47 protein-coding genes (2 of these 47 cut by a window edge) are annotated in these 57671 nt (G+C 49.0%); 23 read left to right on the top strand and 24 right to left on the bottom strand.

The window, feature by feature from the left end; all coding sequences use genetic code 11:
* Together XMA127_RS05200 and XMA127_RS05195 are read left to right on the top strand one after the other, a co-directional pair.
* On the top strand, positions 1-298 hold the 3' portion of the coding sequence (locus tag XMA127_RS05200; RefSeq protein ID WP_173481594.1) for a PilZ domain-containing protein. Its footprint begins 56 nt before the window's first position; the window shows 298 of its 354 coding nt (coding positions 57-354); its start codon lies off the left edge, out of view; its stop codon occupies positions 296-298.
* A gap of 27 nt (positions 299-325) precedes the next feature.
* The gene (locus XMA127_RS05195; RefSeq protein ID WP_173498976.1) at positions 326-1105 is read left to right on the top strand and encodes a TatD family hydrolase; all 780 of its coding nucleotides are present in this window, start codon (positions 326-328) and stop codon (positions 1103-1105) included.
* A gap of 5 nt (positions 1106-1110) precedes the next feature.
* Here the strand turns inward: XMA127_RS05195 and XMA127_RS05190 are convergent, their stop codons facing one another.
* The 5 genes from XMA127_RS05190 to XMA127_RS05170 form a co-directional block, all read right to left on the bottom strand.
* Complete coding sequence (locus XMA127_RS05190; protein WP_173481592.1) at positions 1111-1452, bottom strand: TusE/DsrC/DsvC family sulfur relay protein; 342 nt, start codon at positions 1450-1452, stop codon at positions 1111-1113.
* Positions 1452-1757, bottom strand: a complete 306-nt coding sequence (tusB, locus tag XMA127_RS05185; RefSeq protein ID WP_173481591.1) for a sulfurtransferase complex subunit TusB — start codon at positions 1755-1757, stop codon at positions 1452-1454. The genes XMA127_RS05190 and tusB overlap by 1 nt, the downstream gene beginning before the upstream one ends.
* On the bottom strand, positions 1750-2106 hold the full coding sequence (gene tusC / locus XMA127_RS05180; protein ID WP_173481590.1) for a sulfurtransferase complex subunit TusC: 357 nt from the start codon (positions 2104-2106) through the stop codon (positions 1750-1752). Before tusC ends, tusB begins: the two co-directional genes overlap by 8 nt.
* Positions 2103-2501: a sulfurtransferase complex subunit TusD gene (tusD, locus tag XMA127_RS05175; protein ID WP_173481589.1), complete on the bottom strand. Its 399-nt coding sequence runs from the start codon at positions 2499-2501 to the stop codon at positions 2103-2105. The genes tusC and tusD overlap by 4 nt, the downstream gene beginning before the upstream one ends.
* A 433-nt stretch (positions 2502-2934) precedes the next feature.
* Positions 2935-3615, bottom strand: coding sequence for a Bax inhibitor-1/YccA family protein (locus XMA127_RS05170; RefSeq protein WP_173481588.1), 681 nt, complete (start codon positions 3613-3615; stop codon positions 2935-2937).
* Between the two features lie 240 nt (positions 3616-3855).
* Here XMA127_RS05170 and XMA127_RS05165 point away from each other — a divergent pair, with 240 nt between their 5' ends.
* Together XMA127_RS05165 and XMA127_RS05160 are read left to right on the top strand one after the other, a co-directional pair.
* Positions 3856-6762: an insulinase family protein gene (locus XMA127_RS05165; protein ID WP_371731509.1), complete on the top strand. Its 2907-nt coding sequence runs from the start codon at positions 3856-3858 to the stop codon at positions 6760-6762.
* Positions 6759-7616, top strand: coding sequence for a DMT family transporter (locus tag XMA127_RS05160; protein ID WP_173498975.1), 858 nt, complete (start codon positions 6759-6761; stop codon positions 7614-7616). The genes XMA127_RS05165 and XMA127_RS05160 overlap by 4 nt, the downstream gene beginning before the upstream one ends.
* 219 nt (positions 7617-7835) lie before the next feature.
* Here the strand turns inward: XMA127_RS05160 and XMA127_RS05155 are convergent, their stop codons facing one another.
* Positions 7836-10058 (bottom strand): NADP-dependent isocitrate dehydrogenase, encoded by a 2223-nt coding sequence (locus XMA127_RS05155; protein WP_173481586.1) that lies wholly within the window; start codon positions 10056-10058, stop codon positions 7836-7838.
* Between the two features lie 555 nt (positions 10059-10613).
* Positions 10614-14324 (bottom strand): methionine synthase, encoded by a 3711-nt coding sequence (gene metH, locus XMA127_RS05150; protein WP_371731508.1) that lies wholly within the window; start codon positions 14322-14324, stop codon positions 10614-10616.
* 232 nt (positions 14325-14556) lie between these two features.
* On the opposite strand from metH, the gene panD reads away from it, so the two are divergent.
* A complete protein-coding gene (gene panD, locus XMA127_RS05145) occupies positions 14557-14991 on the top strand; it encodes an aspartate 1-decarboxylase (RefSeq protein WP_173498974.1) in 435 nt (144 codons plus the stop codon).
* Between the two features lie 60 nt (positions 14992-15051).
* On the opposite strand, the gene XMA127_RS05140 is transcribed toward panD, so the two are convergent.
* Genes XMA127_RS05140 through XMA127_RS05130 form a run of 3 tightly spaced genes read right to left on the bottom strand, consistent with a single transcriptional unit; the run spans position 15052 to position 16959 of the window.
* Entirely contained in the window at positions 15052-15612 is a 561-nt protein-coding gene (locus XMA127_RS05140; protein WP_371731507.1) for a biotin transporter BioY, read from the bottom strand.
* A 40-nt stretch (positions 15613-15652) separates the two neighbouring features.
* Complete coding sequence (locus tag XMA127_RS05135) at positions 15653-16258, bottom strand: energy-coupling factor transporter transmembrane protein EcfT (RefSeq protein ID WP_173498973.1); 606 nt, start codon at positions 16256-16258, stop codon at positions 15653-15655.
* Entirely contained in the window at positions 16258-16959 is a 702-nt protein-coding gene (locus tag XMA127_RS05130) for an energy-coupling factor ABC transporter ATP-binding protein (RefSeq protein ID WP_173499049.1), read from the bottom strand. The genes XMA127_RS05135 and XMA127_RS05130 overlap by 1 nt, the downstream gene beginning before the upstream one ends.
* A 285-nt stretch (positions 16960-17244) precedes the next feature.
* Here XMA127_RS05130 and XMA127_RS05125 point away from each other — a divergent pair, with 285 nt between their 5' ends.
* Together XMA127_RS05125 and XMA127_RS05120 are read left to right on the top strand one after the other, a co-directional pair.
* Complete coding sequence (locus XMA127_RS05125; protein ID WP_173498972.1) at positions 17245-19137, top strand: propionyl-CoA synthetase; 1893 nt, start codon at positions 17245-17247, stop codon at positions 19135-19137.
* 249 nt (positions 19138-19386) lie between these two features.
* A complete protein-coding gene (locus XMA127_RS05120) occupies positions 19387-19620 on the top strand; it encodes a hypothetical protein (RefSeq protein WP_173481580.1) in 234 nt (77 codons plus the stop codon).
* 69 nt (positions 19621-19689) lie between these two features.
* On the opposite strand, the gene gltA is transcribed toward XMA127_RS05120, so the two are convergent.
* The gene (gltA, locus tag XMA127_RS05115) at positions 19690-20970 is read right to left on the bottom strand and encodes a citrate synthase (protein ID WP_173481579.1); all 1281 of its coding nucleotides are present in this window, start codon (positions 20968-20970) and stop codon (positions 19690-19692) included.
* A 455-nt stretch (positions 20971-21425) separates the two neighbouring features.
* Here gltA and sdhC point away from each other — a divergent pair, with 455 nt between their 5' ends.
* The 10 genes from sdhC to XMA127_RS05065 all read left to right on the top strand — a co-directional run bounded on the left by sdhC (position 21426) and on the right by XMA127_RS05065 (position 33706).
* Positions 21426-21803 (top strand): succinate dehydrogenase, cytochrome b556 subunit, encoded by a 378-nt coding sequence (gene sdhC / locus XMA127_RS05110; protein WP_173481578.1) that lies wholly within the window; start codon positions 21426-21428, stop codon positions 21801-21803.
* Complete coding sequence (gene sdhD / locus XMA127_RS05105) at positions 21797-22144, top strand: succinate dehydrogenase, hydrophobic membrane anchor protein (RefSeq protein ID WP_173481577.1); 348 nt, start codon at positions 21797-21799, stop codon at positions 22142-22144. The genes sdhC and sdhD overlap by 7 nt, the downstream gene beginning before the upstream one ends.
* Positions 22145-22147: 3 nt before the next feature.
* Positions 22148-23923 carry a succinate dehydrogenase flavoprotein subunit gene (sdhA, locus tag XMA127_RS05100; protein WP_173481576.1) on the top strand — a complete coding sequence of 592 codons (1776 nt, stop codon included), beginning with the start codon at positions 22148-22150 and terminating at the stop codon, positions 23921-23923.
* Positions 23924-23935: 12 nt separating this feature from the next.
* Positions 23936-24640, top strand: coding sequence for a succinate dehydrogenase iron-sulfur subunit (locus XMA127_RS05095; protein ID WP_173481575.1), 705 nt, complete (start codon positions 23936-23938; stop codon positions 24638-24640).
* 517 nt (positions 24641-25157) lie between these two features.
* A complete protein-coding gene (locus tag XMA127_RS05090) occupies positions 25158-27989 on the top strand; it encodes a 2-oxoglutarate dehydrogenase E1 component (protein WP_173498134.1) in 2832 nt (943 codons plus the stop codon).
* Between the two features lie 47 nt (positions 27990-28036).
* Positions 28037-29251: a 2-oxoglutarate dehydrogenase complex dihydrolipoyllysine-residue succinyltransferase gene (gene odhB / locus XMA127_RS05085; RefSeq protein ID WP_173481573.1), complete on the top strand. Its 1215-nt coding sequence runs from the start codon at positions 28037-28039 to the stop codon at positions 29249-29251.
* A 52-nt stretch (positions 29252-29303) separates the two neighbouring features.
* Entirely contained in the window at positions 29304-30743 is a 1440-nt protein-coding gene (gene lpdA, locus XMA127_RS05080; RefSeq protein WP_173481572.1) for a dihydrolipoyl dehydrogenase, read from the top strand.
* Between the two features lie 108 nt (positions 30744-30851).
* Positions 30852-32018, top strand: a complete 1167-nt coding sequence (gene sucC / locus XMA127_RS05075) for an ADP-forming succinate--CoA ligase subunit beta (protein ID WP_173498971.1) — start codon at positions 30852-30854, stop codon at positions 32016-32018.
* A gap of 2 nt (positions 32019-32020) precedes the next feature.
* On the top strand, positions 32021-32902 hold the full coding sequence (sucD, locus tag XMA127_RS05070; protein WP_173481570.1) for a succinate--CoA ligase subunit alpha: 882 nt from the start codon (positions 32021-32023) through the stop codon (positions 32900-32902).
* A 393-nt stretch (positions 32903-33295) separates the two neighbouring features.
* Complete coding sequence (locus tag XMA127_RS05065; RefSeq protein ID WP_173495398.1) at positions 33296-33706, top strand: transposase; 411 nt, start codon at positions 33296-33298, stop codon at positions 33704-33706.
* Between the two features lie 137 nt (positions 33707-33843).
* Here XMA127_RS05065 and XMA127_RS05060 read toward each other — a convergent pair whose 3' ends face one another.
* The gene (locus tag XMA127_RS05060) at positions 33844-34644 is read right to left on the bottom strand and encodes an alpha/beta hydrolase (RefSeq protein ID WP_173498970.1); all 801 of its coding nucleotides are present in this window, start codon (positions 34642-34644) and stop codon (positions 33844-33846) included.
* Between the two features lie 370 nt (positions 34645-35014).
* Between XMA127_RS05060 and XMA127_RS05055 the strand changes: the two genes are divergently transcribed.
* Positions 35015-36730 (top strand): long-chain fatty acid--CoA ligase, encoded by a 1716-nt coding sequence (locus XMA127_RS05055; protein ID WP_173498969.1) that lies wholly within the window; start codon positions 35015-35017, stop codon positions 36728-36730.
* A 136-nt stretch (positions 36731-36866) separates the two neighbouring features.
* Here the strand turns inward: XMA127_RS05055 and pgi are convergent, their stop codons facing one another.
* The 11 genes from pgi to gap form a co-directional block, all read right to left on the bottom strand.
* The gene (gene pgi / locus XMA127_RS05050; RefSeq protein ID WP_173498968.1) at positions 36867-38453 is read right to left on the bottom strand and encodes a glucose-6-phosphate isomerase; all 1587 of its coding nucleotides are present in this window, start codon (positions 38451-38453) and stop codon (positions 36867-36869) included.
* A gap of 292 nt (positions 38454-38745) precedes the next feature.
* A complete protein-coding gene (locus XMA127_RS05045) occupies positions 38746-39699 on the bottom strand; it encodes a hypothetical protein (RefSeq protein WP_173498967.1) in 954 nt (317 codons plus the stop codon).
* A gap of 350 nt (positions 39700-40049) precedes the next feature.
* The gene (locus XMA127_RS05040; protein WP_254449925.1) at positions 40050-41090 is read right to left on the bottom strand and encodes a LacI family DNA-binding transcriptional regulator; all 1041 of its coding nucleotides are present in this window, start codon (positions 41088-41090) and stop codon (positions 40050-40052) included.
* A gap of 139 nt (positions 41091-41229) precedes the next feature.
* Positions 41230-42846, bottom strand: coding sequence for an alpha-amylase family glycosyl hydrolase (locus tag XMA127_RS05035; protein WP_173498965.1), 1617 nt, complete (start codon positions 42844-42846; stop codon positions 41230-41232).
* 172 nt (positions 42847-43018) lie between these two features.
* On the bottom strand, positions 43019-44356 hold the full coding sequence (locus XMA127_RS05030; RefSeq protein WP_173498964.1) for a glycoside hydrolase family 32 protein: 1338 nt from the start codon (positions 44354-44356) through the stop codon (positions 43019-43021).
* Between the two features lie 192 nt (positions 44357-44548).
* The gene (locus XMA127_RS05025) at positions 44549-45700 is read right to left on the bottom strand and encodes a carbohydrate ABC transporter permease (protein ID WP_173483174.1); all 1152 of its coding nucleotides are present in this window, start codon (positions 45698-45700) and stop codon (positions 44549-44551) included.
* The gene (locus XMA127_RS05020) at positions 45700-46698 is read right to left on the bottom strand and encodes a carbohydrate ABC transporter permease (protein WP_173483173.1); all 999 of its coding nucleotides are present in this window, start codon (positions 46696-46698) and stop codon (positions 45700-45702) included. Before XMA127_RS05020 ends, XMA127_RS05025 begins: the two co-directional genes overlap by 1 nt.
* Positions 46699-46834: 136 nt before the next feature.
* Positions 46835-48193, bottom strand: a complete 1359-nt coding sequence (locus XMA127_RS05015) for an ABC transporter substrate-binding protein (protein WP_173494355.1) — start codon at positions 48191-48193, stop codon at positions 46835-46837.
* A gap of 99 nt (positions 48194-48292) precedes the next feature.
* Positions 48293-49396, bottom strand: coding sequence for a sn-glycerol-3-phosphate ABC transporter ATP-binding protein UgpC (locus tag XMA127_RS05010; protein ID WP_173494356.1), 1104 nt, complete (start codon positions 49394-49396; stop codon positions 48293-48295).
* A gap of 391 nt (positions 49397-49787) precedes the next feature.
* Positions 49788-51236, bottom strand: coding sequence for a pyruvate kinase (gene pyk / locus XMA127_RS05005; RefSeq protein WP_173498963.1), 1449 nt, complete (start codon positions 51234-51236; stop codon positions 49788-49790).
* A gap of 127 nt (positions 51237-51363) precedes the next feature.
* The gene (gene gap / locus XMA127_RS05000) at positions 51364-52368 is read right to left on the bottom strand and encodes a type I glyceraldehyde-3-phosphate dehydrogenase (RefSeq protein WP_173481556.1); all 1005 of its coding nucleotides are present in this window, start codon (positions 52366-52368) and stop codon (positions 51364-51366) included.
* Between the two features lie 294 nt (positions 52369-52662).
* On the opposite strand from gap, the gene XMA127_RS04995 reads away from it, so the two are divergent.
* Both XMA127_RS04995 and glk read left to right on the top strand, forming a co-directional pair.
* The gene (locus XMA127_RS04995; RefSeq protein ID WP_173481555.1) at positions 52663-53514 is read left to right on the top strand and encodes a MurR/RpiR family transcriptional regulator; all 852 of its coding nucleotides are present in this window, start codon (positions 52663-52665) and stop codon (positions 53512-53514) included.
* 2 nt (positions 53515-53516) lie between these two features.
* A complete protein-coding gene (gene glk / locus XMA127_RS04990) occupies positions 53517-54470 on the top strand; it encodes a glucokinase (protein ID WP_173494357.1) in 954 nt (317 codons plus the stop codon).
* A 129-nt stretch (positions 54471-54599) separates the two neighbouring features.
* Here glk and XMA127_RS04985 read toward each other — a convergent pair whose 3' ends face one another.
* A complete protein-coding gene (locus tag XMA127_RS04985; RefSeq protein WP_173498962.1) occupies positions 54600-55472 on the bottom strand; it encodes a helix-turn-helix domain-containing protein in 873 nt (290 codons plus the stop codon).
* 143 nt (positions 55473-55615) lie between these two features.
* Between XMA127_RS04985 and XMA127_RS04980 the strand changes: the two genes are divergently transcribed.
* The 3 genes in view from XMA127_RS04980 to XMA127_RS04970 are tightly spaced (at most 5 nt apart) and all read left to right on the top strand, a layout consistent with a single transcriptional unit that may run on beyond the window.
* Positions 55616-56656 (top strand): aromatic ring-hydroxylating dioxygenase subunit alpha, encoded by a 1041-nt coding sequence (locus tag XMA127_RS04980; protein WP_173498961.1) that lies wholly within the window; start codon positions 55616-55618, stop codon positions 56654-56656.
* The gene (locus tag XMA127_RS04975; RefSeq protein WP_173498960.1) at positions 56649-57590 is read left to right on the top strand and encodes a PDR/VanB family oxidoreductase; all 942 of its coding nucleotides are present in this window, start codon (positions 56649-56651) and stop codon (positions 57588-57590) included. Before XMA127_RS04980 ends, XMA127_RS04975 begins: the two co-directional genes overlap by 8 nt.
* Positions 57591-57595: 5 nt before the next feature.
* Positions 57596-57671 carry the beginning of a CLCA_X family protein gene (locus tag XMA127_RS04970; RefSeq protein WP_173489111.1) on the top strand. 683 nt of this gene lie beyond the right edge of the window, so 76 of the gene's 759 nt are visible here — the first part of the coding sequence; its start codon is at positions 57596-57598; its stop codon lies off the right edge, out of view.

The raw sequence follows: 57671 nt of genomic DNA, 5'->3' as shown, positions 1-57671 counted from the left end.
GAAAGAGGATCTCTATCGAGCTTACATGCCGTTTTTAGAGCGTGGTGGTCTGTTTATACCAACCAAAGATCAGTACGAGCTAGGCGAAGAGATCTTCCTGCTGCTATCGCTAATGGGGGAGCCTGATAAGATCCCTGTCACCGGCAAAGTGGTTTGGCAAACACCTAAGAATGCGCAGGGCGGTAAAGTGCCGGGGATTGGTATTCAACTCTCATCTGACGAGACTGAGCTGCTTAAGAAGATTGATACCTACCTTGCGGGTGCACACGAATCAGGCCGTCAAACGCTTACCATTTAATTTTCATCGTTTTCAAAGTTTACAATCATGTTCATCGATTCTCATTGTCACTTAGACCGTTTAGATCTCTCCAAACATAACGATTCACTGACTGAGCTGCTTAATGATGCACGTCAACGCGGTGTCTCTAAAATGCTCTGTGTCGGTATCGATATGAATCTCTACCCTGCGATGTTAGAGGCAATAGAGGGGCAGTCTGATGTCTACGCTTCGGTTGGCATTCACCCATGCCACGTCGAAGAGAGTCCTTGGAATGAGGCTCAGATTCGCCAAGCGGTTGCGGCAAATCAGCGTGTCGTCGCCTTAGGTGAGACTGGACTCGATTTCTTCTATAAGACGGATACCAAAGAGCAGCAGGTAGAGAGTTTTGCTAACCACTTAAAGCTGGGAAGTGAGTTGGATCTCCCCGTCATCATTCACACACGTGAAGCGAGAGAAGAGACGCTTGAGGTGATGCAGGAGCATGCGGATCCAAAGACTGCTGGGGTGATGCACTGTTTTACAGAGACGATGGAGATGGCGATGCGCTCGATTGAGCTCGGCTTTATGATCTCTTTCTCAGGCATTATCACCTTTAAGAACGCCGCGGATCTTCGTGAGGTCGTTAAAGCGGTCCCACTGGATAAGTTCCTCATTGAGACCGATTCACCCTATCTAGCGCCTGTACCTTACCGCGGTAAACCGAACCAACCAGGTTACGTCGCAGAAGTCGCACAGTGCGTTGCTGATCTTAAGGGGCTTAGAGTAGAAGAGGTGGCTGAACGTTCAGCGGCTAACTTCCACCGCCTGTTCAAAAAAGCGGTTTAGATAACCTACAGACAGTTGTCCGGTTTAGGCAGTCCTGCAATCAGGGCAATACGTTTAACCGGGCTACCCTCGCCAGGAAAGAGCTGCATTAGGTAGATACTTTTCCCTTTATCAGCCCCCAGATGCAGTGTGGTGTATTTGATGAACGGACGCATCGCAGGGGATAGTTCAAACTCTTGATAGAACTGACGCATCAGGTCAATCAATTCCCAGTGAGCTTCTGTAAGCTCTAGATCAATGCTCTCTGCAAAGGACTCAGCCAGCTCAACATTCCACTGAGTTAAATTTTCTAGGTACCCTTCGGCATCCAATGGGTAGCTAACACCGTTAACCAGCAGATCACTCATTAGAACCAACTCACAGAGCGCGGATACTGAATCGTCAGATCGACAAACCCACCATCGCTACAGGTCGGTAATGAACTAAGGACCCCACGAGCCTGGCAATCGCACTCTAAAACCGTCGCGGGGCAGGGTAGTTCTTGTAATGAACGGCTTAAGCCTTCAGAAGCCCAGTAGACGCCATTTTCGATAAGAAGTAGATGATCATCAGCCTGCAGTAGCTCAAGGCATGCCTGAAGCTTGTTGGGGCTGTTAGGCGGTGTATTGACGATGTAGAGAGTGCCTCTGATCTTGTCGTTGGAGCTAGACATGGAAAATATGATCCTGTTGGCGAATGAGTAGTGCGATCTCAGAACGACTCAACGCTTTTGCCGGCAGAGCAAGCTTGTCTTGAGTAATGCCTCGCTCCTCTAAAGAGTCAGCACAATAGAACAGATCCTCTACATCGTAGAGCGGAAGCGCCTGCTGCATGGCGGAAAGGTTTTTCTGCTCTATCACTGCTGGGTTTTGATCCGGTAGCAGTTGGAACACGCCATCACCCTGAAACAGAAGAGAGACCTTCTGATCAAACAGAGCGGCAGCCAGTGCAAGGTCAGTTGCCTCTCGGGCTTGAGCGCTTCCATAAGGTGCTGAAGAGGTGATCACAAGAAACTGTTTCATGAACCAGCCCCAAAGGTAACGACACGGTCAGATTCCACCGCACTGGCGACTAGCTGCCCCAGACCCGATAGATCATAGCCGTCCGCTAAATTGTCACCCGTCTTGCTGTAGCGGCTACTCTCCGCTGAGTTAATAACCCCACGCCGTACCGCCGCCGCAATGCAGACAACAGCATCCAGTGAGTGTTGAGTAACAAACTGCTGCCACTGCTCAGGCAGGTTTAACTCATCTTGCGGAGCAACACTGTGACTGGTCGCATTGTGAACCCCAGCACCATAAAAAAATAGGCGCTCAATGCTATGACCCGCCTTCAAAAGCGTACGAGCAAAGCGCAAAGCGGTATGGCTGCTCTGATGATCGATCGGCGCGGATTGAATGATGAGGGTGTATTTCATGGTGAGAATTCTAACAACTTATTTTTGATAGGCACATCTTTGTGGGTGTTTTGTTATTGAAGATCAAAAGCGAATACCCAGCCTAAAGGCTGGCCATTGGCACTCTCGATCGGACGTGGACGACTGGCACGAGATTCGAATTTGGCACTGTTGGAGCGGTCTTGAAAAGGCCGCGATTGGTATCCATTAGAGTTTATCTAAAAGCACCAGTGACTGGCTTCAGCCTGTCATCTGCTTTATCGGTGTTTTCCAGATTGGCAGTAAAGTCTACCAGCGGTTGACAGGCTGAAGGCCAGTTAAGTCCAGGGATGGTCTATATGCAGTCATTGCAGGAGCAAATTACTGCCACCGAAAAGATCGCCACATCTTCGATATGCCTCCAACAAAAAATCCCCGCTATTGCGGGGATTTTAAAAGAAACTCAAACAACAAATTAGTCGTCGTTAAACGCACCCACTAGGCTCAGTAGGTGAACAAACAAGTTGTAGACGTTTAGGTAGAGACCCACCGTCGCCATGATGTAGTTAGTGTAGGTACCGTTGATGATGTTGCTTGTATCGTACAGAAGGAAACCTGCCATTAGGAATACAACCGCGGCAGAGAAGGCAAGCTGCATGCCTGATACATCCACACCGAACAGAGGCAGAATGAACATCGCAAGCATCGCTACGATCAGTACGATAGAGCCCGCAGCTAGGAATCCACCCATGAAGCTGAAATCACGGCGGCTAGACATGACGTAGCCAGTTAGACCGAAGAAGGTTACTGCAGTCATACCCAGAGCCGTCGCTACAATTTGACCGCCATTAGGAAGTGCTAGGTAGGAGTTAAGGATAGGGCCTAGACCAAAACCCATTAGACCTGTGAAAAGGAAGGTCAGTGGGAGTGCAGCGGCTGTATTCTGCTTCTTGTTGATGACAAAAAGCATAATGAAGCTGACAATGATGCTTCCTAGGTAGACGATAAACGGTGGGTTGATCGCCATAGAGATAACGGCAGTGACGGTACTGAATACCATGGTCATCGCAAGCAACATGTATGTGTTGCGAATCATTTTATTGGTATCGCGTACGGCACCCTGTGCTTGTGTGTTGATACTGTCGTAAGTGGCCATAATGTCCTCTTCTCGTTGCTGGTTTGGTTCGGTTTATTTCAACCTGAACGCTTTAGTTTTATAGCTATCTATAATGTTGAGCATTTTACTCAAGATTTCAAGTTTTTAGTTATGATTTTTAACCTTAACCCCCAGTAAATATGGGGCTTTTAAGTAATATCGAATGGTTCGAAGTGGATGCTTAAATGCTTCAATGTCGGTACAATTCTGCAATAAATTTTTATTAAAGGGTTGTTCGGTTTGGCACAAGCACACGAGAGTTTTCAATTTATCCGTTCAGAAATGATCAACTCGCTCGGTATCGAGATGAGTGAGTATGAGCACAAGGCGACAGGGGCTAAGCACTTCCACCTTGCAACTGACTATGATGAAAACGTCTTTTTAGTGGCCTTCAGAACCATGCCTGAAGATTCAACCGGGGTGGCTCATATCCTCGAACATACAGCGCTTTGTGGTAGTGAGCGTTTTCCTGTTCGTGATCCCTTCTTCATGATGACTCGCCGTTCACTGAATACCTTCATGAACGCGTTTACCAGCAGCGATTGGACTGCGTACCCCTTTGCCAGCCAGAACCGTAAAGACTTTTTCAATCTCTTGGATGTCTATCTTGATGCTGCATTTTTCCCGCGTCTCGACCCATTAGATTTTGCGCAAGAGGGACACCGTGTAGAGCTAGCGGAAGCGGGTAATCCAGAGTCGGACCTGCTCTTTAAAGGAGTCGTATTCAACGAGATGAAGGGGGCCATGAGCTCAACCACATCGGTGCTGTGGCAAACGGTATCTAAATACCTGTTTCCAACGACGACCTACCACTACAACTCGGGTGGTGAACCTGCGGATATTCCGGATCTGACCTACGATCAGTTAAAAGCCTTTCATGAGACCCACTATCACCCAAGTAATGCCATTGTCATGACCTTTGGTGATATTTCCGTTGACGAATTACAGCGTCGCTTTGAAGAGCAGGCGTTTAATCGTTTTGAACGACTCGATGCTGAATTGAGTGTGGCCGATGAGAAGCGTTACTTTGCCCCGATCAAGGTGGAAGAGGCCTACCCACTGGATCAGGGTGAGACAGAGGGGAAGACCCATCATGTCCTCGGTTGGTTGACCAAGCCTTCGATCGATCTTAAGGCAGAACTTGAGGGGCAACTTCTGTCACGCGTTCTGTTGGATAATTCCAGTTCACCCCTGCGAGCCGCTCTAGAGTCAACAGATTTAGGAGCTGCACCTTCACCGCTTTGTGGTATCGAGGACTCTAATCGCGAAATGTCATTCCTCTGTGGTATCGAGGGGAGTGAGCCTGAGCGAGCGGCGCAGTTTGAGCAGCTGGTGTTGGATACGCTGCAAGAGGTGGTTGATCAGGGTGTTGATCCATCCGTTGTGGCCGCCCAACTGCACCAGTTGGAGCTTCAACAACGAGAAATTACTGGTGATCACTACCCCTTTGGTATGTCGCTAATCCTAGCCTCCCTATCAAATGCGATTCACCGTGGTGATGCCATTGCGAGCCTCAATATTGACTCTGTTCTGGATCAACTACGAGAGGAGATTAAAGACCCTCAGTTCATTCCGAATCTAGTAAAAACTTGGTTGCTCGATAACCCGCACCGTGTGCTACTCACTCTAAGGCCTGATACCGAATTGAGTCAGCGTAAAGATCAGGCTGAGGCGGATCGTCTGGCCCAATACAAACAGAGTTTGAGTCGTGAAGCGTTAGAGTCGATCGATGCGCTCGCTAAACAGCTCGAAGAGCGTCAAACCCAAGCCGATGACCCTTCACTGCTGCCAAAAGTGACTTTAGAGGATGTTCCTGTTGAATGTCACTTCCCGGTAGGTGATCAGGTCAATGATTCCACTACTTGGTTTACAGCCGGCACCAATGGCATCGTCTACCAACAGCTGCTGTTTGATCTGCCAGAACTAACGGCAAGGCAGCAGACCCTTCTACCACTCTACACTCAGTGTCTAACGGAATTGGGTAGTGCTGGCCGAACCTACAAAGAGCACCAGGCATTGGAGAGTGCCATCAGTGGTGGAATCTCAGCTTCTATCAATGCGCGAGCGGCGACCGATGATGCGACGCAACTGCGCGCTATCCTGATCTTATCCGGCAAAGGGTTGGTTGTTAATCAAGCGGCACTCTCTGAGTTGATGGCCGATATGTTGGTTTCAGCACCTTTTAATGAGACGGCTCGTATCGCTGAGTTGCTAAACCAGAACGCGTCTCGAAAAGAGCAGTCTGTTACTGGGCAGGGTCACTCGTTAGCGATTTTGGCCGCCAGTGCAGGTCTAGCACCTGGGGCCGGTTTCTCACACGCCTCTAGAGGTTTGCCATCGATTAAATTGGCCCGTGAGTTGGCTGATCAATCCAGTGATGAAAGCCAGTTGAACGCCTTAGCTGAGGAGCTTAGAGGCATTCACCAAGCAATAATGGCCTCTAGCCCTAAAGCGCTGTTAGTGGCTGATTCAGAGCATAAAGAGAGCTGTCTGCGCCAGTTTGAAAAAGAGTTCGCGCGTCTATCCTCTGGTTCGGTCGATAAGCCTTTCCAAGTATCGGCTGAAGCGCCAGTGAAGCAGCAGGCTTGGATTGTTAATACACAGGTAAACTTCTGTGCCAAGGTCTTCAGGACCGTTACTGTTGCGCATCCAGATGCCGCCGCGTTGACCGTTGCTGGTGAGATTCTCCGCAACGGTTACCTGCATCGTGCCATTCGAGAGCAGGGTGGTGCTTACGGTTCGGGTGCTAGCCAAGACAGTGGTGACGGGCTATTCCGTTTCTACAGCTACCGTGATCCAAACAGCATCGAGACGATCAACCATTTCGATCAATCAGTGGCTTGGTTGCTTGACGGTGGTGCGGATTCTGAAAAGTTGGAAGAGGCAATCTTGGGTGTGATCAGTTCGATCGATAAACCGGGTTCACCGGCTGGCGAAGCTAAAGCGACTCACCTGAATGCGCTCTTTGGCCGTACACCGGAACAACGCATGGAGTATCGCTCAAGAGTGTTAGCTGTCACCTTAGGTGATATTGAGCGCGTCGTTAATCAGTACCTATCAAACCCTGAAGAGGGCTATGAAGCGATTGTGACCAGCGCTAAAACGGCAGAGACTCTCTCTGACGACTACCAGCGATTCTCGTTGTGAGTGAGCAGGGGGCGAACCAGCTCTTAAAAGGAGTTCTGTTAGTTATTTTTGCAGAAGCTGTCTTGGTGGCTACCGGTGTGTTAATTCGAACCGTTGCTGAGGCGCTCTCGGTTGCACAGTTGGTCTTCTTACGAAACGCCTTTGGTCTGCTCATTATGCTACCACTGGTGTTGGGTGCGAAGGGGATCTCGCTGAAAACCTCACGCATCAACCTTCATTTGGGTAGGGCTCTGGTTGGTGTCTCTGCTATGTCCTGTCTCTACTATGGCTGGACCCATCTTCCTCTGGGTACGGCAGCCCTATTAAAACAGACGGCACCGCTGTTCATGCCACTGCTGGCGCTCTGGTTCTTGAAAGAGAAGATCCACCCCATTCTTTTTTGGTCCCTACCGATCGGGTTTGTTGGGGTAGCACTAGTCCTTAATCCGGCCAATGCCGGTTTGCAACTGGCAGTATTGATAGGCCTTGCTGGTGCTGTGCTGGGGGCTCAAGCAAAAATTTTCGTGCGTAAAATGAAAGATACAGAACCCTCTCGCAGGGTGGTCTTCTACTTCTCGCTATTTGCGTCACTATTCAGTGCACCCTTTGCACTGCAGGGGTGGGTGGCAATGGGCTGGTTTGAGTTAGCGGGTGTTATTGGAATCGCTGCGCTATCGACCTTGGCGCAACTCTCAATGACTAAGGCATACCATAGCGCCCCCGCTGGTTATCTTGGGCCATTCACCTACAGCTCAGTCATCATAGCCAGTCTGGTCGGTTGGTTGTTGTGGGATGAGACTCTAGCAACCTTAACGATTGCCGGTATGGGGTTAATTGTGTTGGGTGGGGTGATGACGTTGAAAGCGAAAGCGTAGGATTGGCAGTATGCCGGTGACTGGTATTCAGCCTGTCACCCGCTCTTTTAGTTTACTGCCAAGCTCTGCACGTAATTTAAAAGCGGATGACAGGCTTCAGCCTGTCACCAGTACGTTGGAGCCTTATCGAAGATGAGGCGATCTTTTTTCGCGACCTTTTCAAGATCGCTCCAACAAAAAAACCGCGGCAAGCCGCGGTTTTTTTATTCACGCTAACCCTTAGGCATCGATGATGCTGTTTAGAGTCTCACTTGGGCGCATAACCTTAGTTACAACGTCTAGCGGTGCATGGTAGTAACCCTGAAGATCCGCTGGGTTGCCTTGAACGGCTGCTAGCTCTTCTAGGATTTTCGCTTCGTTAGCGCTTAGATCTTCAGCAACTTTAGCGAAGGTTGCTGCTAGCTCTTTATCTTCTTCCTGCTGTGCAAGTTCCTGTGCCCAGTAAAGGCCTAGGTAGAAGTGGCTTCCGCGGTTGTCCAGTTCACCAGTACGACGAGAGGGTGACTTACCACGCTCAAGTAGTGTTTCAGTTGCACGATCGAGTGCTGCTGCAAGAACTTTAGCACGTGGTTTGTTCTCTTTGATGCCTAGCTCTTCTAGTGAGACACCGATTGCAAGGAATTCACCTAAAGAGTCCCAACGTAGGTGGTTCTCTTCGACAACCTGCTGTACGTGCTTAGGTGCAGAACCACCAGCGCCTGTTTCGTACATACCGCCGCCCGCAAGCATTGGAACAACGGATAGCATCTTAGCAGAAGTGCCTAGCTCCATGATTGGGAATAGGTCGGTTAGGTAGTCACGAAGTACGTTACCGGTAACAGAGATGGTATCCATGCCACGGATTAGACGCTCACAAGTAGAGCGCATCGCGCGTACGTAAGACATGATGCGAAGATCTAGACCTTCAGTGTCGTGTTCTTGTAGGTAGAGTTCTACCTTCTTACGAAGTTCACGGTCGTGGGCACGTTCAGCGTCTAGCCAGAAGATCGCAGGAGTGTCTGATTGACGTGAACGAGTCACAGCCAATTTAACCCAGTCACGGATCGCAGCATCTTTGGTCTGACACGCACGCCAGATATCACCTTTCTCAACTTTGTGGCCCATCAATACAGTGCCGTCTTCAGCAACGACGCGCATGATGCCATCCTCTTCCATTTCGAAGGTCTTATCGTGCGAACCGTACTCTTCCGCTTTCATCGCCATTAGACCGACGTTTGGAACGGTACCCATAGTCGTTGGATCGAACGCACCGTGCGTTTTACAGAAGTTGATCATCTCCTGGTAGATACGAGCGTAAGTCGATTCAGGCATGACCGCTTTAGTGTCTTTAGTCTTGCCGTCAGGGCCCCACATCTTACCTGAGTTACGGATCATCGCAGGCATAGAGGCGTCGACGATAACGTCTGAAGGTACGTGAAGGTTAGTGATGCCTTTAACGGAATCAACCATCGCCATTTCTGGGCGGTGCAGTGCAGCTGCGTGGATATCTTCTAGGATCTCTTCACGCTTAGAGTTAGGCAGTGTTTCAAGCTTATCAAGAATGTTACCCATACCGTTGTTAGGGTTAACACCTAGCTCTTCAAACAGCTCGCCCCACTTGTCCCATACCTCTTTGTAGAAGACAGTCACTGCGTGACCGAAAACGATTGGGTGAGAGACTTTCATCATGGTCGCTTTCACGTGCAGTGACCACATAACACCAGACTCTTTACAGTCTTGAAGTGTCTCTTCGAAGAAGTTGCGTAGCGCTTTAGCGCTCATGAACATGCCGTCAAGTACTTCGCCTTTCTGAAGGTCTAGCTCTTTCTTAACAGTGATGTTGCCATCGCCACAGATGAATTCGATACGGACCTTAGTGTCCTTCTCCATCGTTACAGACTGTTCGCTTGAGAAGAAGTCGCCGCCGTTCATGTAGTCAGCGTGCGTACGTGACGCTTTGCTCCATTGCCCCATGCTGTGTGGGTGCTTGCGTGCAAAGGCTTTAACAGCCGCTGGAGCACGACGGTCTGAGTTACCCTGACGTAGTACAGGGTTAACAGCGGAACCTAGAATCTTAGAGTAACGATCACGGATCTCGATCTCTTTGTCGTTACGTGGCTCATCTGGGAATTCAGGTACGTGGTAGCCCTGGCCCTGAAGTTCAGCAATTGCAGCTTTCAACTGAGGTACAGAGGCTGAGATGTTTGGTAGTTTGATCAGGTTAAGGTTTGGATCAGAGGTCATGTTACCTAGTTGTGCTAGACCGTCTTCAACCTTCTGTTGATCGTTAAGGTACTCGGGGAAAGAGGAGAGGATACGTCCTGCTAGTGAGATGTCGCAGAGTTCAACATTAATGTCTGCGGTTTTAGCAAACTTACGTACGATCGGTAGTAGTGATGCTGTCGCAAGTGCTGGTGCTTCGTCAGTGAGTGTGTAGACGATGGTACTTGGTTTTTTAGCCATTCTAGTCCCCAAATGTTAACGGTAGGATTCCATCAAATTGAAGTTTGTGACCTCAATTTATTTCCTTCGGAATCTGCGGTGATAGTTTCGCAGCGCGCATTATACTGGGGTGTGTAGTTATTTTACAGAGCGGGACTAAGACTTAAGGTGTAGGAGTGCTAGGTCGATTTGGATCAAGTTAAGTCGGGAAAGTTATAAGGTGGTTTGGCGTGGTTTATCCAGAGGTTTTGCTAAGACCGGGTGACTGGCTTTAGCCTGTCATCCGCTGTCTGGTGTTCGCAGAGGTTCTGGAAAACGCTGGTGATGCCGATGACAGGCTAAAGCCAGTCACGGGCACTTTGGTGTAAGTTCATCACAACGTTGAGAGGCCTTAGGTTCGCGGTTTCCCCTTCGGGGGATTCGATCCTACAATCGGGTTTTGTAGCAGATTATCTACAAGGCAGTGTTGTAGGAGCGAATTTGAGCGAAGCGAAAAACCGCGAATAATCATAATGGTGCCGATCAAGGTACGGGTGACAGGCCTTCAGCCTGTCACCGCATTCAAATCACGTGCTTTTACAACGACTCCGGCTCATACCCTAGATTCGGTGCCAACCAGCGCTCAGCTTCTGACAACTCCATCCCTTTACGATGAGCGTAGTCCTCTACCTGGTCTTCGCTGATCTTGGCAACACCAAAGTACTTCGCCTCAGGGTGGCTGAAGTACCATCCGCTGACAGCGGCGGTGGGTAGCATGGCAAAGCTATCAGTCAGCGTCATGCCGACCTGCTGCTCGACATCCAGAAGCTCCCACAGTAACCCTTTTTCGGTGTGGTCAGGGCAGGCTGGGTAGCCAGGTGCTGGGCGAATGCCAACATACTCTTCGCGAATCAACGCTTCGTTATCGAGAGACTCTTCAGAAGCATAGCCCCAATAATCCCTGCGGACATCTGCGTGCAGTTTCTCAGCAAGCGCTTCAGCAAGACGGTCAGCGAGGGCTTTAACCATAATCGACTGGTAGTCGTCATGGTCTTTTTCGAACTCGGCCACCATCTCGTCAACACCAATGCCCGCCGTGACGGCAAAGGCGCCTAGATAGTCCGGTGTACCACTCTCTTTACTCGTAATGTAGTCCGACAGACAGTGGTTGTATCGACCTTCAATCTTTTGCGTCTGCTGACGTAAGTGGTGAACCGTCGTTAATAGCTCTGTGCGACTGTCATCTGTGTAGAGTTCGATGTCATCACCGACGCGGTTAGCTGGGAATAGCCCAACGACAGCGCGTGCCTCTAACAGTTTTTCCGAAATAATCTTATTTAGCATCGATTTGGCATCTTCAAACAGTTTAGTTGCCTGTTCGCCAACAATCTCATCGGTCAGGATACGAGGGTATTTGCCGGCCAGCTCCCAAGATTGGAAGAAGGGTGTCCAGTCAATGAACTCAAGCAGTGATTCCAGTGGAATATTATTGAGGGTGTGGATGCCAGGTTTGTTGGGTACTGGCGGTAGGTAGCCTTCCCAGTTTACCGGTTCTGCATTCGCACGAGCCGCATCGATGTTGACGCGACGCTGCTCATTTTGACGGGCCAGGTGACGCTCACGAACCGCCTGGTACTCTTCACGAGTGTCGGCAATGAACTGCTCTTTACGCTCTTTCGAGAGTAGGGCAGAGGCAACACCGACCGAACGTGATGCGTTGGTTACGTGCACCACTTGGTTGTTCTGGTAGCTAGGTTCAATCTTAACTGCAGTGTGTGCTTTTGACGTGGTTGCGCCACCGATCAACAGCGGTATGTCAAAGCCTTGGCGCTGCATCTCTTTAGCAACATGCACCATCTCATCCAGTGACGGTGTGATCAGTCCAGACAGACCTATAATATCGGCGTTCTCTTCGCGGGCTGTTTTCAGAATGGTCTCTGCAGGGACCATGACACCGAGGTCGATGATCTCAAAGTTGTTACACTGCAGTACCACCCCAACGATATTCTTACCGATGTCGTGCACGTCACCTTTTACGGTCGCCATGATCACTTTGCCGGCTGAACTCGACTCGCTGCCATCTTTCTCCGCCTCAATGTAAGGCATCAGATAGGCAACCGCTTTCTTCATAACGCGGGCCGATTTCACCACCTGAGGCAGGAACATCTTACCGGCGCCAAACAGATCACCTACAACGCCCATACCATCCATTAATGGACCTTCGATGACGTGCAGTGGACGATCGTACAGGTGACGACACTCTTCGGTATCTTCATCGATGTAATCGGCAATGCCTTTGACTAGGGCGTGCGATAGGCGCTCTTGGACAGGCAGTTCACGCCATGCCAAATCAGCCCCGTTCGCTTGAGTGGCCGCATCACCTCGATACTGTTCAGCGTGCTCGAGCATTCGCTCGGTACCGTCTTCGCGACGGTTAAGTACGATATCTTCAACATGCTCACGCAGCGCTTCAGGTAGGTCGTCATAGATCGCCAACTGACCCGCATTGACGATACCCATGTCCATGCCCTGTTTGATGGCGTGGTAGAGGAATACACAGTGGATCGCTTCGCGGACCTTGTCGTTACCACGGAACGAGAACGAGACGTTGGAGACACCGCCCGAGATCATAGCGTGCGGTAGGTTCTTTTTGATCCAACCAGTCGCCTCAATAAAGTCGACTGCGTAGTTGTCGTGCTCTTCGATGCCGGTAGCAATGGCAAAGATGTTCGGATCAAAAATGATATCTTCAGGTGGGAAGCCTACGGTATCGACCAGCACGCGATAAGAGCGCTCACAGATCTCAATCTTGCGCTCATAGGTGTCGGCTTGACCCACTTCATCAAAGGCCATCACGACCACCGCAGCACCGTAGCGACGAATCAGCTTGGCTTGAGCTATGAACTTCTCTTCACCCTCTTTGAGTGAGATGGAGTTAACAACGCCTTTACCTTGTATGCGTTTTAGACCCTCTTCGATGATCTCCCATTTTGAGGAGTCGAGCATGATCGGCACGCGAGAAATGTCTGGCTCAGATGCAATCAGATTGAGGAAGCGGATCATGGCCGCTTCGGCATCCAGCATCCCCTCATCCATATTGATGTCGATGATCTGTGCACCGTTATCTACCTGCTGACGAGCGACCTCGAGTGCTGTCTCGTAGTCACCCTCTTTGATGAGTCGGCGGAAACGAGCAGAGCCGGTAACGTTGGTCCGTTCACCGACGTTAACGAATAGAGTCTCTGGCCCAATGTTAAGAGGCTCTAGGCCGGCTAGGCGACACTCAATCGGTAGATCTGGAATCTGACGTGGCGCTTTAGAGATGATCCCTTCGCGAATGACACGGATATGATCCGGGGTTGTGCCACAACAGCCACCCACGACATTGACGAAGCCAGAGTCGACCCATTCAGCAATTTCGCTCAGCATCTCTTCAGGCGATTCATCATATTCACCAAAGGCGTTAGGTAGACCCGCGTTAGGGTGAACAGAGACAAAAGTATCCGCTATACGCGAGAGCTCCTCTACGTACTGGCGTAACTCTTTAGGGCCTAGGGCACAGTTCAAACCGATGGTGAGTGGTTTAGCGTGACGCAGAGAGTTCCAGAACGCCTCGGTTGTTTGGCCAGAGAGCGTGCGGCCTGAAGCGTCAGTGATGGTGCCACTGATCATCAATGGGAGCCTTAAATTGTGATCGTCAAAGTACTGTTCACAGGCAAAAACGGCCGCTTTAGCGTTCAGGGTATCGAAGATGGTCTCGATCAGAATCAGGTCTGCACCACCGGTGATCAAACCATCAAGCGACTCGGTGTACGCTTCAACCAGTTGATCAAAGGTGATGTTACGAAAACCGGGATCGTTTACATCGGGTGAAATGGTAGCGGTGCGGTTGGTCGGGCCTAGCACGCCTGCAACAAAACGAGGGCGGTCCGGTGTCTCGGCCGTCATGCGATCCGCAGCACGACGTGCCACTTTAGCCGCTTCGACATTGATCTCGTGGTTGATCGATTCCATCTCATAGTCGGCCATTGCGATGGTGGTCGCGTTGAATGAGTTGGTTTCAATAATGTCGGCGCCCGCTTTGAGGTACTCGTAGTGAATATCTTCGATGATCTTGGGTTGCGTTAACACCAATAGATCATTGTTACCTTTGACGTCACAGTGCCAATCTGCAAAGCGCTCACCACGGTAGTCGGCTTCTTCTAGCTTGTACCCCTGGATCATCGTACCCATGCCACCATCCAGAATAAGGATGCGCTCTTTGAGTAGCTGTTTTAGTAGTTGATCTGTTGCAGAATAGTCACGCACGCTGTCACGCCTTTTATCTAAACGAATTTTGAGGCGCATATTCTATAACAAGTTGATTGGAATGGTTTTGATTGCATTTCATCTTTGGCTGAAATCAGCTCATGTTTAATGTAAATCGACGGTGAATATTGTTAGAACGATTACGCAGGTGCAAAATTTAGATGATCAGAGTAAAATCGCGACCTCGTTTGACTCAGGGATAGAATCCCCAACCAATTCATGGGTTATAGATATGCTACAAACTTTCTTAAAAGCGAAGCTGCACCGCGTGACAGCCACTCATGCTGAACTGCACTACGAAGGCTCTTGCGCCATTGATCAGGACCTTTTAGATGCTTCAGGTATTCATGAGTATGAGAAAATAGAGATCTATAACATCAATAACGGTGAGCGTTTTTCGACCTACGTGATCAGTGCAGAGCGTGGCAGCGGTGTCATCTCTGTGAACGGTGCTGCGGCTCATAAAGCGAACAAGGGCGACCTGCTTATTATTGCCGCTTACGTCCAGCTTGATCGTTCAGAGCTGGATGGCTTCCAACCAACGCTCTGCTATTTTGAAGGCGCTAAGTTTGATGAGGTAGACGGAGTCTCCGATGAAGAGATCCGCGCTCGAAACAAGTTGACCGGCGTAAAAAAAGCGATTCCTGTTCAGCCGGCTTCAATGTAAGTCGTTTCTAGAATTAAAAAACCCGCCAAGTAGCGGGTTTTTTTGTGTTCAAAGTTGGTATTACTTGTTGGCGAAAGTGCCTGGAAGCGCTCGAGCGACTGCACCTGTTACGACCGCTGCAAGAACGACCTTCACGGCGTCACCTGGAATGTAGACCCACATGATCATCAGTGACTCAAGCCAGGTACGACCAGTGACCAGTTTGAATCCAGCGATACCAAACAGGTACATCACGACAATGCCACCCACCAGGGCACCAATGCCTGCCGCAATGGTGAGGGAGAATTTACCTGACAGTGAGCGTGTCAGTAGGCCTGCTGTGAACGCAGCAAATGGGAAGGCGAATAGGAATCCAGCCGTAGGGCCTGCAAAGACGCCAAGACCGCCACGACCACCAGCCAAAAGGTTAGCACCCAGAGCCACGACGACTAGGAACAGAATCATCGATAGAGCACCGTTACGTGCGCCCAAAATCGTGCCCGCTAGCATAACGCCCAGCGATTGAGCTGAGATAGGAACCCCCGTCGCAAATGGGATCGGTGGGATAAAGCCCAGTGCTGCTAGCAGTGCCGCAAAGATTGCAATTTGAACAATCTGTTTGTCTTTTGTTATTTCACTCACAGTGACTCCTTTTGAGTTGCTTGAAGCCGGAAATGGCTCTCTAGTTTTTAATTTTTGGTATGCCGCCACGAGCAGCGACCGCTTCAGCTACCTGGTCAGACATTCTAAGTGCCTGTACCACTAATGGGGCTATGATTTGCCAATAACGACGTTGTCCACCACGTGCTCGCCATGCCGCTAACAGGGCATGCATAAACGAGACCAATACAGGAACAAACCGTATCAGTAAAGAGAGAGCAAACGCGATTCGTTGGGTTTGCACACCCAGCCATCGAAGCGGCGTTAGCAAAAATTGAAAAACCGCGTTCATCTCATCCATGCGTGTGGTCATGCTGATGGCATTGGCCAGCAGGATAAGCACCAACATGCGACCCAGCAGTATCCAAGCCTCGGCAAGCCCCATGGTCCAATACTGCAAGGCAAAGATTGCCAACATCATCCAGAAAAGCGGTTTCAATAGTTTCAGTTGCGCCAAGCCAGATCTGCCCAGGCTGGCGTAAATCCCAAGCGTTACAGCAACAGCCAATGAGATGATCCCTACCTCTTTTACTGGATAGAGCAACACCGTTGCGATGGCTAAACAGAAGAGCTTTAACCCGGCAGGCAGACGGTGCAGCCAGGATGGTTGAGCGAGGTAGAGACTCATCATGACTCTGCGGTCTCAACAGCATGTTGTTTATAGTCAGAGATCACCTCTTCAATGGGACCATCTTTGACCACCCCTTGATCCCCTATCCATACCAGTCGATCAAAGCCGTCAAAACCGTCCAGCTCGTGACTGATCATAATGACCTGCTGGGACAGGCTGCTGATCACTTTCTGAAGTTGATACCGAGTGGGTAGGTCAAGTGCAGAGAAGGGTTCATCGAAGACAATGACTTTAGGCTTCAATAGAAGTACAGAGAAAATACAGATCAACTGCTTTTGCCCTTCAGAGAGACTGTGGACCGGAAGGTCTTTCCAATCCAGTCGATCGTGTTCTTTTAACAGTGCGAGTGCTTCGGCTTCTGACTCTGACTTATCTTTGCCCTGGTTTTGCAGACCAAAGATCAACTCTTCAAGTACGGTAGGGAAGATCAGTTGGTGATCTGGATTTTGAAATACAAATCCGACTTCAGTCGACATGGCGGCAGGCCCTTTCGATGGGTCTTTGCCGTTGATGCTGATGGTGCCACTGTCGGCTGTGAGTAAACCGTTAAGCAGACGAATCAGGCTGCTTTTGCCACTGCCATTAAATCCTATGATGCCAATGCGTGACTCATTAAGTGACAGCGTCAGATCATCGAAGATGGTACGTCCCTCTCTTGTAAGAGTGACGTGGCTTAGCTCTATGGATGGGGTGTGCATTGGCAAAAGGGTATGTAACTTTTCAAAATGTGGACGCAGAGTAGCCTATGCTTTCGAACAAATCCAACCAAAATCGGGCTGTAGTAGAACTACATGTTGGCGATAAAACCGCCATAAATCTACTTATCTGGTTATAAAGATGGATAGGATTGTCGACAATATCGCCATAAGTCGTAAATAAATCCCTATTCATTTCCGGTAAAGTGTCGACAATCTTATTTTAGAAAAGTGCTCATATTGAGCGTCTAAAAATAATCACATCTCGTCAGTTAATGAGGAATGAGTATGTCTTACCTAAGCGAATACACGAAGTCGATCGAGCAACCAGAAGCGTTTTGGGCTGAGAAGGCGGCTGATCTGCCATGGTTTAAAGCACCACAAACGATTCTTTCGAAAGATGAGAACGGTATCGATCGTTGGTTTGCTGATGGTGAGATGAACACCTCTTATATGGCTGTTGACTATCATGTCGAACAGGGTCGCGGTGATCAAGCGGCTCTTCTTTATGATTCACCAGTAACCAACACTAAACGCACTGTGACTTACTCTGAACTAAAAGATCAGGTGTCACGCTTTGCGGGTGTTTTGAAATCCAAAGGGGTCGAGAAGGGCGATCGTGTCGTCATCTACATGCCAATGATCCCTGAAGCAGTGGTTGCCATGCTGGCGGTTGCACGTTTGGGTGCTATCCATTCAGTGGTGTTTGGTGGCTTTGCACCTAACGAGCTAGCTGTACGTATCGATGATGCACGACCTAAAGCGATTGTGACCGCCTCTTGCGGTGTCGAAGTTTCTAAAGTGCTTCCTTACAAGCCGATGGTAGATGAAGGGATTAACCTGTCTGAGCATAAGCCTGAGTCTGTTATTGTCTTCCAGCGTGAAGAGGTGACGGCCGAGCTAACGGCTCCACGTGATTGCGACTGGGCTGAAGAGATGGCTAACGCGACACCAGCAGAGCCAGTGGCGGTCAAAGGTACTGATCCTCTATATATTCTGTACACATCAGGTACTACGGGTAAGCCTAAGGGTGTTGTTCGTGATAATGGTGGTCATGCGACCGCACTGAACTACTCAATGAAAGCGATCTACAACGTAAAAGCGGGTGATGTTTACTGGGCCGCTTCGGATGTAGGTTGGGTTGTTGGTCACTCTTACATTGTATACGGACCACTTCTGGCTGGCTGTAGTACGATTGTTTATGAAGGTAAGCCGGTTCGTACACCGGACGCTGGCGCTTTCTGGCGTGTCTGTGAAGAGTACAAAGCTAAGATTCTATTTGCTGCACCGACCGCTTTTCGTGCGATTAAGAAGGAAGACCCCGAAGCTCAGGAAGTGGGTAAATACGACCTGTCTGAACTGCAAACTATCTTCATGGCGGGTGAGCGTCTCGATCCACCAACCTATGATTGGACCGTTGAGAAAACCGGTAAACCCGTTATTGATCACTGGTGGCAGACGGAGACCGGTTGGGCGATCTGTGGCAACTTGATGGGTGTCGAGCCGATGCCACCAAAAGCCGGATCAGCAACGCTGCCAAGCCCAGGCTTTAATGTGCAGATTGTTGACGAAGCGGGTAATGAATTACCAGCAGGTCAGCAGGGCTCTATCGCTATCAAACTGCCACTACCACCAAGCTGTTTGCCAACCGTTTGGGGTGATTTCGATCGCTTCAAGTCGGGTTACCTGTCAGATGTCGAAGGTTTCTACACCTCGGGCGACGGTGGCTATAAAGATGAAGATGGCTATGTCTTCATCATGGGTCGTACCGATGATGTGATTAACGTTGCCGGTCACCGTCTATCGACGGGTGAGATGGAAGAGATCGTAGCTGCGCACCCAGCCGTTGCAGAGTGTGCCGTAATCGGTATTTCTGAGCAGCTAAAAGGTCAGGAGCCTGTTGGTCTTGTCATTCTGAAAGACGGAGCTGATATCTCAGATGAGCAACTTTCAGCTGAGTTGGTTGCTAATATTCGTAAAGAGATTGGCCCAATTGCCTGTTACAAGCGCACGGCGGTGGTTAAGCGTCTGCCTAAAACTCGTTCAGGCAAAATCCTACGTAAGCTACTGCGTCAGATCGCTGATGGACAAGAGTACACAGTACCTTCAACCATCGATGATCCAGCAAGCTTGCCAGAGATCGAAGGCATCATGCGTGATAATGGAATGATTGCTGGGTAATTGAATTTACCTTGTGAATGAAAAGCGAGCCTCAGGCTCGCTTTTTTGTTTATTGAGCGCAGGTGAATAGTTGGAGCGATCTTGAAAAGGTCGCGATGATGGATCGCCTCATCTTCGATAAGGCTCCTACAGTTCTTCTACCTTTTGTTGAACTAAACTCACCTATTCTGTGAAAAAGCCTCTCTTGCTGACTAATACCTTGGTCGAATATATTAGCGCCAACTTAATTAAACAGTGGAGGATGACCTCATGTCACAGATCCTTGATCAAAAAACACTTCTAGAACTTCTAGACAGCAACGACCTAAGCGAGTCAGAAAAGATCGCTCTGGTTGAGTGGAATGCAAAACAGATTCGTCGCTCTGAATTGGCAGCGCTTGTTGTTCAGGCTCAGAAAAAAGCGTCTAAAGTAGCTGCGCAGGTTGTTAATCATCGTGCTATCCAGCAGGTGTTCAGCTCACCGTTGATGCGTACACAGCACTAATAACTGTCTTGTGCTAGACAATAAAAAACCCCGCTACAGCGGGGTTTTTTTATGGGGCGCTATTAGCGATTAAGCGCGTGGGTGCTTGCGCTTAGGCGCACCAGTATAAAGCTGGCGTGGACGACCGATCTTGTTCGGGCTTGAGTGGAACTCGTTCCAGTGTGAGATCCAGCCGATCGTTCGTGACAGAGCGAAAATAACGGTAAACATAGAGGTAGGGATACCGATCGCTTTCAGGATGATGCCTGAGTAGAAGTCAACGTTAGGGTAGAGTTTACGGCTAACGAAGTATTCATCTTCTAGCGCGATGCGCTCAAGCTCTTTAGCGATGTCTAGCATTGGATCATCCGTGATGCCCAGTTCAGCCAATACTTCATCACAGGTCTGTTTCATAACGCGTGAGCGTGGGTCAAAGTTGCGGTATACGCGGTGACCGAAGCCCATTAGACGGAATGGATCGTTTGGATCTTTTGCTTTCTCGATGAACGCAGGGATGTTCTCAACAGAACCGATCTCAGCAAGCATCTTCAATACAGCTTCATTTGCTCCACCGTGAGCCGGACCCCAAAGTGCTGCGATACCCGCTGCAATACAGGCAAATGGGTTAGCACCTGATGAACCAGCAAGGCGAACAGTTGAGGTAGACGCGTTCTGTTCGTGGTCTGCGTGAAGTGTGAAGATCTTATCCATCGCGCGTGAAAGCACTGGATTGATTTTGTAATCTTCACAAGGTGTCGCAAACATCATGCGTAGGAAGTTATCAGCGTAGCCAAGATCATTACGTGGGTAGATGAATGGCTGACCGATTGAGAATTTGTAACACATCGCCGCTAGCGTAGGCATTTTAGCGATGAGACGGTATGCACAGACTTCGCGGTGGTGAGGATCATTAATGTCCAGTGAGTCGTGGTAGAAAGCGGATAGCGCACCTACGACACCACACATGATCGCCATAGGGTGAGCGTCACGGCGGAAACCGTTGTAGAAAGAGCGAAGCTGCTCATGAACCATAGTGTGTTGGTTCACAGTGTAGTCAAATTTAGCTTTCTGCTCTGGAGTAGGGAGTTCACCATTTAGAAGGAGGTAACACACTTCTAGGTAGTCTGAGTGCTCGGCCAGTTCTTCGATTGGGTAACCGCGGTGAAGAAGAACACCATTAGCGCCGTCAATGTATGTGATTTTTGATTCACAAGAGGCTGTTGATACAAAACCTGGGTCGTAAGTAAACAGGCCTTCACCTGTTAGTGGGCGAACGTCAACAACATCTGGACCTTCTGTGCCGTGATAAACCGGCAGTTCGATCTCTTTATCTACACCGTCTACTACGAGACGAGCTTTCTTATCAGCCATGGTTGGCTCCTATCTATTTCCGTTACTGCTTAATATGGGTATTTAAGCATCTTAGAGGTCTTCTGAGGTTGGCTCAGAACTCTTTAAGGCCTGATCACTATAGTGAGCCCAAAGTGATTGTCAATCGTCAATTGTTGCAGTGCAAAAGCTATAAAGTAAGGACAAAAAGCTATAAGTCGAATTTATGCGCTCTGGCGTATGAATCGCGTCGGAACTGTACATGGCCCTATTAAACCATTGGCTAATAGGGCCTTAGATTGATTGTCAAAAGCCTATCAATTGTTATAATCAGCCTCCGAAAATTGCGCGCTGCAATATGTGAATATTCATATGAATATTTGTCATAAACGTGCAGTTTTAATCGTCGTCCTGAGTAGTTGACTCTGTCACTACCGAATCAGGTACTTACTAGTAAACGAGGCCCCGGAGAGGGCACATAAGTGTGAACTAGAGCCGTGAACAAAAAACGACCTGTAAATCTCGATTTGAGAACCATTAAGCAGCCTCTACCGGCTGTGACTTCAATTCTGCACCGTGTCACTGGTCTGATTCTATTTGTCGGTACCATTTTCATGATGTACGCACTGAGCCTTTCTCTTGAGTCTCAAGAGGGTTTTGATGCAGCAGCTGCACTTCTAACAGAATCATTCATTGCCAAGTTCATCGCTTGGGGTCTGTTGTCTGCACTTCTGTACCACTTCTTCGCAGGTATCAAGCACCTTGTTATGGATGCGGGTTACTGTGAAGAGATTGAATCTGGCAATGCGGCTGCGAAAGCAACGCTTGCGATTTCAGCTATCTCCATTGTGCTAGCAGGAGTTTGGGTATGGTAACTTCGGTAACAAGCTTTGGCCGTAGCGGCCTTTACGATTGGATGATGCAGCGCGTAACTGCGGTTGTCCTTGCAGCTTACACGATCTTCATGATCGGCTACATGCTGCTTAACCCTGAACTAGATTACAACCAGTGGTCAGCACTGTTTGAAGGTACTGCAATGCGTATCTTCACACTTTTAACACTGCTTTCATTGGTTGCGCATGCTTGGATCGGTATGTGGTCAATTTCTACCGACTACATTAAACCAACTGGCATTCGTTTCGTATTCCAATCTGCCTGTGGCCTGCTCGCGTTTGTTTACGTGGTGTGGGGTATTCAGATTCTTTGGGGGGTTTAATAGATGTCTAAGCTACGTACGCTTACATTTGATGCAATTGTTGTCGGCGGTGGCGGTGCAGGTATGCGCGCAGCCCTTCAACTTGCACAGTCAGGTTTAAACACTGCGTGTGTTACAAAAGTATTCCCAACACGTTCACACACAGTATCTGCACAGGGTGGTATTACTTGTGCAATCGCGAGTGCGGATCCAAACGACGATTGGCGCTGGCACATGTACGATACCGTTAAAGGTTCTGACTACATCGGTGACCAAGACGCGATCGAATACATGTGTTCTGTAGGTCCACGTGCGGTATTCGAACTTGACCACATGGGTCTTCCTTTCTCTCGCACAGAGACAGGTCGTATCTACCAGCGTCCATTTGGTGGTCAATCTAAGAACTTCGGTGAAGGTGGTCAGGCTGCTCGTACTTGTGCTGCGGCAGACCGTACAGGTCACGCACTGCTTCACACGCTATACCAAGCAAACATGAAGTCAGGTACAACTTTCCTAAACGAGTGGTTTGCAGTCGATCTTGTTAAAAATGCAGACGGCGCGGTTGTCGGTTGTATTGCGATCTGTATCGAAACAGGTGAAACCGTTTACATTAAAGCGAAAGCGACTGTATTGGCTACTGGCGGTGCAGGTCGTATCTACGCATCGACTACCAACGCTTTGATCAACACTGGTGACGGCATGGGTATGGCACTTCGTGCCGGCATTGCTGCGCAAGACATGGAGATGTGGCAGTTCCACCCAACCGGTATTGCGGGTGCAGGTACGCTGGTAACTGAAGGTTGTCGTGGTGAAGGTGGCTACCTAGTTAATAAAGACGGCGAGCGCTTCATGGAGCGTTACGCTCCTAATGCGAAAGACCTTGCCGGTCGTGACGTTGTTGCGCGCTCAATGATCCTAGAGATCCTTGAAGGCCGTGGCTGTGGTCCAGACGGCGATCACGTCTACTTGAAGCTTGATCACTTAGGTGAAGAGGTTCTTCACTCACGTCTACCAGGTATCTGTGAGCTTTCAATGACATTCGCAGCGGCTGACCCTGTCAAAGAACCAATTCCAGTGGTTCCAACCTGTCACTACATGATGGGTGGTGTTACCACTAACATCGGTGGTCAGGTGATTAACCCAGACCCTGAATCAGGTGAAGATAAGATCGTTGAAGGTCTATTCGCTTGTGGTGAGGTTGCTTGTGTATCGGTACACGGTGCTAACCGTCTAGGTGGTAACTCACTACTAGACTTGGTTGTCTTCGGTCGTGCTGCAGGTCTTCAGATCGAACAGCAGATGCGCGAAGGCTACGAAGTTAAAGACGCTACTGAAGAAGAGATCGAGGCAGCAATGGCTCGTCTAAACCGTCTAAATAACTCGACTGGCGGTGAGAAAGTTGCGGATATCCGTAAAGATCTTCAGCAGTGCATGCAGCTCTACTTCGGTGTATTCCGCGACGGCGATGCGATGCAGGAAGGTTTGACTAAGCTTAAGGCAATCCGTGAGCGTGTAGCGAACGTATATCTTGAAGATAAGACTGGGTCATTCAACACTGCACGTCTTGAAGCGCTAGAGCTTGAGAACCTAATGGAAGTGGCTGAGGCAACTGCCATTGCAGCTTACGAGCGTAAAGAGTCTCGTGGTGCGCATGCTCGTAACGACTTTACTGAGCGTGATGATGAAAACTGGTTGTGTCACTCAGTTTACTACCCACAAACGAAAACGCTGGGCAAACGTGCCGTGAACTTCGCTCCGAAGACCATGGAAGCGTTCCCACCTAAAGTTCGTACATATTAAGGAGTCGTTACGATGCTAGTAAGTGTTTATCGTTACAACCCTGAGATTGATGATGCGCCCTACATGCAGGATATCCAGATCGATATCCCTGGTGGCAAGGACATCATGGTGTTGGATCTTTTACACCTTCTCAAAGAGAAAGATACATCAATGACATTCCGTCGTTCTTGTCGTGAGGGCGTATGTGGCTCTGACGGTTTGAACATGAACGGTAAGAATGGTCTTGCGTGTATTACCCCTCTTTCTGAAGTGGTTAAGAACGACAAGCTGGTTCTTCGTCCACTGCCAGGTTTGCCGGTTATCCGTGACTTAGTTGTCGATATGGGTCAGTTCTACAAGCAGTACGAGAAGATCAAACCATTCTTGATCAACGATACTCCGGCTCCAGCGATCGAGCGCCTGCAGACTCCTGAAGAGCGTGCAGAGCTAGATGGTCTATACGAGTGTATCCTCTGTGCTTGTTGTTCAACCTCTTGTCCGTCGTTCTGGTGGAACCCAGATAAGTTTGTCGGCCCATCAGGCCTTCTACAGGCTTACCGTTTCCTAGCGGACAGCCGCGATACAGCGACTAACGAGCGTCTTGCAGAGCTAGATGATCCATTCAGCGTATTCCGCTGCCACGGCATCATGAACTGTGTGAATGTATGTCCTAAAGGTCTAAACCCAACCAAAGCGATTGGTAAGATCCGTAACATGCTGATATCACGCGCAACCTAAGATTAGGTTGAAGCTCAAAAAAAACCCGCCTTGGCGGGTTTTTTTGTTTTCTGGAAATCGCTGTAAGGGTGGATGACAGGCTGAAGCCAGTCACCGTCACTCCGTAGCGAAAATAATACATTGGTGACTGGCTTCAGCCTGTCACCCGCTCTCCAATTACACTCCAATCTACTGGCGCAACACTCTAAAGCAAGAGATGTTGTCCCATTACGACTAAAGTGCAAAAAAACGTTTAAAAAGCTCTTACTTAATAGCCTAAAAGAACTAAAAACGGCTGTTAAAAGCCCGTAGAATTAACTTATTCCAAAACGCGATAAAACATTGATTACTTTAGTATTAAATCGCTAAAACTGCGGTGTTCAGGGTTGAATAAAAGGCGTAAACTACGCGAGTTTTATTTGGTTGCAACACCGAATAATGCGCTGAAAAATGGAAATTAGAAGCATAAGGGCGATGGATGAAGAGGCTTCACAAGAGCTTCGGAGGTCCCGTACCCCACAACGAGGGTAAATATATAATGCAAGACGGTCTGATGGAGCAGCTGTGGAAGAATGCTCATCTATACGGCGGCAACCTCTCTTACGTAGAACAGCTATACGAAACGTACCTTTTAGATCCAAACTCCGTTCCCCCAGAGTGGCGTGAAGAGTTTGATAAACTCCCTAAAGTCGGTGAAAACATTACTCCTGATGTTCCTCTTGCACCGATTCGTGAACATTTCCAATACATTGCTAAGAATCAAAAACGTGCACAGCCTGCAGCGGTATCCTCTGTCAGCTCTGAACACGAGCGTAAGCAAGTTCGCGCGCTAGCCCTTTTTGATGCTTACCGTATGCGTGGACACCAGATCGCCAAGATCGACCCACTGAATCTGCTAGAACGTGCAGAAGTGGCCGACCTTAATCTGCGCTACCACGAACTTTCAGAAGCAGATTTTGATACAACTTTCCAACTCGGTAGTCTGCAGTTTGGCCGCGAAGAGGCGACACTGCGCGAGATCCTTCAGGATCTTCAAGAGACTTACTGCAGTTCGGTAGGTTCTGAGTACATGCACATTGTGAACACTGAAGAGCGTCTATGGCTTCAGTCTCGCATTGAGCCAACTCGTGCACACCCAACGGTTGAGCCTGAGAAGAAACTCATGGTCCTAGAGCGCCTAACGGCAGCTGAAGGTCTAGAGAAGTACCTTGGCTCCCGATTTGCTGGTGCTAAGCGATTTGGTCTTGAGGGTGGTGAATCTCTGATCGTCTCTTTGAATACTCTGATCCAGCGTGCTGGTAAGCAGGGTGCTAAAGAGGTTGTGATCGGCATGGCACACCGTGGCCGTCTTAATACGCTGGTTAACATCTTCGGTAAAAACCCAGCTGACCTGTTCGGTGAATTCGAAGGTAAGAAGCTGGTTGATTCATCGGGTGACGTTAAGTACCACCAGGGTTTCTCATCGAACGTCAATACTGACGGTGGTGAGGTGCACATTGCGATGGCATTCAACCCATCTCACCTTGAGATCGTAGCGCCAGTGGTTGAAGGTTCGGTTCGTGCCCGTCAGGATCGTCGTGAAGATCCAGTCGGTAACACCGTTGTCCCTGTCAACATCCACGGTGATGCAGCCTTCGCGGGTCAGGGTGTTGTCATGGAGACATTCCAGATGTCTCAGACACGCGCTTATAAGACAGGCGGCACGATCCACATCGTGATCAACAACCAAGTTGGTTTCACGACCTCTAAGCAAGAAGATGCTCGCTCTACAGATTACTGTACCGACGTTGCTAAGATGATCGAAGCACCAATCTTCCACGTCAACGGTGACGACCCAGAAGCGGTTCGTTTCGTGACTCAGTTGGCGGTTGATTACCGTAACGAATTTAAGAAAGACGTTGTTATCGATCTAGTCTGTTACCGCCGTCGCGGTCACAACGAGGCGGATGAGCCAAGCGGTACTCAACCGTTGATGTACGATGTCATCAAAAAGCAGAAGACCACACGCGACCTATACGCAACTAAGCTGATCGAAGAGGGTGTAATCACTGCTGAACAGAGCAAAGAGATGGAAAAGTCTTACCGTGCGGCGCTAGAAAATGGCGAACACGTTGCTCACTCTCTTGTGCTTGAACCAAACACTAAGATGTTTGTTGATTGGGCTCCTTACCTTGGTCACCAATGGTCGTTCGAGTGTGATACTCGTGTCGACATTAAAGTGCTTCAAGAGCTTGCGGCGAACATTGCTGAAACCCCTGAACACTTCAGTGTGCAGCGTCAGGTCTCTAAGATCTATGACGACCGTAAGCGTATGGCAGCCGGTGCAATGGCCGCTAACTGGGGCTTTGCAGAGACATTGGCCTACGCGTCAATTCTTGCAGAGGGTCACCCAGTTCGTTTGACCGGTCAGGATGTCGGTCGTGGTACCTTCTCGCACCGTCACGCGGTTCTGCACGATCAGAAAGATGCGACGACTTACGTACCCCTCCAGAACATGGATAAGGATCAACCAAAATTCACGATCCACGATTCATACCTGTCTGAAGAGGCGGTGTTAGCTTTTGAATACGGTTACTCAACCACAACGCCAAACTCGTTGGTGATCTGGGAAGCGCAGTTCGGTGATTTCGCCAACGGTGCTCAGGTTGTGATCGATCAATTCATCACATCAGGCGAAGCGAAATGGCAGCGTCTATGTGGTCTGACTATGCTGTTGCCACACGGCTTCGAAGGTCAAGGTCCAGAGCACTCATCTGCTCGTTTGGAACGCTACCTACAGCTATGTGCTGAGCACAACATTCAGGTTGTCGTACCTACGACGCCATCGCAGATCTTCCACCTACTGCGTCGTCAGGTGGTTCGCCCACTTCGCAAACCGTTGGTGGTCATGACTCCGAAATCACTGCTTCGTCACAAGCAGGCGATCTCTACTCTTGAAGAGTTAGCGGATGGCACATTCCAGCCAGTGATTGGTGAAGTGGATCAGCTAGATAAATCGAAAGTGAATCGCGTTGTGATGTGTAGCGGTAAGGTCTACTACGACCTATACAACCGTCGCGAAGAGCTAGAGAAGCAGAATGTTGCGATCGTTCGTATTGAGCAACTCTACCCATTCCCAGAGGCGGATCTGGTAGACGAGTTGAGCCAATACCCTAATCTTGAATCGGTTGTTTGGTGTCAGGAAGAGCCAATGAACCAGGGCGCTTGGTACTGCAGTCAGCACCACATGCGCAACGCTCTACGTAAAGTGAAGCCAGAGATTCACCTAGACGGTGTGGGTCGTCCACACGCTGCAGCGCCTGCAGTAGGTTACATCTCTGTTCACGTTGAGCAGCAAGAGAAATTGGTTAACGACGCCCTAAACGGTTAATAAAGAATTCGTTCGTACGACGAGCAGAAGGCAAGAAAGGAAAAATCATGTCAATCGAAATTAAAGCACCTACGTTTCCAGAATCAGTAGCAGACGGAACTGTTGCAACTTGGCACAAGCAGCCAGGTGAAGCGGTTTCTGCCGATGAACTTATTGTCGACATCGAAACCGATAAAGTGGTTCTTGAAGTTGTCGCTCCAGCCGACGGTGTGATCACTGAAGTCCTAAAAGGCGAAGGTGAAACAGTTCTTAGCGAAGAGATTCTTGCTAAGTTTGAAGCGGGTGCAGCCGGTGCGGCAGCTCCAGCAGCAGAAGCAGCGACTGAAGCGGCTCCAGCAGGTGACGCTGAGAAAGTAGGCCCAGCCGCTCGTAAACTGATTGATGAGAACGGTCTTGATGCTAGCCAGATCCCTGGTACAGGTAAAAACGGTGGCATCACTAAAGAAGACGTAATGAACTTCATGGCGAACAAGCCCGCTTCTGCTCCTGCGGCAGCAGCACCTGCAGCCGCTCCTGCTGCAGCCCAGCCAGCAGTATCAGTCAACGTACCAGCAGGTGAGCGTGTTGAGAAACGCGTTCCAATGACTCGTCTACGTGCAACCATCGCTAAGCGTCTAGTTGAAGCGCAACAGAATGCCGCGATGCTAACAACGTACAACGAAGTAAACATGAAACCAGTCATGGAGCTTCGTAAACAGTACAAAGATCTGTTTGAGAAGACTCACAACGGTACACGTCTAGGCTTTATGTCATTCTTCGTTAAAGCGGCGACTGAAGCACTAAAACGCTTCCCAGCGGTAAACGCATCGATCGACGGTAACGATATGGTCTACCACGGTTACCAGGATATCGGTGTCGCTGTATCGACTGACCGAGGCCTAATGGTGCCAGTATTGCGCGATACGGATGCGATGAGCCTTGCAGAAGTAGAGGGCACTATTGCAGACTTCGGTAAGCGTGGTCGTGAAGGTAAGCTTGGCATGGAAGATATGCAGGGCGGTACATTCACAATCACTAACGGCGGTGTGTTCGGCTCATTGATGTCGACACCAATCCTTAACCCACCACAGACAGCTATCTTGGGTATGCACAAGATCCAAGAGCGTCCAATGGCGGTGAATGGTCAGGTTGAAATCCTACCAATGATGTACCTAGCACTCTCTTACGACCACCGTATGATCGATGGTAAAGAGGCGGTACAGTTCCTTGTAACAATTAAGGACCTGCTGGAAGATCCAGCGCGCATGCTCCTAGACGTTTAATGCGAATCGCATTCTAGGAATCTTTAAAAAGTTACTGAGATAGGAAAGAGTAATGTCTGATAAGTTTGACGTAATTGTAATCGGTGCTGGCCCTGGCGGTTACGTAGCAGCGATTCGTGCAGCACAGCTTGGTTTGAAAACAGCTTGTGTTGAGAAGTGGATTGATGAGAAGGGCGGTACTGTACTAGGTGGTACCTGTCTTAACGTAGGTTGTATCCCATCGAAAGCGATGCTTGAGACAACCCACAAACTTCACGAAGCACAACACGGCTTCGCGGCTCAGGGTATCGTTGCTGAAAACGTATCGATCGACCCTAAAGCGATGGTTGCTCGTAAGAATGGCATCGTTAAAAACCTTACTGGCGGTATCGCTGGGCTGTTCAAAGCCAACGGTGTCACTACCCTTGCGGGTACCGGTAAACTGCTAGCGGGTAAGCAGGTTGAAGTGACTGCGGCTGATGGCTCAGTATCAACATACCAAGCTGACAACGTGATCCTTGCATCAGGTTCAGTACCCGTAGAGATCCCACCAGCACCTCTTACAGAGGGTCTAATTCTAGACAACGCAGGTGCACTTGATATCGATGAGACACCAGAGCACCTAGGTATCATCGGTGCTGGTGTTATCGGTCTAGAGATGGGTTCTATCTGGGCTCGTTGTGGCTCTAAAGTGACCGTGCTAGAAGCGATGGATGACTTCCTAGCCCTAGCGGACCAAGACTTAGCGAAAGAGGCTAAAAAGCTTCTGACTAAACAGGGTCTAGACATCAAACTGGGTGCGCGTTGTACTGGCACTGAGATCGTTGATGGTAAAGCGGTAAAAGTTATATACACTGATTCTGAAGGCGATAAAGAGCTTGTTGTTGATAAGCTAATTGTTGCTGTCGGTCGTCGTCCACAAACCAACGGTCTTCTAGCTGAAGATTCAGGTGTCTCTCTGGATGAGCGCGGCTTCATTTTCGTTGACGAGAACTGTCGTACCGGTGCACCAGGCGTTTACGCCATTGGTGACTCAGTACGTGGCCCGATGCTTGCACACAAAGCATCCGAAGAGGGCATCATGGTTGCAGACATCATTGCGGGTCACAAAGCTGCAATGAACTACGACTGCATCCCTAACATCATCTACACTTTCCCTGAGTTGGCTTGGGTCGGTAAGACCGAACAGCAGCTTAAGGCGGAAGGTATCAAATACAAGAGTGGCAAATTCCCATTCGCAGCGTCTGGCCGTGCCATGGCAGCGAATGCGACAGAGGGCTTCGTTAAGATGCTCGCTGATGAAGCTACCGACCGTATTCTTGGTGTACACATCGTTGGTGGTATCGCCTCTGAGCTGATCGCTCAGGGTGTTATCGCAATGGAATTTGCATCAAGCGCGGAAGATCTGCAGTTGACCGTATTTGCTCACCCAACCGTGAGTGAAGCGATCCACGAAGCAGCTCTAGCTGTGGATAATCACGCTATCCACATTGCGAATCGCAAAAAGCGTTAATCGCAGAACAGGGAGCGCTTCAGGCCAAAAGCTTGAAGCGCTTTTGTTCAGATCGATGGCACGGGTAACCCCGTGTTCGTTTAACCGACCTAAATAACGGACTATAGAATGAATCTTCACGAGTATCAGGGCAAGCAGCTGTTTGCACAGTACGGTCTGCCAGTGTCACAAGGCATTGCAGTCGATACACCGGAAGCAGCCGCAGAAGCAGCCAAACAAATTGGCGGTGATAAGTGGGTTGTTAAAGCACAGGTACACGCAGGTGGCCGCGGTAAAGCGGGCGGCGTTAAACTAGTAGACTCTCCAGAAGAAGCAGCAGCTTTCGCAAAAGATAAGCTAGGTACTAATCTGGTAACTTACCAAACTGACGCGAACGGTCAGCCAGTCTCTAAAATTCTTGTTGAGACCTGCACAGACATCGCAAACGAACTATACCTAGGTGCGGTTGTTGACCGTTCATCACGTCGCATTGTCTTCATGGCATCGACTGAAGGTGGTGTAGAGATCGAGAAAGTCGCTCACGAAACACCTGAGAAGATTCTTAAAGCAACCATCGATCCTTTGACTGGCGCACAGCCATACCAGGGTCGTGAGCTAGCATTCAAGCTAGGTCTTGAAGGCGTTCAGATCAAACAGTTCGTATCAATCTTCATGGGTCTTGCGAAGATGTTTGAAGAGAAAGATCTAGCTCTTCTAGAGATTAACCCACTGGTTATCACTGACGAGGGCAACCTACACTGTCTAGATGCGAAAGTCGTTATCGATGGCAACTCGGTTTACCGTCACAAAGATATCCAAGCAATGGAAGATCCATCACAGGAAGACGAGCGTGAAGCACGCGCGGCTGAGTGGGATCTTAACTACGTAGCACTAACTGGCAACATCGGTTGTATGGTTAACGGTGCTGGCCTTGCAATGGGTACTATGGACATTGTCTCTCTACACGGCGGTTTCCCAGCTAACTTCCTTGACGTAGGTGGCGGCGCGACGAAAGAGCGTGTAACCGAAGCGTTCAAGATCATCCTTGAAGACAGCAAAGTTAAAGCGGTATTGGTTAACATCTTCGGTGGTATCGTACGTTGTGACCTAATCGCAGAAGGCATCATCGGTGCTGTTAAAGAAGTGGGTGTTGAAGTTCCAGTGGTTGTTCGCCTTGAAGGTAACAACGCAGACCTCGGCTCTAAACTGCTATCTGAATCTGGTTTGGATATCATCGCGGCTACCAGCTTGACTGACGCTGCACAGCAAGCAGTTAAAGCAGCAGGAGGCAACTAATCATGTCAGTACTAATTAACAAAGACACCAAAGTAATCTGTCAGGGTTTCACTGGTGGTCAGGGTACTTTCCACTCTGAACAAGCGATCGCCTACGGCACTAAAATGGTTGGCGGTGTGACTCCAGGTAAGGGTGGCACAACTCACCTAGGTCTACCTGTATTCAACACTGTTGCTGAAGCAGTAGAGCAGACTGGCGCAGAAGCATCAGTTATCTACGTACCAGCGGCGTTCTGTAAAGATTCGATCCTTGAAGCGGCTAATGCAGGCATCAAGCTAATCGTTTGTATCACAGAGCACATCCCAGTGATGGACATGCTTCAGTGTAAAGTGAAGTGTGACGAGCTAGGCGTACGTCTAATCGGTCCTAACTGTCCAGGTGTCATCACACCGGGTGAATGTAAGATCGGTATCATGCCAGGTCACATCCACCTACCAGGTAAAGTCGGTATCGTTTCACGCTCTGGTACGCTAACGTACGAAGCGGTTAAGCAGACAACTGACGCTGGCTTCGGTCAGTCTACTTGTGTTGGTATCGGTGGTGACCCAATCCCTGGTTCTAACTTCATCGATATCCTAGAGATGTTCCAGAACGACCCACAGACTGAAGCGATTGTTATGATCGGTGAGATCGGTGGTTCAGCAGAAGAAGAAGCGGCTGCTTACATCAAAGCAAACGTAACTAAACCTGTTGTATCGTACATCGCGGGTGTAACAGCGCCTCCAGGCAAACGCATGGGCCACGCTGGTGCCATCATCTCTGGCGGTAAAGGCACTGCAGACGAGAAGTTCGCAGCACTAGAAGACGCAGGCGTTAAGACTGTACGTTCACTAGCAGATATCGGCGTAGCCCTATCTGAAGTAACTGGCTGGGCAATGAAGTAATTCGTTTCTCGCGTTAAAGAAAAGCGACCCTTGGGTCGCTTTTGTGTTTTCTGGAAGACGGGGATAGGGCGGATGACAGGCTGAAGGCCAGTCACCGCAGCTCCGTAGTTAATTAAGTATTCCGGTGACTGGCTTCAGCCTGTCATCCGCTATCGCAGTTGGCAGCGACTCTGGAAGAAGCTGCCAAGCAGTCTTGCTCCAATCTCTGGAAGTCGCTTTGTAGAGCTGATGACAGTCTAAAGACAGTCACCGCAGCTCCGTAGTTGGATCAGCACACCGGTGACTGGCTTCAGCCTGTCATCCGCTGTCAATGTAAACTCCCAACCATGATCTATACTCCAAAGAAAAAGGAGTTTAACCATGGCAAGGAAGCCAAGATTATGTCCAGCAGGTGTGCCCCAGCACATTATTCACCGCGGCCACAACCGACAATACATCTTTAAAGCCAGTGCCGACTTTGAAATGTACCTCAGTAAACTTGAGTATTGGTCAGAGGTATACGAAGTTCAACTGCATGCTTGGGTACTGATGAGCAACCACATTCACTTTTTATTAACGCCTAGTTCTGATGATGGCATTTCAGAGATGATGAAACGTATCGCAGGAAGTTACGGTCGTTACTTCAATAAGCGTTATGGATTGACTGGAACGATATGGGAAGGGCGTTATAAAAACATGCCCGTAGTGAATCAATCACACCTTGACCAGATAAAAGCTTATATAGAACAAAATCCAGTGCGGGCTGGGATTTGTGGAATGCCTTCGGAGTATCGGTGGTCTAGCGGGAACTCTGGAAAACGCTGATGGGGCTGATGACAGTCTAAAGACAGTCACGGCGGCTGCGTAGTTGGTTCAGCGCTCCGGTGGCAGTAATTTGCTCCTGCAATGACTCCATACAGGCCATCCATGGCCTTAACTGGCTTCAGCCTGTCATCCACTCTTTACTCCCGCTCCAATACCCAGCGAATTGCCCGATCAACATCCTCCGATCGAAACCGCGTATGTTCTCGATCCTCAAACCCCATAAACAGCTTCGGCTCTTCAGCAGCTTCAAAAAGCGTTACACCTTGCTCGTAGGGAATGGTGTCATCATCGGTTGAGTGCAAGATCACTAAAGGCTCATCCACCTGTTGAATCTTATCAATCGAATCAAATCGGTGTTTAAGCAGTAAGTTAACCGGTAACCAGGGGTAGTCATCAGCCGCCATCTGCGCAATAGAGGTATAGGGCGCGGCCAGAATCACCCCTTTAAAATCGCGTTCAGTGGCTAATTGAACCGCCACGCCAGTTCCCAATGACTCGCCGTAGATGATCAGGTCTGATGAATTTAGATTGTGCTCTTTGGCTAACCAATCAAACACCGCACGTGCGTCGTCATAAAAGCTACCCTCGCTTGGTGTACCTCTGCTTTGCCCAAACCCGCTCCAGCTGAAGATTAATAGTCCCCGTTCATTCTCTGACAAGATATTGATCAGTCGCCCACGCGTGCTCAGGTTGCGAGCATTGCCGTGCAGATAGACAAGCGTCTCTTGCCCAGGTTTAGCTGGTTTATACCAAGTCTGAAGGCGGTTGCCATGCGGGGTATTAATAAAGAGCTCGCTAGCACCTGGGAATATCGTCTCAACCGACTCTGTTTCGTAGGTCGGTTTAAAAATCAAAGAGTCTTGCGCAAAGTACATGTACCCGCAAGCGGATAGGTAGGTGAGAGTTAGCAGGACTGCAGTGCGTTTAAATAATTTCATTATTTAGTCTATCCATAGATGACAGGCTGAAGCCAGTCACCGCGACTAGGCCACTCTCTGGAAGTCGACTAGTAGAGCCGATGACAGTCTAAAGACAGTCACGGTAGCTCCGTAGTTGGTTCCGTACACTTGATTATGATAGAGCGGATGACAGGCTGAAGCCGGTCACTGCCGCTCCGATGATGGTCGAGTACTCTGGTGACAGTAATTTGCTCCTGCAATTACTGCATACAGGCCATCCATGGCCCTAACTAGCTTCAGCCTGTCATCCGCTCTAAAATATCTATCACGTTATCAATTTAATAAAACCAAAGCACCAAGTTAACACTAAACGCGTATTTCCATTAAATTTATAAGAAAAAAGACAAACATGAACCTAGTATCCCGCTTTTACAAACAGGTTGATCGCTTCCAAGATCGCACATTCCTTGGCTACAAAACTGAAGGCGAGTGGAAGACGCTCTCTTGGAAACAGACGGCCGATCAAATTTCAACACTCAGTCACTATCTAACACAGTATGGTGTCGGTAAAGACGATCGCGTTTTGATCCTCTCTGAAAACCGTCCCGAGTGGGCCGTCAGTGATTTGGCGATCATGTCCGTGGGTGCTTATGTGGTTCCGGCTTATACAGCACACACCGTAGACGATCTTCGCCATATTCTCTCGTTGACCAGCCCTAAATTCGCCATCGTCTCGACTCAGGAGTTGGCCGATAGAGTGTTAGAGGCCAATATCAGCCACGAATGTGTCACCCATATGATTGTGATCGATCAGGGTGAGCATGATAAACCCGATTGGCATACCGAGATTCTGTCCTGGCCAGAGGTTCAACAAGGAGCCGAGCGTCCAGATCTGTCAGCCATAGAAACTGACGATGTCTGTACCCTGATCTTTACCTCGGGCACGGGCGGTCATCCTAAAGCGGCGATGCTGACCCACAAGAACATCATTCATAACGTCGAAGCTGCTGCGCGAGTGTTGGATACCATACCTGTTAATGAAGAGGATCGATTCCTCTCATTCTTGCCACTTGCTCACGCGTACGAGCATACAGCTGGCCTGCACATGCCGATTACACAAGGGGCTGAGATCTTCTACTGCGAATCGACCGATAAGTTAGCGCAGTATCTAACCGAGGTCTCTCCATCTATAGCAACAGCGGTTCCTCGCCTCTACGACATGCTCTATGCGCGTATAAAGTCGGGTGTTGATCGAGCCAGTGGATTTCGCAAAGGGCTCTTTTATAAGGCTTTGTCGATCGGTACCAAAAAGCTTAATGATGAAAAACTCTCGCTAATAGAATCAATTATCGACCCACTATTAGAGAGGCTGGTTCGCAAAAAATTGCGTGATCGTTTTGGTGGCAAAATTAAGTACTTTGTCTCAGGTGGTGCCCCCCTAAACCCAGAGATCGGAAACTTCTTTGCTGCCTTAGGTATCGGCATTATCCAAGGTTATGGTCAGACAGAGGCATCGCCACTGATCACTGTGAACCGCCCAGGAAATATCCGTATGTCGACCGTCGGTTTGCCGCTCGATTGTGAGTTGAAGCTAGCGGATGATGGTGAACTATTAGTTCGTGGCGACAACGTCATGAAAGGGTATTGGCAGAATGAGTCAGCCACGGCAGTCACCATCATTGATGGTTGGTTGCATACCGGTGATCTGGCCGAAATCGATGAAGAGGGATTTGTTTCTATTGTAGGGCGTTCGAAAGACCTTATCGTCACTTCAGGTGGTGATAACGTTGCGCCTGCCAAGCTAGAAGCGAAGCTGACACTGGAGGAGGAGGTGGATCAAGCAGTTGTGCTTGGCGATGCCAAACCTTGGTTGTCCGCGATTATCGTTCCGTCTGAAGTCCTGCAAAAAGCGACAGACTCGGATGACGAGCTAGAAAAAATCATCTCTAAAGCGGTCAAACGAGTTAACCAAGAGCTAAACGGTACCGAACGTATCCGTAAGTTCATTGTACAACGGGAACTCTTCTCGATTGAGAATGGATACGTAACACCCACACAGAAGATCAAACGCTCTAAGGTGATTGAAGATAACCAAGTAGCGATTGATCGGTTGTATGGGAAGTAGTAACCCCTCTGGTTGGAGCGGTCTTAAAAAGGCCGCGATAAAACCTATTTAATTCAACAGTTGTTGGAGCTAGCCAAAGGCGAAGCGATTTTAATCGCCTCATCTTCGATAAGGCTCCAACAACTTCAGTTGGACTTTAACCCATATGCTTCCGCACCAACGCCATCAACCCCTGCGTCGATTGGTCATACCCCTGCGTCGATTCACCAATCTGTTGGCTGATCTCATTGGCTAGGCGTTTACCGAGCTGAACACCCCACTGGTCAAACGAGTTGATGTTCCATATAGCGCCTTGTACAAATACCTTATGCTCATAAAGCGCAATGAGCGCGCCTAGGTTGCGTGGGCTGATGCGATCCATTAACAAAACGTTACTTGGGCGGTTACCTTGGCAGCTCTGATACTCCAATAGACCATCAGAATCATCACCGTTCATAAAAGCATTGGCTTGGGCTAGCATATTGGTCAGCAGAGCGAAGTGGTGCTCTTCTGTCTGTTCATCAGCCTCAAGCGAGGCGATAAAGTCGATCGGGACGAATCGCGTGCCTTGGTGCAATAGCTGGAAGAAGGCGTGTTGGCCATTGGAGCCTGTCTGCCCCCAGACGATAGGTCCCGTTGCGTAATCAACTGGGTCGCCATTGATATCGACCGACTTACCGTTTGACTCCATATCCAGCTGCTGTAAAAACGCCGGTAACTGATGCAGTGCCTGGTCGTAAGGAATCACTGCTTGAGTTTCGGCACCCAAGAAGTTGATGTACCAGATACCGATCAGCGCCATGATGACCGGCATGTTCTGATCCATTGGCGCTTCCACAAAGTGACGATCCATCTCGTAGGCGCCTTCCAGCATATCAATGAAGTTGTCATAGCCAATCGACAGTGCAATCGGCAGACCGATTGCTGACCAGAGCGAATAACGTCCGCCCACCCAAGCCCAGAACTCAAAGATATTCTCTTGTGCAATACCAAACTCCATCGCGGCTGCTTGGTTAGTCGATACCGCCACAAAATGTTGGCTGATATCCTCATGGCCGCCCGTCTGTTCACGGAACCAGCGACGAGCTGTTTTCGCATTTAGTAGTGTCTCTTGCGTTGAGAAAGTCTTGGTCGAGACAACAAACAGTGTGGACTTGGCATCTAAGTTTTTAAGCGTCTTCTTTATGTGCTGCCCGTCGACGTTCGAGATGAAGTGGAACTTAATGTCCGGATGGCGGAATTGCAGTAGGGCGCGTACTACCATGTTAGGTCCCAGATCTGAACCACCAATCCCTATATTAACCACATCGGTAATGCGGTTGCCTTTGTAGCCCTTCCAGTCACCGTTACGAACTTGTTCGCTAAAGACCTTAAGTTTATCCAAGCTGGAACGAATCTCTGGCATCACGTCTACGCCATCGACAATCACTGGCTCATCACCACGGTTACGCAATGCGGTGTGTAAGACAGGGCGTTTCTCTGTGACATTAATAATGTCCCCCGAGAACATCTGAGCACGGCGCTGGCGCAAGGAGGAGTGCTCTACTAGATCGATCAACGCTTTAAAGACATCGTCATTAATCTTATTTTTAGAGAAGTCCAAAAATAGCTCGCCCAAGCGGACACTCATCTTATCGAAGCGTTTAGCGTCTTGCTTAAAGTAGTCGCTAATACGGTCCTCTTGAGTCTCTTGCGCGAGCTGTTCTAGCTTTTTCCAAGTTACAGATGAGGTAAGAAGATTCATTTTTGGCCTCTAAATAAGGTTTTTTGTTTAAGTTACGTCAATTCTACGGGAATAAAGCGGTTAAATGAATATTTTTACGTAATTTTACTACGTACTTTATTGCAGGATGTTCTAAGTTTCTGGAAAATGGTAACAGAGTGGATGACAGGCTGAAGGCCAGTCACCGCGGCTACGTAGTTAGTTCAGTGCACTGTTGGTGACAGGCTGAAAGCCTGTCACGGTAGCTATGTACAGGCGAAAAAAAACCCGCTGCGTGAGCAGCGGGTCCTGTGGATTTCTGTCTAAGAAAATCTTAGAAAGAGAAAGAACCACCGATTGTAACGTTGTTACCGTCTAGTGCTTCAGTGTCTGAATCGTTGATAGAGTATTCAGCGTAAGCGCTTAGACCGCCGCCCAAATTCTGAGCAACTTTGAACGCAGTAGTATCCATTTCAACAGCTGGATCAGCAGCAAATTGAGCTTCGTCCTGAGCGTAGAAAGCAGAAAGGGTAGTGTTACCCATAGCGTAACTACCAAAAATAGTAGTGGTTTCAACCTCAACTTTATTAGCAGGGGTTTCAACTGAAGTGTATTCACCGTCTGCAATAGCAACACCTACAGTCAAAGCGTCCATTGCGTAAGCAACTTTAACACCGGTAGCTTTGTAATCGAAACCAAAGTCAGTTTCATTTGTACCTACATAATCAACACCGTTAACTTTAAGTGCTTTAGTAGTAGTAGTAACTGTGTTGCTTGTCTCTTCCATACCGAAGTTGATAGAAAGACCATCAACAGCGTAGCCTAGTTGAGCAACTGTACCTTCGTTGGTAGTACCGTTACGTACAGCACCGATGCCAGCAGAGAAACCGTTTGAAGAAAGTGTTACGCCGACAGCGTTATCAACTTCACCAGAGAAGTATGTCACGTTACCAGTGTTTGAGTAATCTACAGTGTCAGCAGCGTCTGCTGGGCTACCGAATTTACCACCCCAAAGTGCAACAGTGCCGTTGTCAACTTTTAGGTAAGCAAGTGTTGGAGAAGTGAAATCACCCTCAGTTTTTACTTCTGCTGATACGTTAAGGCCAGCGTCAGTTTGTGAAGAGCCTTTCATGCCGAATACAACGTCATCACGTTCAACATTAGATACGTCAGAAGTTGCAACGTCACCTTTGATGAAATCAACTGCTACGGTACCGTAGATTGTCATGTCAGCCATTGCTGGCGCAGAGATCGCTGTAGCAACAGCAACTGCAAGTAGTTTTTTCATTTTGGAAATCTCCAGAAAATTTATTTAAGCCTCAAATATCCGGCCAAATCTAAGTTTAAGTTAAAACCCAAACCCGTTCGGCTTTGGACAGAATGCACTTTATCCCCCGACATAGCTGGGGTCAACCCGCTTTTTTAAAAAGTTCCACCAAAATGGATTTTTTTTTGTTAATTTTCTGTTCAGAAAAGTGGTTTTTATTTAAAATCGCTATAAATCAATAGCTTATGAGTCGTGTTAAGTTTCGGTTAATTTTGAGATCTTTTGGTTATATTAATTATTCTTTTTTGGAATATGTAGGCTTTTTAAAATGTTGGAGCGGTCTTGCAAAGGCCGCGATGGTTTGCGCTGAGCTAGGGACAAGACTCGCCGATCAATAGCTCCGTCGGCATCACAACATCCTCACTCATTCGATTCTCAATAAACAGCCTTGCAGCCATGCGGCCTTTCTCGAACGAGTGCTGTTGTATGGTGGTGATCGCTTTGGGCATGGCTTGTGCTTCGGGGATGCCATCAAAACCGGTAATTCTCAGCTCTTCTGGGAATTGGATGCCCATCTGCAGGGCGGCTCGCATGGCAGCGATGGCCATGACGTCGGATTGGCACAGTAGAAGGTCAGGTCGGTCGGGCTGGCTTAGTACTTGGTAGGCCAATTTGAACGCTTCGTCGTAGTCGTTGACGTGAAGGTTCCAGATCTGATCCATGGGGCGTTCAATTCCGGCTTCATCAAACGCATCAAAATAGCCGTTTAGGCGATCGAGAGAGAGGCGAAGGCCGACGGTTTTTAGGGTCTCTTCGTTGGCTTGGCTAATGCCTTCATCGGAGGTGATTCGCAGTGCCAGAATGGCTGGGTGCTTCGGTTTCTTCTTGAGTGCATGTTTAGCGATCTGGTAGCTCGCGTCTCGGTTATCGACGTTCACAGACCCATAACCCTCAATCTTATGATCGACAACGATTAGGCGTTTCTGCTGGCGTTTTAGATGTTCCAGTGTAGGACCGGGTGGGATAAAGCCGTAGACGATAAAGCCATCCACCATCGATTCGTGCAGTCGTTGACGGTTGGCGTGGTCTAGATCCCTTGCTGAAAGTAGCAGCATATTAAGATGCGCTTTGTCGAATTCATCGGCTAAGCCAGAGAGAAAGTGACTAGCAACGTAGTCGTTCATGGAGTAGGCGAGACGATCGGTCAAAACGATTCCGACGACACCAGAGCGCCCTGTGCGCAGATAGCGTCCAGCTGCGCTTGGGCCAACGTAACCGAGCTCCTGGCACTGTTCTAAGATACGAGTACGAAGTGATTCAGAGAGCTGATCAGGGCGGTTAAAGGCGTTTGAGATGGTTGCCGTAGAGACACCAATCGCTTTAGCCACCTCTTTTATGGTCATTTTTTTCATAATCATCTCTACCCGTTGGAGCCTTATCGCCTCTACCCGTTGGAGCCTTATCGAAGATGAGGCGATCCCATTTAAGTTAAAAGCATCGCGACCTTTTTAAGGACGCTCCAACAGTCTGCTAAGGGCACATCTACGTTATTCAAACCTCCGCAAACAACGCCTGATAGGGCGGCAGTACAATCGCTCCATTTTCAAAGCGACCACTGAACCCGTGCCCATTTAGAACCGACTTAATCTCTTCATTGTAAGGGATAGTTAGTTCTGCACCGGTCATATTAATCGCAACCAACAGTGACTGTTCATCAGATTGACGCGTGAATACAAAGGCTTCGCCTGTCTCTTCAACCAACTCCATATCGCCTTTAATCAGTGCTGGCTGTTGTTGGCGCCATTGAATGAACTGGCGCATTTTATGAAGCGTTGAATCGTTCTGCTGTTCTTGCGTCTCAACGGACAGTGGTAGATGTCTTGGATCGACCGGTAGCCATGGCTTAGCGTGGGAGAAACCCGCTTGCTCACTGTTATCCCAGATCATTGGAGTACGACAGCCGTCACGGCCTTTGTACTCTGGCCAGAACTCAATACCGTAGGGGTCCTGTAGAGCTTCAAAAGGGACATCGGCTTCTGGTAACCCTAGCTCTTCGCCTTGATAGAGACAGACACTGCCGCGCAGGCTCATCAGCATGGCCATAGAGACCAGTGGGAATTGGTTTGGATCCTCTTGCTCGCCCCAGCGTGTCGCGCTTCGTTTCACGTCATGGTTTGATGCCGCCCAGCAGGGCCAAGCATCACCCGCGTTCGCTTTAAAGGTGGTCATCACTTGACGGAAGTAGTCGGCCCTGTGTTCGGGTGACAACAGGTCAAAGGTGTAGGCCATATGTAGTTTGTCACCACCGGCCGTGTACTCCGCCATGCGCTGAAGTGGATCGGTATGGTCCACGCCGATCTCACCGACCATGCTGCGATCATCATATTCATTCAGCAGATCACGCATCGCCTTAAGGAAGTTGAGGTTTTCCGGTTGGCTGAGATCGTACTGGTGAGTTTGGCGAACATAAGGGTTCGAAGCGTCAACGCTGTTGATGTACGGCATACCTTCTGGATGAGGTGGGTTATCCTCTAGCCCAGCGCTATGGTAGTAGAGGTTCACGGTGTCTAGACGGAAGCCATCGACTCCCAAGTCTAACCAGAAGCGCATGTTGTCCAAGTTTGCTTGGAACACCTCTGGGTTGTGGAAATTAAGATCCGGCTGGCTCGTTAGGAAGTTGTGCAGGTAGTACTGCTGACGCTGGGTATCCCACTGCCATGAAGAACCGCCAAAGATTGATAACCAGTTATTCGGTGCCGTGCCGTCAGGTTTTGGATCAGCCCAAACGTACCAGTCGGCTTTCGGATTGGTTCGGTTTGAGCGACTCTCGGTAAACCAAGGGTGTTGATCTGATGTATGCGATAACACCTGATCGATCATAACCTTTAACCCCAATTCGTGAGCGCGAGCAACCAGCTCTTTAAAATCATCCAGCGTGCCAAACATCGGGTCGACATCGCAGTAGTCAGAGACGTCGTAGCCAAAATCTTTCATCGGTGATTTGAAGAACGGGGAGAGCCAGATGGCATCAACGCCCAGTGAAGCGATGTAATCCAGTTTGGATGTAATACCGGGGAGATCACCAATCCCGTCGCCGTTGGAGTCCATGTAACTGCGAGGATAGATTTGGTAGATGATACCGCCTTTCCACCAGGGGTTGTTGCTCATAGTGTTGTCTCTATTTATGCGGATGACAGGCTGAAGCCAGTCACCGGTGTTTCTTTTCAGGTGACTGGCCTTCAGCCTGTCACCCACTAGTTGTTGGAGCCTTATCGAAGATGAGGCGATCCCTAATCTATTTAAAGCTTCGCGACCTTTTTAAGGACGCTCCAACACTCTTTTAAGAGCGCACTGGAAACGACCGTTGCGTAATGCTCATAAATCCATCGGCCAGCAGCATCTCTAGCCCAGCTTCACTGAAGATCCACTCTACATTCAGTGGCCCGTTTACATTCAATTCCCGGTTGTATCGATGCGAAAAGTGTTCGTTAAGGGTTTCATCATCGGTATTAACAGAGCGGCTGATGTTTATCTGGTAACGCTCTTCTGTGCGCTTGATCTCAATTCGATGCGCTTCATCGTCTGAAGCAAAATAAGCGGATTCACCTTCATTCAAATTGAGTTGCGTGGATTGGTGTGTGCCCTCGATCAACCTAATAGAGTCTGTAAGCTGAATGATATCGGCTTCTAAACGACTCACAAATTGTTGGGCAACCCTTAATCCATCAGCGCTCTCTATCAGTCTCAACTGACGAGGCAGTGTCATCTGACCATTGGTGACCGAGCAGGGGAGTTCGTTAGCGTATCTCCAGTTGCTAAACCATGAGATGGCTAGTCGTTGATTATTGGGTGCGTCTGACCAGCTCTGTGTCGCATAGTAGTCGCGCCCCTCATCTAACAGCAAAACCGTGCCGGCCGGGTTTCGGTTAGTAAACTGTATTCCGTCAAAGTCACCGATAAAGTATTGGGTGTACGAACCGTAGTGGATGTCGGGTGTCATACCAATTCCCACTACCAATACCCAAGCGGTTAGACCATTCTCGGTGGTCAGTTCGAATAGATCAGGGCACTCCCAAGGGTGCCATTCGTGGGCCCCTTGGCCTTCCCCAAACTCTGAACAGAAGCTCCAATCAAGTAAGTTTTTAGAGCGGTAAAAAGAGATGGTTTGGCGTGTTGCCAGACACATAATCCAGTGCTGACTCTCTTCATGCCAAATGACCTTAGGATCACGGAAATCCGAGAATCCAGGGTTGCTCAAGACAGGATTATTTGAATATTTAGTCCAAGTCTCACCGCTGTCAGTTGAGTAGGCGATGCATTGATCCTGAACGTAGCCGCGATCAAATTCCTCTTGGTCAAGGTGGGCAGTGTAAAACGCAATGAGCCCCGCCTGACCATTAAACAGGCCTGAGTCATCATATGCATCTACTATGGCGCTACCAGAGAAACACATGCCTTGCTCGTCTGGTGTTAAAGCAATCGGTTTATGTTCCCACTGGTTTAAATCAGAGCTGACAGCATGACCCCAGTGCATAGGACCCCAGGTTAGCCCTTCAGGGTAGTGCTGGTAGAAGAGGTGGTAACGACCGTCACAATAGACCAAGCCGTTTGGATCGTTGATCCAACCGCGCGGAGCTTTGAAGTGCTCGGGTAGTGTTTGGTCTTGTTTGTTGGTCATGTTTTATTCGCTGTTTTGGTGACAGGCTGAAGCCAGTCACCTTTGTTTTTTTAATTCACCAGTGACAGGCTAAAGCCAGTCACCTAATTCAGTTCATATCAACAGTGACTGGCTTTAGCCTGTCATCTGCTTTCTCAGTGATTTCCATACAGTGGATGACAGGCTGAAAGCCAGTCACCGCCAAAGGCTGGCTTAGCCTTTCACTGAACCTGCTACCAAGCCGCGGACAAAGAATCGTTGCAGGGCAAAGAAGACGAGCAGCGGCAAGATAATGCTGATGAAGGCGCCTGAGGTTAGGACTTCCCAGTTTGAACCGCGGGTACCCAGTAGGGCACGCAGTTGAGCCGTCAGTACTATCTGATCTTCGCCCTGTCCTAGGAACACCAACGCAACCAGAAGATCGTTCCATACCCATAGGAATTGGAAAATCGTGAAGCTGGCCAGAGCCGGTAGAGAGAGCGGCAGAATGATTCTGGTAAAGACCTGGAAGTGACTCGCTCCATCGACACGCGCACTCTCGATCAAATCGCCTGGCAGGCTCTTCATGTAGTTACGCATCAAGTAGATTGCCAATGGCAAGCCGAAGCCCGTATGCGCCATCCAGACACCGGGGTAGCCCTTACTCTCAAAGCCGAACATCTGGCCCAGATCTGAGTAGAGGCGCAGTAGCGGTACCAGTGAGGTTTGAAGCGGCACAACCAACAGACCAATAACCACCGCAAACAGCCACTCACGACCGGCAAACTGCATCCAGCTGAACGCGTAGGCTGCGAAAGCTGCAATCAGAACCGGAATCACCGTCGCAGGGATGGTTACGGCCAGTGTATTAAGAAACGCCTGACCGATTTTGCCTTTATCCAAGACATTGTCGTAGTTCTCTAGCGTAAAGCGTGGCGGTTGACCGTAGGCGAAGAAGATACGCTTGCCACGGCTGCCGGTAATCTCTTTGTCCTGGACATAGGTGTAGCTACCGTCACTGTTCACCGTTAGCTGCGCACCATTTTTTAGCGTTGCTGTCTCACCGGCTGGAACCTCTTCTGGATCCCGTGAGCTGCTGCCGAACGCTAAGATGTTTGTGAATGCAGTGCCATCGTCAGCCGTCAGTTGACCGCTTAAGACAAACTGACCATCAATCTGCTGTTGTGTCTCAGGTAGATCGGTCCGGGCAAAGGTGACCTGTTTTGACTCATTAAACGAGGTCCACCAGCCCGATGCCGCCAACTGATCTTTGTCACGGATAGAGCTGACAAACAGACCCAGTGTTGGGACTAGCCAAAGAATAACCAGGGCGGTTAGTGCGGTGCCGTTAAAGAACCTTGGCAAGAAAGAAGATTGTGTACTCATTAGCGTCCTGCCTCATCTTTACGGAAACGGTAGATGTTCCAAGCCATGATTGGTGTCACTGACAACATGATAATGATGGCAATGGCACTGCCTCGGCCAAAGTCACCGGCACCGCGGAACATCCAGTCATACATTAGGTTGGCCAATACTTGGGTTTCCCACTGGCCATTGGTCATCGCTAAGACGATGTCGAATACTTTCAAAACCAGAATGGCGATGGTGGTCCAAACCACGATGACGGTTGGCATGATCTGGGGTAGTGTGATTCGGAAGAATAGCTGACGACGGTTAGCGCCATCGATGATCGCTGCTTCTAGTGTCTCTTCAGGAACACTGCGAAGTGCAGCACCTAAAATCACCATCGCAAAACCGGTCTGAATCCAAATGAGGATGACCATCAGCAGTACAGAGTTCCAGATCTCCATCGATAACCAGAACTGCGGTTCGCCACCGAACGCCACCACTATGGCGTTAAGAATGCCGATTTGAGTATCGCCTTCACCGTTGTAGTGGTAGACAAACTTCCAGATAACCGAGGCACCAACAAATGAGATCGCCATCGGCATGAAAATAATTGATTTGGCGATGGTGCCGAACTTGGCACGATCGGCTAACACAGCTACTGCGAGACCAAAAACAGTAGAGAGTGTAGGCACAATGATCAGCCAAAGTAGGTTGTTGCGCAGCGTAATATGGAACTGTCCGTCATTAAACAGCCATGCGTAGTTGGACCAGCCAACAAACTCTGTGGAGTCGGAGTTTTGGAACGACAGCCACAGGGTTTCGAAAACAGGGTAGACAAGGTAGAGCGTCAAGAAGAAGAGTGCCGGCCCCGCAAATAGCCATGGGCGGATTTTCTCGCGAAGTACCTCTTTGTTAGCGCGTGATGATTTTGAAATCAGCGCATCTAGAATCCAGTTGCTGCCCCAGAAGTAGATAATAACCGCCGATACACCAATAAGGATCGCGATTAGGGCAGAGTAGATCTGTTCAGTCATAGTGGTCTCAATATGAGTCGATCAGAGAGTGGGATCAGACCTTGAGTCTGATCCCTCTTTTGAATCGCGACCTCTGCGAGATCGCTCCTACAAGAGTGTAGGAGCTTTATCGCAGATGAAGCGAAGGTGGGCGCTATTACTTGATAGCATCCCAAGCTTTTTGGATGTCGGTAGTGACTTCTTCAGCCGATTTGCCTGAAGTGAAGTCAACCATACCTGTCCAGAATGCACCGGCACCGATAGCACCTGGCATTAGGTCAGACGCATCGAAGCGGAAGGTTGTTGCATTCAAGAAGATCTCACCCTGCTTACGTAGCGTGTCGCTTGAGTAAGCTTCAAGCTTCGCGCCTTTGTGTGGTGTTAGGAAGCCTTGGCCAGCCATCCACAACTCGTGTGCGATTGGTGAAGTCAGGTAGTCCATGAAGACTTGTGATTCTGGTGAGTCCTTCATCATAGTGATCAACGTACCACCGCCAAGAACAGGGTTACCTAGATCTTTGCTTTCGTACGATGGGAAGTAGAAGAAGTCAGAATCTGTACCGATAGTCTCTTTGTACTGATCTGGGAAGAATGCAGGGATGAACGACGCCTGACGGTGCATGTAACACTTAGGTGGTGTATCGAACAAACCTTTTGGTGAGTCACCGAAGAAGATCGAAGCAACAGCAGAAGATGAACCATCCACGTAGTCGTCGTTCAGCACGAACTGACCGAAGGTGTTCATGACTTCAATGACTTTAGGATCGTTGAATGGCATCTCGTTTGAAACCCACTGGTCGTAGACAGAAGGTGGCTGAGTGCGAAGCATTAGATCTTCCATCCAGTCAGTACCAACCCAACCGGTTGCACCGCCAGACTCCATGCCGATACACCAAGGTGTGCCGCCATCTTTTACAATCTGATCAGATAGAGCAATAAGCTCTTCCATCGATTGTGGGATTTCGTAACCCATCTCTTCAAAGTTCTCTGGTACGTACCAAACGAGTGACTTCAAGTTAACGTTGTATGGAAGACCAAACATAGCCTCTTTGCCGTCAGCGCCTTTGTAAGTACCTAGATCAACCCAGCTTTGGCCTGCTGCGTAGTTAGTTGCTACTGCTTGCTCAACACTGTCAGATAGAGCGACTAGGTTACCCTGTGATGCTAGCTCAGACACGGTACCAGGTTGTGGCCATGCTGCTAGGTTGGGTGGGTTGCCCGCTTTCATATCAACTAGAACAAGCTGTTCGAAGTCGTTAGAGCCGTTGTATTCAACAGTCGCGCCGGTCGCTTCTTCGAAGTAGGCAATCACTGTGCGAAGGTTAGCTTCGTCACCATCGATCCATGGGCCGTCAAAGCGAATTGTTTTGCCATTTAGATCCATCTTTTCGAATTTTGACAGTGAATCCCAAGAGAAACGGTTGTCTGCTTTATCGAACTTTAGACCTTCAGCTGCCGCTGTGCCTGAAAGAGTAGCAAGTGCGATTGCTACCGAAAGAGTCTTACGTAGAGTCATCAGGGTAAACCTCTGTTTTGATTTTATTGTGTGAGCGGCTTGCACTATGCCGGGTGCTCAACCCGTGAAAATCATGCCGAATGCACGAAACTCAAATTCTTATTCAACCGGAAGCACACGCTGATCGTTCTGATCAAACAGGTGACAACGTTCAACCGGAATGCCGAGCTTTAATGTTTGGCCGCTCTTTGCAGTGACATCGCCATCAGCGACAACAACAACGGGTGATTCCAAACCTTCCAAATCCATATAGATCATGCACTGGTCACCAAGATGCTCGACATGGCTGACGGTGCTCTCAATAAAGAGATCGCCGCTACCATCTACTGTTAGGTGTTCTGGGCGAATGCCAAGTGCGGCTTTATCGCAGGCAAAAGCATCAGTTTGGCGCTCTAGCGTCAGAGAGTGACCATCAAGAGAGATCGTGATCTGATTTTTCTCGACTGCATCGACACTCACTTCTAGGAAGTTCATCTTCGGTGAGCCAATGAAACCAGCGACAAAACGGTTAGCAGGGCGGTGGTACAGTTCCAGTGGCGCACCCACCTGCTCAATGCGGCCTGCGCTTAGAACGACGATTTTGTCTGCAAGCGTCATCGCTTCGATCTGATCGTGAGTCACGTAGATCATAGTGTTCTTTAGCGTACCGTGAAGACGAGCAATTTCGATACGCATCTGAACACGTAGTGCCGCATCTAAATTAGAAAGAGGCTCGTCGAAAAGGAAGACTTTAGGCTCACGAACTATGGCGCGACCTATAGCAACACGTTGGCGCTGGCCACCTGATAGAGCTTTAGGCTTACGATCCAGTAGATGATCCAGTTGCAGAGTCTTAGCCACTTCAGTTACGCGGCTGCGGATCTCATCCTTAGGCATGCCAGAGAGTTCAAGACCAAACGCCATGTTGTGGTAGACGGACATGTGCGGATAGAGCGCATATGACTGAAAGACCATGCCGATGCCACGCTCTTTAGGTGTGTGATCGTTGACGCGCTCACCAGCGATATTCAGGTCGCCTGAAGAGATCTCTTCAAGTCCTGCAATACAACGAAGTAGGGTTGATTTACCACAGCCTGAAGGCCCAACGAATACCACAAACTCACCGTCGGTGATGTCGAGATTAACATCATGAAGAATGTGGACCGGCGTTTTGCTTTTTTCGCCGTAAATTTTGTTTAGGTTGCTCAGATTGACCGATGCCACCAAAAACCTCCAGTTGCTTATTATTAATACTGCTTCCTGCAGTTATAAGATTATGCAAAACAGACGCTTTACTTAATCGATTTAGTAGCTACGTAATTTAGTCAGGGAACGATTAAGAAACAAGTCAAAAATGCTTCTTAACGGGTTCTTAAATTTTTTGCGGTGCGTTAAGAGGGTGGCGTAGAAAAGCGTTGGAGCGGTCTTGAAAAGGCCGCGATGAATTTAGTGTCTGGAAGACGCTGAGAAGGCAGATGACAGGCTGAAGCCAGTCACTGTCACTTCGTAAGGTAGATAAACAGGTGACGGGTTGAAGCCAGTCACTGCTAGTTCATAAGAGGGGATATACCGGTGACAGGCATTCAGCCTGTCATCCGCAGTGAGTTTGTAAGATTTACTTAATATTCGGTCCGACGCGAACGATCTTCATGGTGTTGGTACCACCCTGAGCGTTGACGTAGTCGCCCTTAGTAATCAAGACGATATCACCCTCTTTTACTACCTTACGACGCTGTAGCTCTTCGACAGCACGTTGGTTGATCTCTTCGTTGGGAACCGCTTCTGAATCAAACGGAACGGTTTTAACGCCACGGTAGAGTGCCACGCGGGTCTGTGTCTTTGGATTCTTTGAGAAGGCGAAGATCGGTAGGCCAGAGCGAATGCGCGACATCAGAAGGGGTGTAGCCCCTGATTCAGTCATAGAAATAATCGCAGTGACACCCTCTAAGTGGTTAGCCGTATACATAGCCGCCAAGGCGATCGATTCATCGATTTTGTGGAACCGCTCGTTCATACGGTGCTTAGAGACTTGAGATTGACGGTTCTTCTCGGCGCCTATAATGACTCGAGACATCGCCTCAACGGTCTCAATTGGGAACTCACCAGCAGCCGTTTCAGCTGAGAGCATGACGGCATCGGTTCCATCTAGAACAGCGTTGGCTACGTCAAAAACCTCTGCACGAGTCGGCATGGGGCTGGAGATCATTGACTCCATCATCTGCGTTGCTGTGATTACGGTGCGATCCAGTGTGCGTGCACGATCGATGATCAATTTCTGAATGCCGATCAGTTCTGCATCGCCGATCTCTACGCCCAGGTCGCCACGAGCCACCATGACGCTGTCGGATGCCAGAATGATCTCATCGATATTTTCGACACAGCTAACCGTCTCTGCCCGCTCGATCTTGGCAACAATACCTGCGTCACCACCGGCCGCATTCATCAGTTCGCGCGCTTCTGTGATGTCAGCACCTGAGCGAGGGAAAGAGACCGCTAGGTAGTCAACATCGATCTCTGCTGCGGTAATGATGTCTGCTTTATCTTTTTCAGTCAGAGCAGCAGCTGAAAGGCCTCCGCCCTGTAGGTTGATGCCCTTATTGTTTGAAAGTGGGCCACCAACGGTCACTTCACACTCTAAGCGGTTTGGCTTTTTCTCAACAACGCGCATCTGTACACGACCGTCATCAAGCAGTAGCACATCATCTGGTTTACAATCTTCTACCAGTTGCTCGTAGTCGATACCCACCGCTTCCTGTGAACCGGCTGTTTTGTCCATGCTCGAGTCCAGAGCAAAACGATCACCCACTTTAAGATGGATTTTGGTATCTGTGAATCGAGCGATACGAATTTTAGGGCCTTGTAAGTCACCCAAGATCGCAACGAATCGACCCGCTTTAGCGGCTGCTTCGCGAACCATGGCTGCGCGCTTCTTGTGATCATCCGCCTCGCCGTGCGAGAAGTTTAATCGGACAACGTTCACACCCGCTTGAACGAGGCGTTCAAGTACCTCTGGTGAATCGGTTGCTGGGCCAAGGGTAGCGACAATTTTGGTTCTGCGTTGCATCTTAAATCCTTAAGCGGTTTGCTTTCGGTGGGTAAGCAGGGCTAACTAGTGTTAGCCCTCAGTTGTAGAGAGTTGTAGAAAGTTATACCACGATTAGATGGCGTTTGTGTGAAATGGTTGTTCAGTTTTATTGAGCAACGACTTTAGCAAAACGAAGCATGTTACAGGTGTAGCCATACTCGTTGTCATACCAAGCGACCACTTTCACAAAGGTGTCATCCAATTGGATGCCAGCCTTGCAGTCGAAGATCGATGACTTGTTACAACCACGGAAATCCGTTGCAACAACGGCATCATCAGTAAAGCCTAGCGTTTCACCCAGAGCGCCTGTCTCTGAAGCTTCACGCATTGCACAGCAGATATCTTCGTAGCTCGCTTCACTATTTAGCTCAACGGTTAGGTCAACGACCGATACGTCTGTAGTTGGTACACGGAAAGCCATACCGGTAAGTTTGCCGTTGAGTTCAGGAAGTACTACTCCCACCGCTTTAGCGGCACCAGTAGAGGAGGGGATGATGTTCTCTAGAATACCACGACCGCCGCGCCAATCTTTTGCCGATGGGCCGTCAACGGTTTTTTGAGTCGCTGTAGCGGCGTGAACCGTTGTCATTAGACCGCGTTTCACACCCCATTTGTCGTTTAGGACTTTAGCCACGGGTGCAAGACAGTTGGTTGTACAAGAGGCTGCAGAGACGATCGCTTGGCCTGCGTAGGTTTCGTGGTTTACGCCATAAACGAACATCGGAGTGCCGTCTTTTGATGGAGCCGACATGACCACTTTCTTAGCGCCTGCTTCAATATGTTTTTGACAACCCTCTTCGGTTAGGAAGAAGCCAGTACACTCAAGGACGAGATCGACATCGATATCACCCCAAGCAAGATCAGCAGGATCGCGCTCAGCGGTTAGGCGGATGGTTTTGCCGTTCACAATTAGGTTGCCGTTGTCGGTTTGGATATCGCCTTTAAATTGACCGTGCACTGAGTCGTATTTCAGCATGTAAGCCAGGTATTCAGACCCAAGTAGGTCGTTAATACCAACCACCTCAATATCACCATTGAACTCTTGGTAGATTGCACGGAACGCCATACGGCCGATGCGGCCAAAACCGTTAATGCCAACGCGAATTGTCATTTCAAAACCCTCGTAACTAATTTTATTATCAGTTTATGTTGTAAATTTACGTACAGTTTTGCCGACTTTCGTCTAAAGTTCAATCGTATGGGTTATAAAATCCCTATTCTTTTTTGCAATAATGACCCTATTTATAGCGTATATAGCCAATTTTCATAGGGTTTACGCTATTTAAGGCTACTCTCATAAAAGTTATTAACTTACGTAATTTCTTTTAATTCGTAAGTTTTTTACTAACCTTTGGTGTGTTAAAGTAACTTAATTAGATTTCGATGAAATTTGTTGAGGTAGCTAATGCCATCTAACATCATGCAGCAGATCAGTGCAGAGCTTGAGTCGCTGAACCGATCCGAGCGTAAAGTCGCTGAAGTCATTCTTGCAGACCCGCAGGCGGCGACAAGATCCTCTATTGCCGTATTAGCTCGCGCTGCTCAGGTGAGTGAGCCGACGGTTAATCGTTTTTGTAAACGTTTCAATACAGCCGGTTTCCCAGATTTTAAACTGCATCTAGCTCAGGCGTTAGCACACGGTGTTCCCTATGTTAGTCGCAGTGTCGAACCTGATGACGACTCAGAGAGCTACACCAACAAGATCATCGACGCGACCATCGCTGCGTTGGTCACTGCTAAGAAGACCGTTGATCCACAGATGATCAATCTAGCGGTGGATCAGTTGATTCAGGCTAAGCAGATCATGTTTTTTGGCTTGGGTGCCTCTTGGCCTGTTGCGCAAGATGCTCAGCACAAGTTCTTCCGCTTTAACATCCCAGTCGTCGCTTACGACGACGTACTGATGCAGCGTATGACTGCGGCTGCTTCTTCTACAGGCGATGTTATTGTCATTATCAGTTACACCGGTCGTACTCGTGAGTTAGTTGATATTGCTGAGCTAGCCCGTGCGAGTGGTGCCACCGTGGTTGGCATTACCGCACCGAATTCACCACTGGCACAGCACTGTTCTATTGTTGTTGAGGTTGATGCACCAGAAGATACCGATGTCTACATGCCAATGACCTCTCGTATTATGCACCTGACCGTAATCGATATACTGGCGACGGGTGTCACGTTACGTCGCGGACCGGACTTCCTTAAGCACCTCAAGAACATCAAAGACTCATTAAAAGAGACACGTTACCCAGCAAAATAGGTATGAGTGTGGACAACTTCTCTCTAATTGCCGATATCGGTGGCACCAACGCGCGTTTTGCCATGGTTGAAACGGGTTCTATTAATCCGACTAATATTCGTAATTTAGCAGTCGATGACTTTGCATCGATTGATCTGGCGATTAAACAGTACCTTAGTGATCTTGGAAGTGATGTTCCCGATCGTTGCTGTATTGCCATCGCTTGTCCTACTCACAACGATAGGATTTCGATGACCAACAACGGTTGGGTATTTTCAAAGCGAGATCTGCAGAACCATTTTGGTATTGAACAGCTCTCTGTCATCAATGATTACGCTGCGATGGCCTATGCTGCGGCTAATCTGACGGGTGATCAACTGATTCAGGTGGGTCGTGGAGAGCCTTTAGAGGATTTCCCTATTGCTGTGTTGGGCGCAGGCACGGGTTTAGGTGTGTCAGGGTTAGTTCGCTCAGGAGGAGCGTCTATTCCTCTGGTGACCGAGGGCGGGCATGTCGATTTTGCACCGACCACAGAGCAAGAGGTTGCGATTCTGCGTTGGTTGTTAAAACGTTATGAACGTGTCTCAGCAGAACGTCTTGTGTCGGGTATGGGGATTCAAAACATCTACCAAGCCCTAGCGGAATTACGTGGCTCTCCGGTTGAGCGAATCTCACCTGCTGAGATCAGTCGCTTAGCGTTTGAGGAGCGAGATCAGTTCGCGTTAGAGACGCTGGAACAGTTCTGTAAAATCTATGGCAGTGTTGCCGGTAACTTAGCTCTCTCATATGGAGCCCAGGGTGGTGTATTCGTCACTGGAGGAATTGTCCCTAAGATGCTCGACTTCTTTATCGAGAGTGGGTTTAGACAGCGCTTTGAAGCTAAAGGGCGTTTCGATCAGTACATGTCGACCATTCCGACCTATGTTATGACGGCTGAAGAGCCGGGTTTGATTGGGGCTGCAGCGGCGTTGGTATAGGGCTCTGGAAGTCTGATGGTAGTGCCGATGACAGGCTGAAAGCCAGTCACGGCGGCTCCGTAGTGGGATTGGCACACCGGTGACTGGCCTTCAGCCTGTCACCCGCTGTTTCAGTTGGCACTGACCTGATTACCCGCTCTCTACGTTAAACTGATGCCGTTTACGAAATACCATTGGTGTTTCACCAAGCTCTCGTTTAACGAATCGCGTGAAATACCCCGGATCACTGAATCCTAACTCATCCGATATTAATGCGATTGATCGCTGGGTGAAGGCTAACCGTCGTTTGATCTCAATGGCTAAACGCTGATTGATCGTTTGTAGAGCACTTTTTCCAAAGTGCTTTTTGCACAGACGATTGAGGGTACTCGTTGAAACTCCGCACTGAGATGCGTAATCATCAATATCCAATCGGTTCTCTAAATTTCTTTCGATCAGTTGAGAAAACTGTTTCAACGCATCGGGTAGCTTCTCACTCAATGTTAACGCGGTATCCACTCTTTTGATCATTGCGAACAGTGTGTGGATCAGTTGCAGTGACACGCTCTGTTGATCGGTAGGTTGTTGCTGCTCTTCTATTAAAAGTTCTGCGATCGTCAGTATCTGTTTTGCCGCTTCCTCTTTATCCCCCAAAAGAAGAATAGAGGCGCTGCTGGTCACAATATCGATGTCTTGCTGAATAATCGGCAGAGCGATGCTTAAAATGACTCCTCTTATACCGCTGTGAAAGTGAAAACCGTGTCTGTTCTCTGGCGGTAGCGTAACGATGACCGGTTCGTTAATTGAGACTTGATCATCCTCCAGTTGAATTTCAGCTTCACCTTTTTCAATGATTAAGACCTGAAATAGATCGCTATGCTTATGCGGTTTGATAACGCCGCGGTAGGGTCTGCTACTCTCTTGAACCGTTTCAATATGAACAAATCCTGCTTGAGCGTCACTCTGGCTGTCACCGTAGAGTACATAGTTGGGCGTTATAGATGACTTTGTAGATCTCTGCATGACGAAAAAAGTAAATCCATTGATGTTATTTACCTATAATTTCTATTATTTGATCGAAAAGTGCAATTAATTGGCGTTTTTTTGAGTTGGGAGTTCTTAAGCCAATTGCGATACTGATTTCATAAAATTAAAAGGAGTTCGTCATGCATATTCAAAACGCCTGGTACGTCGCGGCTATGTCGTCTGAAGTGACAGATAAACCACTCGGTCGCACCATCTGTAACCACAACTTGGTTATGTACCGTGGTAAAGATGATGCCATCGCCTGTATTGAAGACTTTTGTCCTCACCGTGGTGCGGCCATGTCGTTGGGGTATGTAGAAGAGGGTGAGTTGGTCTGTGGTTATCATGGCCTGCGTATGGGACCAGATGGTCAGACGATCTCGATGCCTAAACAGCGTACCGATCGATTCCCTTGCACTCGCTCGTTCCCAGTGATGGAGAAGTACGGGTTTGTCTGGGTGTGGCCCGGCGATAAAGCGCTAGCGGATGAGTCTAAATTGCCTAAGTTCCATTGGGCTGAGAATGAGGGTTGGGCTTATGGTGGAGGCCTGTTCCACATAAAGTGTGACTATCGTTTGATGATTGATAATCTGATGGACCTGACTCACGAGACCTACGTTCACTCGACCAGCATTGGCCAAAAAGAGATCGATGAAGCACCGGTAAAAACGCGTATGGAGGGTGATCAGGTCATTACTGAGCGCTTTATGCCTGAGGTTAAAGCCCCTCCGTTCTGGCAGATGGCGATGGAGTTTCAGGGGTTAGACCCTAATGCAATCGTCGATCGTTGGCAGATCTGCCGTTTTAATGCACCGAGTCACATCATGATTGACGTAGGCGTAGCGCTGGCTGGTAACGGTGGTATTGATGCACCGCTTGAGAAACGTGCTAGCAGTGTGGTGGTCGATTTTATTACCCCTGAGACGGATTCAACCATGCACTACTTCTGGGGTATGGCGAGAAACTTCCAGCCTGAAGATACAGCGCTGACCGATAAGATTCGTGAAGGGCAGGGTGGTATCTTTACTGAAGATCTTGAAGTACTGGAAGCGCAGCAGAAGAACTTGGATCGTTACCCAGATCGTGACCTGCTTAAATTGGATATTGATGCCGGCGGTGTTCAGGCGCGCCGTATGATTGAGCGTGCGATTAAGTTAGAACAGGAGGCGGGCAATGCTTAAGCTGCGGGTTGCGAGTAAAGCTCCACTCACCGATCAGATTGTGAGCCTGAAGTTGGAATCCGTATCAGGCGAGCCACTGCCGGAAGTAGCTGCAGGAGCACATATCAATTTACACCTAGGTACCGGTTTGAGCCGACAGTACTCAATTTGTAACCCTGGCACATCAACTCAGTACTATGAACTTGCAGTGTTGATTGAAACTGAATCACGTGGGGGTTCTAAAGCCGTTGCTGCGCTTGAATTCGATGACGTCATTGAGGCGGATGAGCCGCAAAATCACTTTGGCTTGAAAACAGCGTCCAATCACCGTTTATTTGCGGCAGGCATCGGTATAACACCGATGCTTGCGATGGCGCGTGAACTGAACGCACGAGGCAGTCAATTTGATCTACTCTACCGAGCAAAGTCACCGGAGAGAGCGGCCTTTTACTCTCAACTTCAGCAGTGTGATTTCTCTGAGGCCTGCCGTTTCTCTTTCTCTAGTGATGGCGGGCTTGATCTGGCTTCTGAGTTGGCAAATCCTCAGGCCGATGAGCAGCTCTATGTGTGTGGCCCACAGCGTTTTATTGATGCGTTATTAGAGGCCGCCAAAGAGACTGGCTGGCGCACAGATCAGATCAATCGTGAGTATTTCAATGCGACCGTTCTAGAAGTGGAAGAGGGTGACCAGCCCTTTACCGTGAAGTTGAAATCGACCGGTGATGAGTATCTGGTTCCGGTTGATCAAACCATTGCTGAAGTTCTAGAGAATGCAGGCGTCTTTGTGCCTCTCTCTTGTGAATCGGGTGTCTGTGGTACCTGTCTAGTTGATGTTGTTTCCGGTGAGCCGGATCACCGAGATCTGTATCAAAGCGAAGAGGAGCAGGCCTCAAATCGACAAATGACGGTCTGCTGTTCACGCAGTAAAACGCCTGTGATCGAGATTGATTTGTAGAACGAATGCAGCGCGTTTGGCGACGAGGCCCTCCCCGAAATCTGGGTCACAACCCTGGGTTTAATGAGATTCGCAATTTCT

It is taken from the genome of Marinobacterium sp. xm-a-127 (assembly GCF_013283425.1).
GTDB lineage: Bacteria > Pseudomonadota > Gammaproteobacteria > Pseudomonadales > Balneatricaceae > Marinobacterium_E.
The sequence above is the reverse complement of the archived record's forward strand: the minus strand, read 5'-3'. Positions and strand labels throughout refer to the sequence as shown.

Excerpts from the sequence above, each read along its gene's own strand:
- XMA127_RS04995 (WP_173481555.1), top strand. The coding sequence starts at position 52,663 with ATGCCATCTAACATCATGCAGCAGATCAGTGCAGAGCTTGAGTCGCTG.
- XMA127_RS05020 (WP_173483173.1), bottom strand. The coding sequence starts at position 46,698 with ATGACTGAACAGATCTACTCTGCCCTAATCGCGATCCTTATTGGTGTA.
- lpdA (WP_173481572.1), top strand. The coding sequence starts at position 29,304 with ATGTCTGATAAGTTTGACGTAATTGTAATCGGTGCTGGCCCTGGCGGT.
- XMA127_RS04980 (WP_173498961.1), top strand. The coding sequence starts at position 55,616 with ATGCATATTCAAAACGCCTGGTACGTCGCGGCTATGTCGTCTGAAGTG.
- glk (WP_173494357.1), top strand. The coding sequence starts at position 53,517 with ATGAGTGTGGACAACTTCTCTCTAATTGCCGATATCGGTGGCACCAAC.
- tusD (WP_173481589.1), bottom strand. The coding sequence starts at position 2,501 with ATGAAATACACCCTCATCATTCAATCCGCGCCGATCGATCATCAGAGC.
- XMA127_RS05060 (WP_173498970.1), bottom strand. The coding sequence starts at position 34,644 with ATGAAATTATTTAAACGCACTGCAGTCCTGCTAACTCTCACCTACCTA.
- panD (WP_173498974.1), top strand. The coding sequence starts at position 14,557 with ATGCTACAAACTTTCTTAAAAGCGAAGCTGCACCGCGTGACAGCCACT.
- odhB (WP_173481573.1), top strand. The coding sequence starts at position 28,037 with ATGTCAATCGAAATTAAAGCACCTACGTTTCCAGAATCAGTAGCAGAC.
- XMA127_RS04975 (WP_173498960.1), top strand. The coding sequence starts at position 56,649 with ATGCTTAAGCTGCGGGTTGCGAGTAAAGCTCCACTCACCGATCAGATT.
- XMA127_RS05190 (WP_173481592.1), bottom strand. The coding sequence starts at position 1,452 with ATGAGTGATCTGCTGGTTAACGGTGTTAGCTACCCATTGGATGCCGAA.
- XMA127_RS05035 (WP_173498965.1), bottom strand. The coding sequence starts at position 42,846 with ATGAGCAACAACCCCTGGTGGAAAGGCGGTATCATCTACCAAATCTAT.
- sdhA (WP_173481576.1), top strand. The coding sequence starts at position 22,148 with ATGTCTAAGCTACGTACGCTTACATTTGATGCAATTGTTGTCGGCGGT.
- tusB (WP_173481591.1), bottom strand. The coding sequence starts at position 1,757 with ATGTCTAGCTCCAACGACAAGATCAGAGGCACTCTCTACATCGTCAAT.
- XMA127_RS05125 (WP_173498972.1), top strand. The coding sequence starts at position 17,245 with ATGTCTTACCTAAGCGAATACACGAAGTCGATCGAGCAACCAGAAGCG.
- XMA127_RS05090 (WP_173498134.1), top strand. The coding sequence starts at position 25,158 with ATGCAAGACGGTCTGATGGAGCAGCTGTGGAAGAATGCTCATCTATAC.
- XMA127_RS05015 (WP_173494355.1), bottom strand. The coding sequence starts at position 48,193 with ATGACTCTACGTAAGACTCTTTCGGTAGCAATCGCACTTGCTACTCTT.
- pgi (WP_173498968.1), bottom strand. The coding sequence starts at position 38,453 with ATGAATCTTCTTACCTCATCTGTAACTTGGAAAAAGCTAGAACAGCTC.
- gltA (WP_173481579.1), bottom strand. The coding sequence starts at position 20,970 with ATGGCTGATAAGAAAGCTCGTCTCGTAGTAGACGGTGTAGATAAAGAG.
- XMA127_RS05040 (WP_254449925.1), bottom strand. The coding sequence starts at position 41,090 with ATGAAAAAAATGACCATAAAAGAGGTGGCTAAAGCGATTGGTGTCTCT.
- XMA127_RS05055 (WP_173498969.1), top strand. The coding sequence starts at position 35,015 with ATGAACCTAGTATCCCGCTTTTACAAACAGGTTGATCGCTTCCAAGAT.
- XMA127_RS05120 (WP_173481580.1), top strand. The coding sequence starts at position 19,387 with ATGTCACAGATCCTTGATCAAAAAACACTTCTAGAACTTCTAGACAGC.
- XMA127_RS05095 (WP_173481575.1), top strand. The coding sequence starts at position 23,936 with ATGCTAGTAAGTGTTTATCGTTACAACCCTGAGATTGATGATGCGCCC.
- XMA127_RS04985 (WP_173498962.1), bottom strand. The coding sequence starts at position 55,472 with ATGCAGAGATCTACAAAGTCATCTATAACGCCCAACTATGTACTCTAC.
- tusC (WP_173481590.1), bottom strand. The coding sequence starts at position 2,106 with ATGAAACAGTTTCTTGTGATCACCTCTTCAGCACCTTATGGAAGCGCT.
- sdhD (WP_173481577.1), top strand. The coding sequence starts at position 21,797 with ATGGTAACTTCGGTAACAAGCTTTGGCCGTAGCGGCCTTTACGATTGG.
- gap (WP_173481556.1), bottom strand. The coding sequence starts at position 52,368 with ATGACAATTCGCGTTGGCATTAACGGTTTTGGCCGCATCGGCCGTATG.
- XMA127_RS05130 (WP_173499049.1), bottom strand. The coding sequence starts at position 16,959 with ATGCACACCCCATCCATAGAGCTAAGCCACGTCACTCTTACAAGAGAG.
- XMA127_RS05025 (WP_173483174.1), bottom strand. The coding sequence starts at position 45,700 with ATGAGTACACAATCTTCTTTCTTGCCAAGGTTCTTTAACGGCACCGCA.
- sucD (WP_173481570.1), top strand. The coding sequence starts at position 32,021 with ATGTCAGTACTAATTAACAAAGACACCAAAGTAATCTGTCAGGGTTTC.
- XMA127_RS05170 (WP_173481588.1), bottom strand. The coding sequence starts at position 3,615 with ATGGCCACTTACGACAGTATCAACACACAAGCACAGGGTGCCGTACGC.
- sucC (WP_173498971.1), top strand. The coding sequence starts at position 30,852 with ATGAATCTTCACGAGTATCAGGGCAAGCAGCTGTTTGCACAGTACGGT.
- XMA127_RS05195 (WP_173498976.1), top strand. The coding sequence starts at position 326 with ATGTTCATCGATTCTCATTGTCACTTAGACCGTTTAGATCTCTCCAAA.
- XMA127_RS05135 (WP_173498973.1), bottom strand. The coding sequence starts at position 16,258 with ATGAGTCTCTACCTCGCTCAACCATCCTGGCTGCACCGTCTGCCTGCC.
- XMA127_RS05030 (WP_173498964.1), bottom strand. The coding sequence starts at position 44,356 with ATGACCAACAAACAAGACCAAACACTACCCGAGCACTTCAAAGCTCCG.
- XMA127_RS05045 (WP_173498967.1), bottom strand. The coding sequence starts at position 39,699 with ATGAAAAAACTACTTGCAGTTGCTGTTGCTACAGCGATCTCTGCGCCA.
- XMA127_RS05155 (WP_173481586.1), bottom strand. The coding sequence starts at position 10,058 with ATGGCTAAAAAACCAAGTACCATCGTCTACACACTCACTGACGAAGCA.
- pyk (WP_173498963.1), bottom strand. The coding sequence starts at position 51,236 with ATGCAACGCAGAACCAAAATTGTCGCTACCCTTGGCCCAGCAACCGAT.